The sequence below is a fragment of the Psychrobacillus sp. FJAT-21963 genome (assembly GCF_001420585.1).
Lineage (GTDB): Bacteria > Bacillota > Bacilli > Bacillales_A > Planococcaceae > Psychrobacillus.
Genome location: NZ_LJIY01000002.1, coordinates 224,021 through 281,691 on the forward strand (window position 1 = coordinate 224,021; position 57,671 = coordinate 281,691).

General features: G+C 35.2%; 61 protein-coding genes and 1 riboswitch. Of the genes, 55 read left to right on the top strand and 6 right to left on the bottom strand.

The window, feature by feature from the left end; genetic code table 11:
- The first annotated feature begins 94 nt into the window (after nt 1-94).
- The 10 genes from AN959_RS06945 to AN959_RS06990 all read left to right on the top strand — a co-directional run bounded on the left by AN959_RS06945 (nt 95) and on the right by AN959_RS06990 (nt 9,237).
- Nucleotides 95-535 carry a Fur family transcriptional regulator gene (locus tag AN959_RS06945; protein WP_053589843.1) on the top strand — a complete coding sequence of 147 codons (441 nt, stop codon included), beginning with the start codon at nt 95-97 and terminating at the stop codon, nt 533-535.
- A 72-nt stretch (nt 536-607) separates the two neighbouring features.
- Nucleotides 608-1,510 carry a site-specific tyrosine recombinase XerD gene (xerD, locus tag AN959_RS06950; protein WP_053589842.1) on the top strand — a complete coding sequence of 301 codons (903 nt, stop codon included), beginning with the start codon at nt 608-610 and terminating at the stop codon, nt 1,508-1,510.
- Between the two features lie 80 nt (nt 1,511-1,590).
- Nucleotides 1,591-2,769 (top strand): phosphopentomutase, encoded by a 1,179-nt coding sequence (gene deoB / locus AN959_RS06955; protein WP_053589841.1) that lies wholly within the window; start codon nt 1,591-1,593, stop codon nt 2,767-2,769.
- Between the two features lie 16 nt (nt 2,770-2,785).
- The gene (locus AN959_RS06960) at nt 2,786-4,090 is read left to right on the top strand and encodes a pyrimidine-nucleoside phosphorylase (RefSeq protein ID WP_056829421.1); all 1,305 of its coding nucleotides are present in this window, start codon (nt 2,786-2,788) and stop codon (nt 4,088-4,090) included.
- 209 nt (nt 4,091-4,299) lie between these two features.
- Nucleotides 4,300-4,656, top strand: a complete 357-nt coding sequence (locus tag AN959_RS06965) for an anti-sigma factor antagonist (RefSeq protein ID WP_053589839.1) — start codon at nt 4,300-4,302, stop codon at nt 4,654-4,656.
- The gene (spoIIAB, locus tag AN959_RS06970) at nt 4,646-5,092 is read left to right on the top strand and encodes an anti-sigma F factor (protein ID WP_053589838.1); all 447 of its coding nucleotides are present in this window, start codon (nt 4,646-4,648) and stop codon (nt 5,090-5,092) included. The genes AN959_RS06965 and spoIIAB overlap by 11 nt, the downstream gene beginning before the upstream one ends.
- On the top strand, nt 5,092-5,880 hold the full coding sequence (locus AN959_RS06975; RefSeq protein ID WP_053589837.1) for a SigF/SigG family RNA polymerase sporulation sigma factor: 789 nt from the start codon (nt 5,092-5,094) through the stop codon (nt 5,878-5,880). Before spoIIAB ends, AN959_RS06975 begins: the two co-directional genes overlap by 1 nt.
- A 26-nt stretch (nt 5,881-5,906) precedes the next feature.
- Entirely contained in the window at nt 5,907-7,325 is a 1,419-nt protein-coding gene (locus AN959_RS06980; RefSeq protein WP_053589836.1) for a spore germination protein, read from the top strand.
- 69 nt (nt 7,326-7,394) lie between these two features.
- Nucleotides 7,395-8,711: a diaminopimelate decarboxylase gene (gene lysA, locus AN959_RS06985; protein ID WP_056829423.1), complete on the top strand. Its 1,317-nt coding sequence runs from the start codon at nt 7,395-7,397 to the stop codon at nt 8,709-8,711.
- A gap of 166 nt (nt 8,712-8,877) precedes the next feature.
- Nucleotides 8,878-9,237, top strand: coding sequence for a GNAT family N-acetyltransferase (locus AN959_RS06990; RefSeq protein ID WP_056829424.1), 360 nt, complete (start codon nt 8,878-8,880; stop codon nt 9,235-9,237).
- A gap of 48 nt (nt 9,238-9,285) precedes the next feature.
- Here AN959_RS06990 and AN959_RS06995 read toward each other — a convergent pair whose 3' ends face one another.
- Complete coding sequence (locus AN959_RS06995; protein ID WP_053589833.1) at nt 9,286-9,792, bottom strand: DUF309 domain-containing protein; 507 nt, start codon at nt 9,790-9,792, stop codon at nt 9,286-9,288.
- A gap of 54 nt (nt 9,793-9,846) precedes the next feature.
- On the opposite strand from AN959_RS06995, the gene AN959_RS07000 reads away from it, so the two are divergent.
- The 12 genes from AN959_RS07000 (at nt 9,847) to AN959_RS07055 (ending at nt 22,087) form a co-directional block, all read left to right on the top strand.
- On the top strand, nt 9,847-10,626 hold the full coding sequence (locus AN959_RS07000; RefSeq protein WP_053589832.1) for a segregation/condensation protein A: 780 nt from the start codon (nt 9,847-9,849) through the stop codon (nt 10,624-10,626).
- Nucleotides 10,619-11,191 (top strand): SMC-Scp complex subunit ScpB, encoded by a 573-nt coding sequence (gene scpB / locus AN959_RS07005; RefSeq protein WP_082460909.1) that lies wholly within the window; start codon nt 10,619-10,621, stop codon nt 11,189-11,191. The genes AN959_RS07000 and scpB overlap by 8 nt, the downstream gene beginning before the upstream one ends.
- 47 nt (nt 11,192-11,238) lie before the next feature.
- Nucleotides 11,239-12,195, top strand: coding sequence for a D-alanyl-D-alanine carboxypeptidase family protein (locus AN959_RS07010; RefSeq protein WP_056829428.1), 957 nt, complete (start codon nt 11,239-11,241; stop codon nt 12,193-12,195).
- A gap of 107 nt (nt 12,196-12,302) precedes the next feature.
- Nucleotides 12,303-13,037 carry a pseudouridine synthase gene (locus AN959_RS07015; protein WP_053589829.1) on the top strand — a complete coding sequence of 245 codons (735 nt, stop codon included), beginning with the start codon at nt 12,303-12,305 and terminating at the stop codon, nt 13,035-13,037.
- A 99-nt stretch (nt 13,038-13,136) separates the two neighbouring features.
- Nucleotides 13,137-13,673, top strand: coding sequence for a thiol-disulfide oxidoreductase ResA (gene resA, locus AN959_RS07020; protein WP_156316776.1), 537 nt, complete (start codon nt 13,137-13,139; stop codon nt 13,671-13,673).
- Nucleotides 13,674-13,687: 14 nt separating this feature from the next.
- On the top strand, nt 13,688-15,337 hold the full coding sequence (locus AN959_RS07025; RefSeq protein WP_053589828.1) for a cytochrome c biogenesis protein ResB: 1,650 nt from the start codon (nt 13,688-13,690) through the stop codon (nt 15,335-15,337).
- A 4-nt stretch (nt 15,338-15,341) separates the two neighbouring features.
- Nucleotides 15,342-16,532, top strand: a complete 1,191-nt coding sequence (gene ccsB, locus AN959_RS07030; RefSeq protein WP_056829430.1) for a c-type cytochrome biogenesis protein CcsB — start codon at nt 15,342-15,344, stop codon at nt 16,530-16,532.
- Nucleotides 16,533-16,727: 195 nt separating this feature from the next.
- Entirely contained in the window at nt 16,728-17,444 is a 717-nt protein-coding gene (locus AN959_RS07035; RefSeq protein WP_056829431.1) for a response regulator transcription factor, read from the top strand.
- Nucleotides 17,437-19,212 (top strand): ATP-binding protein, encoded by a 1,776-nt coding sequence (locus AN959_RS07040; RefSeq protein WP_053589825.1) that lies wholly within the window; start codon nt 17,437-17,439, stop codon nt 19,210-19,212. Before AN959_RS07035 ends, AN959_RS07040 begins: the two co-directional genes overlap by 8 nt.
- A 47-nt stretch (nt 19,213-19,259) precedes the next feature.
- Nucleotides 19,260-19,796, top strand: coding sequence for an RNA polymerase sigma factor SigX (sigX, locus tag AN959_RS07045; protein WP_053589824.1), 537 nt, complete (start codon nt 19,260-19,262; stop codon nt 19,794-19,796).
- Nucleotides 19,789-21,054: a hypothetical protein gene (locus tag AN959_RS07050; RefSeq protein ID WP_056829433.1), complete on the top strand. Its 1,266-nt coding sequence runs from the start codon at nt 19,789-19,791 to the stop codon at nt 21,052-21,054. The genes sigX and AN959_RS07050 overlap by 8 nt, the downstream gene beginning before the upstream one ends.
- A 147-nt stretch (nt 21,055-21,201) precedes the next feature.
- Nucleotides 21,202-21,336, top strand: a riboswitch (FMN riboswitch).
- Between the two features lie 157 nt (nt 21,337-21,493).
- Complete coding sequence (locus tag AN959_RS07055; protein ID WP_056829435.1) at nt 21,494-22,087, top strand: ECF transporter S component; 594 nt, start codon at nt 21,494-21,496, stop codon at nt 22,085-22,087.
- A 1,024-nt stretch (nt 22,088-23,111) separates the two neighbouring features.
- On the opposite strand, the gene AN959_RS07065 is transcribed toward AN959_RS07055, so the two are convergent.
- Nucleotides 23,112-23,360 carry a ferredoxin gene (locus AN959_RS07065; protein WP_053589821.1) on the bottom strand — a complete coding sequence of 83 codons (249 nt, stop codon included), beginning with the start codon at nt 23,358-23,360 and terminating at the stop codon, nt 23,112-23,114.
- Nucleotides 23,361-23,472: 112 nt separating this feature from the next.
- On the opposite strand from AN959_RS07065, the gene AN959_RS07070 reads away from it, so the two are divergent.
- The 6 genes from AN959_RS07070 to AN959_RS07095 all read left to right on the top strand — a co-directional run bounded on the left by AN959_RS07070 (nt 23,473) and on the right by AN959_RS07095 (nt 29,168).
- Nucleotides 23,473-24,507 carry a helix-turn-helix domain-containing protein gene (locus AN959_RS07070; protein ID WP_056829439.1) on the top strand — a complete coding sequence of 345 codons (1,035 nt, stop codon included), beginning with the start codon at nt 23,473-23,475 and terminating at the stop codon, nt 24,505-24,507.
- Nucleotides 24,500-25,915 carry an ATP-dependent DNA helicase RecQ gene (locus tag AN959_RS07075; protein ID WP_056829441.1) on the top strand — a complete coding sequence of 472 codons (1,416 nt, stop codon included), beginning with the start codon at nt 24,500-24,502 and terminating at the stop codon, nt 25,913-25,915. Before AN959_RS07070 ends, AN959_RS07075 begins: the two co-directional genes overlap by 8 nt.
- A 79-nt stretch (nt 25,916-25,994) precedes the next feature.
- On the top strand, nt 25,995-26,603 hold the full coding sequence (locus AN959_RS07080) for a LysM peptidoglycan-binding domain-containing protein (RefSeq protein WP_056829443.1): 609 nt from the start codon (nt 25,995-25,997) through the stop codon (nt 26,601-26,603).
- A 78-nt stretch (nt 26,604-26,681) separates the two neighbouring features.
- Nucleotides 26,682-27,311, top strand: coding sequence for an HPP family protein (locus AN959_RS07085; RefSeq protein ID WP_056829444.1), 630 nt, complete (start codon nt 26,682-26,684; stop codon nt 27,309-27,311).
- A 79-nt stretch (nt 27,312-27,390) separates the two neighbouring features.
- Complete coding sequence (locus AN959_RS07090; protein ID WP_056829446.1) at nt 27,391-28,176, top strand: metallophosphoesterase; 786 nt, start codon at nt 27,391-27,393, stop codon at nt 28,174-28,176.
- A 17-nt stretch (nt 28,177-28,193) separates the two neighbouring features.
- Nucleotides 28,194-29,168, top strand: coding sequence for a YpdA family putative bacillithiol disulfide reductase (locus AN959_RS07095; protein ID WP_056829448.1), 975 nt, complete (start codon nt 28,194-28,196; stop codon nt 29,166-29,168).
- Between the two features lie 880 nt (nt 29,169-30,048).
- Here AN959_RS07095 and AN959_RS07105 read toward each other — a convergent pair.
- Nucleotides 30,049-31,020: an asparaginase gene (locus tag AN959_RS07105; RefSeq protein WP_056829452.1), complete on the bottom strand. Its 972-nt coding sequence runs from the start codon at nt 31,018-31,020 to the stop codon at nt 30,049-30,051.
- 78 nt (nt 31,021-31,098) lie between these two features.
- Between AN959_RS07105 and prsW the strand changes: the two genes are divergently transcribed.
- From prsW to rpsA, 7 genes are all read left to right on the top strand, one after another.
- Entirely contained in the window at nt 31,099-31,800 is a 702-nt protein-coding gene (gene prsW / locus AN959_RS07110; RefSeq protein WP_056829453.1) for a glutamic-type intramembrane protease PrsW, read from the top strand.
- 84 nt (nt 31,801-31,884) lie between these two features.
- Nucleotides 31,885-32,649, top strand: coding sequence for a spore cortex-lytic enzyme (gene sleB / locus AN959_RS07115; RefSeq protein WP_056830283.1), 765 nt, complete (start codon nt 31,885-31,887; stop codon nt 32,647-32,649).
- A gap of 9 nt (nt 32,650-32,658) precedes the next feature.
- Nucleotides 32,659-33,939 carry a PepSY1/2 domain-containing protein gene (locus AN959_RS07120; protein WP_056829454.1) on the top strand — a complete coding sequence of 427 codons (1,281 nt, stop codon included), beginning with the start codon at nt 32,659-32,661 and terminating at the stop codon, nt 33,937-33,939.
- Nucleotides 33,940-34,013: 74 nt separating this feature from the next.
- Entirely contained in the window at nt 34,014-34,661 is a 648-nt protein-coding gene (locus tag AN959_RS07125; RefSeq protein ID WP_056829455.1) for a flagellar brake protein, read from the top strand.
- 79 nt (nt 34,662-34,740) lie between these two features.
- Complete coding sequence (gene cmk, locus AN959_RS07130; protein ID WP_053589810.1) at nt 34,741-35,415, top strand: (d)CMP kinase; 675 nt, start codon at nt 34,741-34,743, stop codon at nt 35,413-35,415.
- Between the two features lies 1 nt (nt 35,416).
- Complete coding sequence (locus tag AN959_RS07135) at nt 35,417-36,007, top strand: 1-acyl-sn-glycerol-3-phosphate acyltransferase (RefSeq protein ID WP_056829457.1); 591 nt, start codon at nt 35,417-35,419, stop codon at nt 36,005-36,007.
- A 96-nt stretch (nt 36,008-36,103) separates the two neighbouring features.
- Nucleotides 36,104-37,252, top strand: a complete 1,149-nt coding sequence (gene rpsA, locus AN959_RS07140; RefSeq protein ID WP_056829459.1) for a 30S ribosomal protein S1 — start codon at nt 36,104-36,106, stop codon at nt 37,250-37,252.
- A 346-nt stretch (nt 37,253-37,598) separates the two neighbouring features.
- Here the strand turns inward: rpsA and AN959_RS07145 are convergent, their stop codons facing one another.
- Nucleotides 37,599-37,778 carry a hypothetical protein gene (locus AN959_RS07145; protein ID WP_056829461.1) on the bottom strand — a complete coding sequence of 60 codons (180 nt, stop codon included), beginning with the start codon at nt 37,776-37,778 and terminating at the stop codon, nt 37,599-37,601.
- Nucleotides 37,779-38,743: 965 nt separating this feature from the next.
- Here AN959_RS07145 and AN959_RS07150 point away from each other — a divergent pair.
- A complete protein-coding gene (locus tag AN959_RS07150) occupies nt 38,744-38,929 on the top strand; it encodes a hypothetical protein (protein ID WP_056829463.1) in 186 nt (61 codons plus the stop codon).
- Between the two features lie 208 nt (nt 38,930-39,137).
- Here the strand turns inward: AN959_RS07150 and AN959_RS07155 are convergent, their stop codons facing one another.
- Together AN959_RS07155 and AN959_RS20985 are read right to left on the bottom strand one after the other, a co-directional pair.
- A complete protein-coding gene (locus tag AN959_RS07155; protein ID WP_056829465.1) occupies nt 39,138-39,506 on the bottom strand; it encodes a hypothetical protein in 369 nt (122 codons plus the stop codon).
- A gap of 42 nt (nt 39,507-39,548) precedes the next feature.
- Nucleotides 39,549-39,707 carry a hypothetical protein gene (locus AN959_RS20985; RefSeq protein WP_156350743.1) on the bottom strand — a complete coding sequence of 53 codons (159 nt, stop codon included), beginning with the start codon at nt 39,705-39,707 and terminating at the stop codon, nt 39,549-39,551.
- 477 nt (nt 39,708-40,184) lie between these two features.
- Between AN959_RS20985 and der the strand changes: the two genes are divergently transcribed.
- The 19 genes from der (at nt 40,185) to aroA (ending at nt 57,216) form a co-directional block, all read left to right on the top strand.
- Nucleotides 40,185-41,495, top strand: coding sequence for a ribosome biogenesis GTPase Der (gene der, locus AN959_RS07160; protein WP_056829467.1), 1,311 nt, complete (start codon nt 40,185-40,187; stop codon nt 41,493-41,495).
- 28 nt (nt 41,496-41,523) lie between these two features.
- On the top strand, nt 41,524-42,543 hold the full coding sequence (locus AN959_RS07165) for an NAD(P)H-dependent glycerol-3-phosphate dehydrogenase (RefSeq protein WP_056829469.1): 1,020 nt from the start codon (nt 41,524-41,526) through the stop codon (nt 42,541-42,543).
- An 80-nt stretch (nt 42,544-42,623) separates the two neighbouring features.
- Nucleotides 42,624-42,830, top strand: coding sequence for a DUF2768 domain-containing protein (locus AN959_RS07170; protein ID WP_231687546.1), 207 nt, complete (start codon nt 42,624-42,626; stop codon nt 42,828-42,830).
- A 13-nt stretch (nt 42,831-42,843) separates the two neighbouring features.
- Complete coding sequence (locus AN959_RS07175) at nt 42,844-43,554, top strand: hypothetical protein (protein WP_056829472.1); 711 nt, start codon at nt 42,844-42,846, stop codon at nt 43,552-43,554.
- Between the two features lie 78 nt (nt 43,555-43,632).
- Entirely contained in the window at nt 43,633-45,111 is a 1,479-nt protein-coding gene (spoIVA, locus tag AN959_RS07180; protein WP_053589800.1) for a stage IV sporulation protein A, read from the top strand.
- 172 nt (nt 45,112-45,283) lie between these two features.
- Nucleotides 45,284-45,556, top strand: coding sequence for an HU family DNA-binding protein (locus AN959_RS07185; protein ID WP_053589799.1), 273 nt, complete (start codon nt 45,284-45,286; stop codon nt 45,554-45,556).
- 196 nt (nt 45,557-45,752) lie between these two features.
- Entirely contained in the window at nt 45,753-46,322 is a 570-nt protein-coding gene (gene folE, locus AN959_RS07190) for a GTP cyclohydrolase I FolE (protein ID WP_053589798.1), read from the top strand.
- Between the two features lie 67 nt (nt 46,323-46,389).
- A complete protein-coding gene (mtrB, locus tag AN959_RS07195; RefSeq protein ID WP_053589797.1) occupies nt 46,390-46,614 on the top strand; it encodes a trp RNA-binding attenuation protein MtrB in 225 nt (74 codons plus the stop codon).
- A gap of 45 nt (nt 46,615-46,659) precedes the next feature.
- A complete protein-coding gene (locus tag AN959_RS07200; protein ID WP_056829474.1) occupies nt 46,660-47,421 on the top strand; it encodes a heptaprenyl diphosphate synthase component 1 in 762 nt (253 codons plus the stop codon).
- 3 nt (nt 47,422-47,424) lie between these two features.
- A complete protein-coding gene (locus tag AN959_RS07205; RefSeq protein ID WP_056829476.1) occupies nt 47,425-48,129 on the top strand; it encodes a demethylmenaquinone methyltransferase in 705 nt (234 codons plus the stop codon).
- A 20-nt stretch (nt 48,130-48,149) separates the two neighbouring features.
- Nucleotides 48,150-49,124, top strand: coding sequence for a heptaprenyl diphosphate synthase component II (hepT, locus tag AN959_RS07210; RefSeq protein WP_082355211.1), 975 nt, complete (start codon nt 48,150-48,152; stop codon nt 49,122-49,124).
- A gap of 164 nt (nt 49,125-49,288) precedes the next feature.
- Nucleotides 49,289-49,735, top strand: a complete 447-nt coding sequence (gene ndk / locus AN959_RS07215) for a nucleoside-diphosphate kinase (RefSeq protein ID WP_053589794.1) — start codon at nt 49,289-49,291, stop codon at nt 49,733-49,735.
- A gap of 434 nt (nt 49,736-50,169) precedes the next feature.
- The gene (locus AN959_RS07220; protein WP_053589793.1) at nt 50,170-50,940 is read left to right on the top strand and encodes a protein-glutamate O-methyltransferase CheR; all 771 of its coding nucleotides are present in this window, start codon (nt 50,170-50,172) and stop codon (nt 50,938-50,940) included.
- Nucleotides 50,941-51,056: 116 nt separating this feature from the next.
- The gene (aroC, locus tag AN959_RS07225; RefSeq protein ID WP_056829478.1) at nt 51,057-52,238 is read left to right on the top strand and encodes a chorismate synthase; all 1,182 of its coding nucleotides are present in this window, start codon (nt 51,057-51,059) and stop codon (nt 52,236-52,238) included.
- Nucleotides 52,239-52,241: 3 nt separating this feature from the next.
- Nucleotides 52,242-53,330: a 3-dehydroquinate synthase gene (gene aroB / locus AN959_RS07230; protein WP_056829479.1), complete on the top strand. Its 1,089-nt coding sequence runs from the start codon at nt 52,242-52,244 to the stop codon at nt 53,328-53,330.
- Nucleotides 53,331-53,693 (top strand): chorismate mutase, encoded by a 363-nt coding sequence (aroH, locus tag AN959_RS07235; protein WP_053589790.1) that lies wholly within the window; start codon nt 53,331-53,333, stop codon nt 53,691-53,693.
- A gap of 23 nt (nt 53,694-53,716) precedes the next feature.
- Nucleotides 53,717-54,814 (top strand): histidinol-phosphate transaminase, encoded by a 1,098-nt coding sequence (hisC, locus tag AN959_RS07240; protein WP_056829482.1) that lies wholly within the window; start codon nt 53,717-53,719, stop codon nt 54,812-54,814.
- On the top strand, nt 54,814-55,914 hold the full coding sequence (locus AN959_RS07245; RefSeq protein WP_056829484.1) for a prephenate dehydrogenase: 1,101 nt from the start codon (nt 54,814-54,816) through the stop codon (nt 55,912-55,914). Before hisC ends, AN959_RS07245 begins: the two co-directional genes overlap by 1 nt.
- 9 nt (nt 55,915-55,923) lie before the next feature.
- A complete protein-coding gene (gene aroA, locus AN959_RS07250) occupies nt 55,924-57,216 on the top strand; it encodes a 3-phosphoshikimate 1-carboxyvinyltransferase (protein WP_371256510.1) in 1,293 nt (430 codons plus the stop codon).
- The last annotated feature ends 455 nt before the right edge of the window (nt 57,217-57,671 follow it).

The following is a 57,671-nucleotide window of genomic DNA, read 5'->3' on the forward strand; positions in this document are numbered from 1 at the left end:
ATAATTAGTTTTTATTAATAATTATTATCGTGTGAATCTCTTGTCATTAGAATTCACTATTTGGTATAATGTAAGAAGTTTAAGGAGGCGTCATATGGAAAGCCGTATTGATCGTATAAAAAAACAATTATCTGGTGCGAGCTATAAACTGACGCCACAGCGCGAAGCGACAGTCCGAGTATTGCTTGAAAATGAAGAAGATCATTTAAGTGCTGAGGATGTATTTTTACTAGTTAGAGAGAAATCTCCTGACATAGGGCTTGCTACAGTTTATCGTACATTAGAATTATTAAATGAATTGAATGTTGTCGATAAGATTCAATTTGGAGATGGCGTATCGCGTTATGATTTAAGACAAGAGGGAGCCGCTCATTTTCACCACCATCTTGTTTGTATTGAATGTGGAGCAGTAGATGAAATTCAAGAAGATTTATTAGAAGACGTGGAAGCGATCGTTGAAAAAAAATGGAATTTCATAATTAAGGACCATCGATTAACTTTTCACGGAATATGCCACCGTTGCCAAGATAAATAGATTTAAAGGAAGTATTTATCAACAATCTGAGGATAGCAAATTGCTATCCTTTTTTTTATAAGGAGGTAAACAATGAAAAAAGGAATGCTTCAATTAGAAGATTATTTGCATTTTTTACGGATTGAACGTCAATTGGCAGATAACACACTAATATCCTATAAAAAAGATTTAATGGATTATATAAATCATATTTTTAACGAACAAAAATTACATAGTTTAGATGAAGTAGAGCGCCAGAATATTCTTATTCACTTACGAAAGTTAAAGTCAGAAGGGAAAAGTCCAAGATCTATTGCTAGACATATTTCTTCGATTCGTTCGTTTCATCAATTTTTGTTGAGAGATAAAGTGACAAACCAGGATCCCACCATCCATTTGGAAATTCCACAGATGGATCAAAAATTACCAAATTTCCTTTCCGTAGAAGAATTAAACAATTTATTAAGTAGTATCGACGTTTCAAAGCCTCAAGGTAAACGAGATTTAGCAATGTTTGAATTAATGTATGCAAGTGGTATGCGTATTAGTGAGTGTCTAAATTTGAATTTGGAAGACTTACATTTAACTATGGGATTTGTTCGTTGCTTCGGAAAAGGTGGGAAAGAGCGTATTATACCATTAGGTGGAGCAGCTATAAAAGCGTGCCAAAATTATATTGAAGAGGCACGTCCAAAATTATTAAAAGCTACTGAGAAGACGGATGCCATATTTATTAATCAAAGAGGAAAAAGATTAACTAGACAAGGGATATGGAAGTTGTTAAAAATGCATGCTATGAATGCAGGAATAACAAAAGAAATCACTCCACACGTACTTCGACACACTTTTGCTACTCATTTGATTGAAAATGGAGCCGATTTACGAGCGGTTCAAGAGATGCTTGGTCATGCAGATATTTCAACGACACAAATATATACACATGTAAGTAAAACTCGTTTAAAAGAAGTTTATAGACAATTTCATCCAAGAGCATAACTTTAAAATTTGTCAGAGGTCTGACCTGTACTTTATTAAAAATTTTGGTAAACTAGAAGTAAATAATGGGAGGGAAAAAGATGAGTAAATTTAAACGTATCCATGTCATCGTCATGGACTCAGTTGGAATAGGTGAGGCACCAGATGCGGAAGCATTTGGGGATGCAGGATCACATACCTTAGGACATATAGCTGAAAAAATGAACGGCTTGAATATGCCAGAGATGCAAAAATTAGGGTTAGGAAATATAGAAACGATAAAAGGTATTTCACCTGTCCAACATCCTTCAGCGTATTATGGAAAAATGCAAGAAGCTTCTGTAGGAAAGGATACTATGACGGGTCATTGGGAAATCATGGGTTTAAACATCGATAAACCTTTCAAAGTATATCCTAATGGATTTACAGAAGAATTAATCTCAGCTTTAGAAGAAAAAACTGGACGTAAGGTAATTGGTAATAAACCTGCTAGTGGTACTGCAATACTAGACGAACTTGGTGAAGAACATATGAAAACTGGAGCAATTATTGTGTATACTTCAGCTGATCCAGTACTCCAAATAGCTGCACATGAAGAAATAGTTCCACTTGAAGAACTATATCGGATTTGTGAAATTGCAAGAGAACTAACTCTCTCACCTGAATATTTAGTTGGAAGAATTATTGCACGTCCATTTATCGGAGAACCTGGAAACTTCATACGAACATCCAATAGACATGATTATGCTTTAAAGCCCTTTGGAAGAACAGTTATGAATGAATTACAAGATGCTGGTTTAGATGTGATAGCTTTAGGCAAAATAAACGACATATTTAATGGGGAAGGAATAACTTCTACCGAACGCACGAAAGATAATATGGATGGAATGGATAAGTTCATCACAACATTAGACAAAGACTTTACTGGCATAAGCTTTTTAAATTTAGTAGATTTTGATGCATCATTTGGGCATCGCCGTGATCCACTTGGATATGGGAAAGCTTTAGAAGAGTTTGACGCACGCTTAACAGAAGTCTTACCAAAGTTAACAGAAGAAGATTTATTGATTATTACTGCAGATCATGGGAATGATCCTACAATGCCAGGAACGGACCATACACGTGAATTTGTTCCTTTGACAGTATATTCTCCACTGTTAAAAGAGATGAAAGAACTTCCTTTACGTAACACATTTGCTGATATCGGGGCAACTATTGCCGAAAACTTTGGAGTATCAAAAACGAAATTTGGAGAAAGCTTTTTATCCTTACTAAAATAAAGGGCGGGTCAAAACAATGAGAATGATTGATATTATTGAAAAGAAAAGAGACGGAAATTCTTTAACGAAAGCTGAAATAGACTTCTTTATACAAGGATATACGAATAATACCATTCCAGACTATCAAGTCAGTGCGTTCCTAATGGCTATTTTCTTTCAAGATATGAATGATGAAGAGAGAGCGAATCTAACGCTTGCAATGGTAAACTCAGGGGAGCAGATAGATTTGTCTGCTATTGCAGGGATAAAAGTAGATAAACACTCAACCGGGGGAGTTGGCGATACAACTACACTTGTACTAGGTCCGTTAGTTGCTGCGTGTGGCGTTCCTGTTGCTAAAATGAGTGGACGAGGTCTAGGTCATACTGGCGGTACTATCGATAAACTAGAAGCAATTGAAGGGTTTCATGTTGAGCTTTCTCCACAACAGTTTGAGAAACAAGTCAACGAACTTAAACTCGCTGTTATTGGTCAAAGTGGTAATTTAACTCCTGCGGATAAGAAGTTATATGCACTTCGTGATGTAACTGGGACCGTAAATAGTATACCGCTTATCGCAAGTTCCATTATGAGCAAAAAGATTGCAGCTGGAGCAGGAGCAATCGTTTTAGACGTAAAAACTGGCGAGGGAGCATTCATGAAAACGACAGAAGATGCAAGAGAGCTTGCAAAAGCAATGGTGCGCATCGGTAATAATGTCGGAAGAAAGACAATGGCTATCATTTCAGACATGAGTCAGCCTTTGGGGTATGCGATTGGAAATGCACTAGAGGTCATTGAAGCGATTGAAACGCTTAAAGGAAAAGGACCAAAAGATTTAACGGAACTTTGCTTGACTTTAGGAAGCCAAATGGTTGTGGTAGGAGAAAAAGCCGATTCGTTAGAGGAAGCAAGAGAGATGCTCCTAAAAGTTATAGAAGACGGTACTGCTTTAGATATTTTTAAAAGGTTTATTAAGAGTCAAGGTGGGAACGATGCGATTATTGATGATATTTCATTGTTACCTCAAGCAAAATATACCATTAATGTTCCAGCTAAACAGGATGGTTTTATTACGTTCATGGAAGCAGATGAAATTGGTACTGCAGCAATGCTATTAGGAGCAGGGCGAGCTACGAAAGAGTCAGAGATCGACCTTGCAGTAGGTATTGTATTACAGAAAAAAGTTGGTGATTACGTTAAGAAGGGCGAATCACTTGCAACCCTATATGCTAATACAGAAAATGTACAAGAAGTATTAGACAAATTAACTGCTAACATTGAAATTGAAGATACACAAAAAGAAGCCCCACCACTTATTTATGAAATTATAACAGCTTAAATTTATTACAAGTAGGCATCTTGCGAAAGTTTAAAAAAACTTTTGCGAGATGCCTATTTTTTGTTTAGAAATAGAATAATATTCCTATACTATGAATGAATAATTCTTTGTCGAAAATGAACTAAAAAACAATGATTTTTTCTACTTTTGTCAAGCGCAAGGATTTTCATTTGTGAATGTTGAATAGCGCTATCAGAGGAGGCGATTTTATGTATCACGAAGTAGAAAAAGTCGGAGACGAAATAATTATTATTCGATTAAAAGGTGAATTAGATCATCATGGTACTCATGATATACGCAATGAGATAGTACCGATGATCAAAAATGGTTCTATTAAAGTAATAGTTTGGAATTTAAAAGATTTACATTTTATGGACAGCTCTGGAATCGGTCTAATTCTTGGTAGAATGCGCGAACTTGCACCAGTAGATGGACAAACAATTATTGTAAATCCATCCCCTACGATGAAGAAAATTTTCGAGTTTGCAGGTTTAAGCCCATATATTTATAACGAATCAGAAATTGAAATTATGTCAAATTTAGGGGGAATCGTTTATGGACAATGAGATCACATTATCTTTTATTGCCAAAAGTGAGAATGAAGCGTTAGCTAGAATGGTAATGTCTAGCTTTATTGCTGAAATTGATCCAACCATTGAGGAATTATCGGAATTTAAAACAGTTATTTCAGAAGCAGTAACAAATGCAATTGTTCATGGATACGACGAAGATGGTGTTGGGAAAATAGAAATTCATGCGCAAAGAATAGGTAGAGAAATAGTTGTTTCTATTGTTGACTCTGGCAGAGGAATTCGAGATATCAATCAAGCACGTGAGCCTCTTTTTACAACGAAACCGGAGGAAGAACGTTCTGGAATGGGGTTTACCATTATGGAAAGCTTTAGTGATGACGTGGACATTTACTCTATTCCTGATAGGGGGACAACGGTAACCATTACGAAGAAATTTGTACCAATTCAAGAGTCATGTAGGATTGTCTAATGATGATGAATAATAAGCCGACTACTTTACTTACACAAGAAAAAATGAGGGAGTTAATTGCTTTATCGCAATCGGGTGATAAATTAGCGAGACAGCAGATGATTGAGGGTAATACGAGGCTTGTTTGGTCTATTGTGCAACGGTTTGCATCAAGAGGGGCCGACTTAGAAGATTTGTTTCAAATTGGTTGTATTGGTTTAATGAAGTCCGTCGATAAGTTTGACCTTAGTTATGAAGTTAAGTTTTCCACGTATGCAGTTCCGATGATTATTGGAGAAATTCAAAGATTCTTAAGAGATGATGGGATGGTTAAAATTAGTCGTTCCATTCGAGAGCTGAATTTTAAAATCCGTCACGCAACAGATGACTTCATGAAAAAGCATGAACGACAACCGACTATACTTGAACTAGCAAGTATTTTAGAAGTTTCAAGAGAAGAAATAGTCATGGCAACAGATGCATTAAGAGATCCAGCTTCGTTACAAGAACAACTATATGAAAATGAAAGTGGAGATGCTTTGACTTTGATGGATCAAATGAAAGATGAGCGCTCTGAAAAGTCATTTGATCATATACCGCTTAGAGAACTAGTAGAAAAGTTAGAAAAAAGAGAACAGATGATTATTTATTTGCGATATTACCTAGACTGTACTCAAAGCGATATTGCAGAACGATTAGGTATATCTCAAGTACAAGTCTCAAGATTAGAGAAGAAAATCTTAACTCAGCTTAAAACTTGGTTGGTACCTGCTGGTTTTGCGCATAATCCAAAAGCAAAAGATGGGTGATTAAAACGAAACCGCTATTTTCTAATATGTCAGAAGCAGAAGAGTACTTAAAAGAAAAGTTTGGCGTCAATGAATCGTATGATGTAGGAATATTGCATACCCATTTATACGAATTTCCAGTACTGCTTGTCTATATAAATGGTCTAGTAGATGGGCTAGTGCTTACTGAATTGTTAACAAATGTCCAAGATAATAATTGGCATACAGATTTAGATGAGAATAGAGTAATGGAGCATTACTTTCCTTATCACGCCATTACAGAATATGATTCGAAGGAAAAATGGCTTGCAGCACTTCTTAGTGGACAAGTTACATTTATATTAAAAAATGGCTCTGTATATACGATAGATGTAAGATCATATCCAGGTAGACAGCCAGAAGAGCCAGATAATGAAAAAGTAGTAAGGGGTTCTCGTGATGGCTTTACAGAGAATATCGTACAAAATACGGCATTAATCAGAAGAAGAATCCGTGATACCGATTTGCGGTTTGAATTACATCAAGTATCAAATTTAGGTCAAACAGACATAGCAATTACTTTTATTAAGGGCATAGCCAATGAAGATAATTTGGGTCAGATTCGTGATAGGCTAAAACAAATTAATCATGACGGGTTCACGATGACGGATAAAGCCTTGGAGGAATGGTTATTTAAACAAGGCTTTCATCCATTGCCTTTTGTAAGATTCACCGAAAGACCTGACATTGCAGCAGCTCATTTACTTGAAGGACATATTGTGATCGTTGTCGATACTTCACCGTCTGTCATTATTGTTCCGACAACACTTTTTCACCATCTTCAGCATGCCGAAGAATATAGGCAGGCTCCTATAATTGGTACAGTTGCACGACAGTTGCGATACTTAGGAGTGCTACTAAGTTTATTTCTTTTACCTTTGTGGTATTTATTTGCGAAGCATCCAGAATTTCTACCTAAAGCATTAGAGTTCTTAGGGCCGAAGAAGCTAAGTGAAATACCACTTTTATTACAAATTCTATTTGCAGATGTTGGTATAGAATTTCTGCGATTGGCAGCTATTCATACACCTACCCCATTGTCTACAGCGATGGGAATTATTGCAGCATTGGTAATCGGGCAAATGGCTGTTGATGTAGGTTTGTTTATTCCAGAAGTAATTTTGTATACAGCTATCACTGCAATTTTTACATTTGCTATTCCATCTTATGAGTTAAGTATAACGACAAAAATTTTCAGATTGTTTATTTTGTTGAGTACTGCAATATTTGGCGTAAACGGGTTTTTCATCGCTCTTGTAATTTTGTTTTGGTATGTGTGCTCGGTGAAACCATTGAATGTTCCCTATTTATGGCCAGTTGTTCCTTTCTTTCCTAAGGCTTTTTTACGTATTTTTATAAGATTTCCTATGCCTGCAGATGCAAAAAGACCTTTTATTACACGAGCGCCTGTTCGCAAAAGGTCATGAATAACATTGCATTTGCCTCATTTTCTGTGGTAAAGTTCATATAGAAATAGAGGAAAAGAGGCGGGAGACATGGTGATGGTATCAAAGCATGCTGTAAATGAAAAAGGACACTTATTAATTGGTGGAATCGACAGTACAGAATTAGCTAAAACTTATGGGACACCACTATTTGTATATGACTTGTCGCTAATTAGAGAGCGTGCACGTGGATTTAATAACACGTTTAAAGAACAAAATATACAAGCCCAAGTTGCCTATGCAAGTAAAGCATTTTCAAGTGTCGCAATGTATCAAGTAATGAAGCAAGAAAATTTATCTCTTGATGTCGTTTCGGCAGGAGAGTTATTCACCGCTATAAAAGCTGGGTTTCCTGTTGAACGTATACACTTTCATGGGAACAATAAAAGCAAAGAAGAATTATTGTTGGCGCTTGAGCATAAAATAGGTTGTATCGTGGTAGATAATTTCTATGAATTAGAATTATTGGATACGTTAACTAAAGAACACAATCAAAAAGTAAATATTCTATTGCGTGTTACTCCTGGCGTAGAAGCACATACACATGACTATATTACAACAGGGCAACAAGATTCCAAGTTCGGATTCGATTTGTTAAATGGACAAGCTGACAAAGCGTTCCAAGAAGTTTATCAACATGATTATATTCAATTACTTGGATTGCATTGCCATATTGGATCTCAAATTTTCGAAACAATCGGATTTAAAGTTGCAGCCGAAAAACTAATCAAAAAAATGATTGAATGGTATAATAATTATGGATTCCTGTGTACTGTATTAAACTTAGGTGGGGGCTTCGGTATTAAATATACGGAAGAAGACTCTCCTCTTGAGCCGTCTGTTTATGTGAGAGAAATGATAAAGGTTGTTAAAGATTTAGTGGAAGAAGTTAACTTAGCAATGCCAGAAATTTGGATTGAACCAGGCAGATCACTAGTTGGAGATGCAGGTAGTTCTCTGTATACAATAGGTTCTGAAAAAGAAGTACCAGATGTACGGAAGTATTTAGCAGTTGATGGTGGTATGTCCGATAATATTCGACCAGCATTGTATGGAGCACTTTATGATGCAGTTATTGCAAATAAAATGGGTGAAAAAAATGTTGAAAACTATACAATCGCTGGTAAATGTTGTGAATCAGGTGATAAATTAATTGAACAAATTTCATTACCTAAAGCGGAGCCAGGGGATATTTTAGCAATGTTTTGCACAGGAGCATATGGCTATTCGATGGCTAGCAATTACAATCGTTTAGTAAGACCTGCAGTCGTTTTTGTGGAAAATGGCAAACATCAATTAGCGGTAAGAAGAGAAACGCTGGAAGATATTGTCCATCTTGACCTTCCTTTATCATTAGAAAAGGAGTGAAACAAGATGAAAAAACAAAACATTATTCTGTTTCTTATTTTACTTTTAGCTGGAATTATTTGGGGTTTAATATACTGGTTCTTTATAGCTCCTAATAGTAATTTGTAATTGAAAAAATTGTCACGTAAAAATATTCTTTTAAAGAAATTAAAAGAGGGTCTTAACTATGTTGCTACGTTATAAAAAAACATTTGAAAAAATATCAATGGGACTACTTTCCTTTATGCCTCACGAGAAAGACGTGAAAAAACTATTGGAAACAATTCATCTATATGAAACCGATCCCGATTGGCATTTGTTTCTTTGGAAAAAAGATGAAGATCTAGTAGGGCTAATTGGTGTTAGAATGAATGGTACAGATGGAATCATTCAACATATTTCAGTCAATCCTTCTCATCGAGGAGAAGGTATAGGAAAAGATATGATACAGAATTTGCCATCTATTTTACATACAACATCTATTCAACCATCAGAGGATATTAAAGCTTTCTACGAAAAATGTAAGACAGAAGATGAAGAAGTTTAGATTCTTAATGTATTCCGATTAAAGTTCTGTTAAGAAAGAAGAATGACATTATAAAATGTCATTTCTTCTTTTTTTGCTTTTTTCTCTCTCTGCAAGTATTTCTGAACGATCTCTTAGCATATGCTTATGAATAAGAAAATTTTTATCATAACTAGTTTCGATATTGTAATTTTCTACTAATGAGTTTAAATGCGGATCTTTAATAGAAACAAGAAAAGGCTGAAATGGTTCGTTTTCTTGCATATGTATTAATGAACTTGCAGTGTCCTGTATTAGATTACTATAATCAATGGTTTCATAAAAAGGTGAGCCACTAGTTTCTATTAACCGTTTTATACTCGTTTGCATGGTTTTTAGAGCTCCTGGATTATTTCCCCTACGCCAATGATACATACTTGTAGACATTAATATTAACGCGGTTAAAGGATGACTTTTTTGTTTTGGGGCAACCTCTTTCCAATAATCTTCTAATACCTCGTGACATTCAAAATAATCGTGTGTCACATTAAATTCTTTTATAAATTGTACGAAATTAGGATGGAATGTAGGATGCAATAGTATCACCTTTCCTCTATAATGATGTTAAAAACCGATAATAGGTGGAGTTTTATGTCTTATGAAGTTAAAACGGAGGCGTTTGAAGGGCCTCTGGATTTATTATTACATTTAATAAATCGTTTGGAAATAGATATATATGATATTAAAATGGCGGAGATCACATCACAATATATGGAGCATATACATGCTATGCGGGTGCTCGAGTTAAATGAAGCTAGCGAGTATTTAGTGATGGCAGCTACTTTATTATCCATTAAAAGTAAAATGTTACTCCCTATACATCAAGATGACGAAATGGATGATGATTTTGATCTTTCGTTAGATGACCCAAGGGATGAATTAGTTTTAAAGTTAATAGAATATAAGAAATACAAAGAAGCGGCAAGTAATCTACAAGAGATGGAGGAATCTTCTAGTCTCTTTTATACAAGACCTCCTGCTGATTTAAGTGGTTTTCAGGATAGTAAGCAGTTAGCATTATTTGAACTTGATGTAAATGTGTATGATATGTTGGGTGCCTTCCAAAAAATGCTTAGAAGGAAACAATTGAATGCTCCACTTCATACTCGAATAAGCAAACAAGAAATTTCGATAAAAGATCAGATGAAAAATGTTATATCCACTTTAAAGAAAAGTGGGGGAAAAATATCATTTTATAATCTTTTTCCTACTAGGGATAAAACAACAATTGTAACAACTTTTTTATCCTTACTAGAGTTAATGAAGCGGCAGATTGTTCAAGTAGAACAAAAAAGCAATTTTGAGGAATTATTTGTTCTATTGCGAAAGGAAGATTTTGAAAGTGAATTCGACGATGAAATTGATGAGTAAAATTGAAAGCTTGTTGTTTGTAAGTGGAGATGATGGTTTAACAATAAAACAACTAGCATTTTTAACTGAAACGACAGAACAACAGATTACAGAAACTATAGAAAAAATGATAGTAGATTACGAGAGTAAGGAAGAAAGAGGTATCATCATTAAACAGTTAGCAGGTACATATCAATTAGTAACTAAGCTTGAAAATGTACAAAGCATACAAAAATTGGTTGAGAATCCCACTACTCAGTCTCTTTCTCAAGCATCCTTAGAAGTACTAGCTATTATTGCGTATAAGCAACCAATCACGAGGGTTGAGATAGAGGACATCCGTGGAGTGAAATCAGAACGACCAATTTATACTTTATCTGCTAAAGGTCTTATTCAAGAAGTTGGTCGAGCAGAAGGCACTGGTAGAGCCATTTTATATGGTACTACAAACGAATTCCTTCAATATTTTGGATTAAAGAATATTTCAGCACTTCCACCACTTCCGGATGAAATTGCAGTGGATGATATGGAAGACACTGACTTGTTTATGACGAAGTTCCAGGAAGCATTTGTAAATCAGGAATAAATTAAAGAGGAGTAAATAATATTTTCAAAAAAACACTGCTTATCTTGATGTTCTTGCTATTTTGGCAAACAACTGGTGTAGAGGCTTCTTCCTCTTACGTAGCCATTGATGTTAACTCTGGTAGATTACTAGAGGGAAGCAATGCTCATGCAGAGCTACCGATTGCTAGTCTAACAAAAGTTTGGACAGCTTTAACAGTTCTTGATGCTTCTGATTTAGATGAAGAAATTACGATTTCAACACAAGCAGCCTCTCAAGAAGGATCTTCTTTATATTTACAAGCTGGTGAAGTATGGACTGTAGAATCTCTTCTTTATGGTCTACTTTTACAATCGGGTAACGATGCTGCCTATGCACTTGCTGAACATGCAGGGGGGTCGGTTGAAGGATTTGTCAAAATGATGAATGAGAAAATGCAACTTGCAGGACTAGAAAATTCACATTTTACTAATCCGTCAGGACTTCATCATGATGATCATTATTCTTCTGCAATAGATATGGCTAATATGCTTCGACTTGCCCTTAAAGATGAAGATTTTGAGAAAATAGCTTCCGCCAAAACGTTTCGACCAAAAGAGAGAAATGTGATTTGGAAAAACAAACATAAACTTCTCCATTATTCAGATCAAGCTATTGCTGGTAAAACTGGTTTTACAAAAAGAGCAGGCAGAACGCTTGTTACTTATTTTAAAGATGGTTCGAAAGAAATAATCGTTGTGACATTGAATAACTCAAATGATTGGAAGACACATACTGCATTAGCTGATAATATTTTCGCAAATTATGAAAACGTTAAAGTAGTGGAAAAAGGTAAATATAAAATTTTTAATAAAGAAGTAATCAAGGTTAAAAAAGACTATATATTACTATTAAACAAAGATGAAAAAGAGCAACTCCAAAATGTTTTACATATACCAAGGAAAAAAGATTCCAATCCATATATGTGGAATGTCTACATTAATAATGAACTTGCTTTACGATTTAAAGTAGATAAAATAAAATAAACAATCGGAGGAGACAGTTTTTCTAAAAAGACTGTCTTCTTTTAATTTGGCTGAAAGTATGACATAATTCACTCATGTTAGTGGAAAGAATGGACGAGGTGAATTAATTGGAAAGATTACAAAAAGTACTTGCTCATGCAGGGGTAGCATCAAGAAGAAAATCAGAAGAACTGATCCTACAAGGAAAAGTTAAAGTAAACGGTAAAGTAGTCACGGAACTCGGAATAAAAGTATCGGATTCGGATACAGTGGAAGTAGAAGGAGTTAAATTAGAAAAAGAGCAAAAAGTTTACTATTTACTCTATAAGCCTAGAGGGGTTATATCAGCTGTATCGGATGATAAGGGTAGAAAAACTGTGACCGATCTTTTACCTCATGTTACGGAGCGTCTATATCCTGTAGGAAGATTAGACTACGAAACTTCAGGTTTATTATTACTTACAAATGACGGAGACTTTTCTTATGCTTTAACGCATCCTAAATTCAAAGTAGATAAAACGTATGTAGCGCGGGTAAAAGGTATTCCATTAAAAGAACAATTACGTCCCCTAGAACGTGGAATTGTTTTAGAGGATGGAAAAACTGCTCCTGCTCGGGTAAAACTATTGTCTTCTGAAAGAAAGACAAATAAAGCTATTGTAGAAATTACAATTCATGAAGGTAAGAATAGACAAGTTCGTCGTATGTTTGATGCAATCGGTTTCCCTGTGCAAAAATTAAAGCGTGAGCAGTTTGGTTTTTTAACACTGCATGGTTTAAATGCGGGAGAATGGAGAGAGCTTACTACTCATGAGGTCAAACAATTAAGAGTTCTAGCTGAAACAGGTAAGGTAGGGAAATAAAGGTTTTTTTGTTCACAAAGCAGTCATAAGTCTTAATTTTTGTATGTATTTATTTTGGTATAATAGTGTCGGTTATGTTTGGAAATGGAGGAAAATGAAATGGCTCAAACTAAAAAACAGCGTTTTTATATAAGAACTGTTATTTTGGTAGTGCTTACATTTGCAATTGTGTTTACTGTTTACTCCAACTTAAACAAAGAAAAAAACGCCGTCCTTCAAGTAGGTGATAAAGCACCAGATTTTATGTTAGTAGATATGAATGGTAACGAGCATAAACTTTCTGATTATCAAGGTGAAGGTATTTTCTTAAATTTTTGGGGTACGTGGTGTAAACCTTGCGCAACAGAGATGCCAGCAATGGACAACCAGTACAATGAGTATAAGGATCAGGGTGTTCAAACACTGGCAATTAATATTGGGGAATCTGATTTAAAAGTAAATAGCTTTGTTAATCGATATGGTTTAACTTTTCCTATTGCAATTGATCGGAATAAAAGTGTAATGGAACTATATAATATCGATCCACTGCCAACTACTTTTTTAATTAATCCAGAAGGTCGTATTGAGAAAATTATAAAAGGTGAAATGACAGAGCAAGACATTGCTAATTTTATGGAACAGGTTAAACCTTCCTAAAGGAGTTCGTATAAATGGACAAAATAGTTTGTACATGCGGTAACGTAAACCCAGCTGGTACAGAGTTATGTGAAAGCTGTGGTCGTCCTTTATCACAAGAAATAAAAGAAAAAAAACTAGTAGACATGCGTTATGAAGGTTCTGCTAGAAGGTCTCAAACATATAACAAAACAATAATTGATAAGATTTGGAATTTCTTTTCTAGTGTGAAAGTCGGTATGTGGATAATTGTTGCTATTTTAGTGGCGGCTGCGATAGGGACAATATTACCACAAGTGTTCTATGTACCTGCGGTATCGGAAGCAGATATTGCCGCGTATTATGAGAGAGTGTATGGTACTTTCGGGAAAGTTTATTACGAATTGGGATTATCAGACTTATATAGCTCATGGTGGTTCCAAACATTAGTTGGTATGTTAGGGATTTCATTAGTTATTGCAAGTTTAGACCGTGTAATTCCACTTTATAAATCTCTTAAGAAACAAAAAACGAAAAGACATATCAGTTTTTTGAGTCGTCAGCGTATTTATGGAATTGGCAATGTGGAAGAGCCATTAGATTCTTTAAATAAAGCAGAAGAAAAACTGAATACAATGCGCTATAAAGTAAAACGAGAAGGAAATGCAATCTTAGCAGAAAAAGGTCGTTTTTCTCGTTGGGGCCCATATGTGAATCATCTTGGTCTAATTATCTTCTTATTTGGAGTTATGTTGAGAGCTATACCGGGATTTTATGTGGATGAAACAATGTGGCTAAGAGAAGGAGAAACACTTTACATACCAAAGACAAATGGATACTTCTTGGAAAGCAAAGATTTTATTTATGAAACGTATTCAAAGGAAGAGTCGGAAGAAGTGTTTGGTGAAGCAATTGACCGAGTTGGAACAATTGCTAAAAATTATCAATCAGATGTTGTGTTATATAAAGGTGCAGATGATGCAATTGCAGGAAAACCTGATGATTTAAAACCTATTAAAGAAGAATCAATTCAAGTGAATCAACCGCTTAAATTTGATAACTTCTCTGTCTTCCAAATGGATTTCCGTTTAGATGAATTAAAATCTATGACATTCCAATTACAAGACAAAGCTTCTAAGGAGTCTTTCGGGGAATTTACAATTGATTTGGCTAATCCCCAAGCAGAATATCAGTTAAAAGATGGCTACAAAGTGGAAATTATGGATTATTACGCGGATTTCACTGGTTTTGAAGATGGAGTTCCACAATCACAATCGCCGCTTCCTAATAATCCTGCATTTTTGGTGAAAATGTATAGTCCGGAATTTCCAAAAGGAGAAACAAGCTTTGTAATGATCAAAGAAACATTAGAGCCACTTGGCGAAAATCAGCATAAGATTGCATTCCAAAGTGTTGAGACAAGAGATGTTTCTGGTTTAACTATTCGCAAAGATTTAACGCTTCCTTTACTCGGACTTGGCGGACTGATCTTCATGATTGGGGTAGCCCAAGGTTCATACTGGAATCATCGTCGTATATGGTTGCAGCAATTAGAAGATGGGCAAGTTGTAATTGCAGCACATACAAACAAAAACTGGTTAAGTATTCAAAAAGACTTAGATGCAGTTTCAAAAGTTGCGATTCTTCCACCTTATGAAGACCAACAAGATTTAGACGCTAAAGCGGAAAAAGAGAAAGGAGTCTAGTTTTATGGATTTGGTATCACTTAGTAGTACCTTATTATTAATAGCATTTATTGCTTATTTAGTTGCAACTTTTTTATTCGGGGGAGCAGTAAAAGGTTCTAGCTCGGAGAATACTACTTCAAAATCATTTGATCGCTGGGGAAAATTAGCGATTACAGTTACTATTATTGGTTTTATATCCAATCTTGGTTACTTTTTTACAAGATGGATTGCAGCTGGACATGCTCCAGTTAGTAATTTATTTGAGTTTACAACTGCGTTTGGGATGATGGTTGTAGGGGCATTTATTTTAATTTACTTTATTTATAGAGTACCTTCTCTTGGGCTTTTTGCATTACCAATTGCCGTATTAATCATTGCATATGCAAGTATGTTCCCAAGAGATATTACCCCGTTAATCCCGGCTCTTAAAAGTTACTGGTTGACTGTCCATGTTATTACTGCGGCACTTGGTGAATCCATTTTAGCCATTAGTGCCGTTGCAGGATTAATTTGGCTTCTAAAAAATATTGATCTGACAAAAAAATCAAAACAGAGCTTTTGGATAGAGGCAGTTATGTATTTGGTTGTTTTAGTTCTTGGTTTTGTCATTTCTACGACTGCATTTACAATTGCAGACTATAAGGCTGAATATAGTTATGTAAATAAAGAAGGTAATGCAGCTGAAATGGAATATAACATGCCAGCTATTTTTGGAATGAATAAATCAGAAGCCATCACAGAAAATGCAATGGAACCACTGGTGGAAATGCCGCCATTAGTAAATGCTAAAAAACTTACGATTGTTACATGGTCTGTTATTTTTGGAACAATATTATATGTAATACTGCGTTTAATTTTACGCAAACCTATAGCAGCTGTGCTGCAACCATTTGCTAAAAAAGCTAACTCTCAATATATGGATGAAATTGGGTATCGTTCAGTTCTTATTGGTTTCCCTGTGTTCACTTTAGGAGCACTAATTTTTGCAATGATTTGGGCACATGAGGCATGGTCTAGATTCTGGGGCTGGGATCCAAAAGAGGTTTGGGCGCTTATTACTTGGTTGTTCTACGCAGTGTTCCTTCACTTACGTCTAACTAAAGGTTGGCATGGTGAAAAATCTGCTTGGCTAGCTTTAATTGGTTTTATAATTATTATGTTCAATTTAATAGCAGTAAACTTAATTATTGCTGGCTTACACTCTTACGCTTAATAGAATTGCTTATGTGCTTATATAACTCTCGGGGAATAGTGTATGAAGTCTGTACAAGTAGCGATAGAGTTTAATATTCTATTCTATAAATAAACGAAAAAGCTCTTGTCTCTTAAAGAGATAGGAGCTTTTCTTTCAATTTAGTACGACTAATTGTACAATATATATTAGAAGTTGATAGAAGGGTATGATATTATGTCTGAAATGATTAAGCTTTTAGTAGTAGACGATGAGGAACGTATCCGTCGATTGTTAAAAATGTATTTAGAACGTGAAGGTTACGAAGTTGAAGAAGCAGAAAATGGAGAAATTGCATTACAACTTGCCTTAGAGAATGATTATAATTGTATATTATTAGATATTATGATGCCTGAGAAAGACGGTATTGAAGTAATTACTGAATTAAGAGGACATAAGGAAACACCGGTCATATTGTTAACTGCTAAAGGCGAAGAAGCAAACAGAGTCGAGGGATTTGAACTTGGTGCTGATGACTACATAGTAAAACCATTTAGTCCAAGGGAAGTAGTCTTGCGCATTAAAGCTATTTTAAAACGCTCTGCTGTATTGTCACCTATTCAAGGAGCTTCTACTTCAAAAGATATTGTAGTATTTCCTCATTTAACTATTGATCATGATGCGCATCGTGTTACTGCAGATGGTGTTGAAGTAAGCTTAACTCCAAAGGAATATGAGTTACTTTACTTTTTAGCAAAAGCACCAGACAAAGTGTTTGATCGAGAACAGTTGTTAAAAGAAGTCTGGCATTATGATTTCTTTGGAGATTTGAGAACAGTCGATACCCATGTAAAACGGTTACGTGAGAAGTTAAATAGAGTATCTGAAAAGGCAGCTAAAATGATCGTAACTGTTTGGGGTGTAGGTTACAAATTTGAGGTTGTCAATGAATAGAATTTGGAATAGTGTTGTCGGGAAGCTATGGGGAACCATATTGCTTCTCGTCTTATTTGTGTTGTTTATTGTAACCGTTTTAATGCTAGAATTCTTAACAGATTTCCATACAGAGCAAGCGGAAGAATCTTTAAGACAAGAGGCAGCTACTATAGGGAAAATAGTGGAAGAGTACAACCAGGTGGAAGATTCCTTTCAAATTATTGAAGATATACTTGGTACAGAAACAAGTGCCTTAATTGTTAGAGATTCAAATTCCGTGTCTTTGTCTGTTCACGATGGTTTAAAGAAAGATGTTATTAGAGATAAAATACTTAAAGATAAAGAACTTACAAAAGTTTATACATCTAACGATACAATTATTAAAAAAATGTTAATGCCGTCCATGACAGAAGAGAATAAGATGGAATCATATATTATATTAGCATCTCCTTTGGAGTCAAATAATGAAATACATGGCGGTGTATTTATATATCAAAGTTTAGACGTGGTAAACAAAACGTCCAACCAGACAACGAACATTGTCTTTTTATCAGGATTTATTGCGTTATTGTTAACTACCATGTTTTCGTTTTTCTTAACTTCTAGAATCACATCTCCTCTCCGCTCTATGCGAGAAGCAGCTTCAGAACTAGCAAAAGGGAATTTTGAAGCAAAAGTTTCCTATCATCAAAAGGATGAAATAGGAGGACTGGCAACCGCATTCAATCGAATGGGAAGTCAATTAAAGCATCATGTGGAAGTAATTAATCAAGAAAAAGAACAGCTATCAAACATATTAACTTCCATGACAGATGCAGTGATTACCTTTAATAAAGATTTCAACGTGCAAGTAAGTAATCCACAAGCGGAGCTTTTAATGCAAAAATGGCATATGAATAATGAAGTAGCTGATAATTCTCATTTGCCTGCAGAACTATACCATTTATTGGATCACGTTTTCCATAATGAAGAGGAGATAGATGAAGAATTAGAAATTAAAGGTTCCTATTTCTCCGTTTCTATAAGTCTTCTTTACAGTAAAGAGATGGTTAGGGGAGCAGTTGTAGTACTGAGAGATATGACAGAACAACACCAGTTGGATAAAATGCGTTCTGACTTTATTGCCAATGTCTCACACGAACTTAGAACCCCAATTTCGATGCTACAAGGATATAGTGAAGCGATTATTGATGATGTTGTGACGACGGAGGAAGACCGTAAAGAGATGATTCGAATCATTTATGATGAATCTAAACGAATGGGAAGACTTGTAACAGAATTATTAGATTTAGCACGTTTAGAATCAGGCTACTTAAGTATTTTTAAAGAGGAAGTATTGGTAATACCTACAATTGAACGAATTACTCAAAAGTTTGATCAAATAGCGAAAGAAAAAAATCTTCGTTTAAATTTTGAACAAAACTTACTTGAGCCTATGACGCTAGAAATCGATGAAGATCGTATGGAACAAGTGCTGACAAATTTAATTGACAATGCTCTGCGTCATACGGAAAAAGGATCTGTCACAGTTAGAATTTCGAAAATCGACCATCAATTTGTGATGGAAGTGGAAGACACAGGTTATGGCATACCGAGTGAAGACCTTCCTTATGTTTTCGAACGTTTTTATAAAGGGGATAAAGCAAGAACTAGAGGAAAGAGTGGAACAGGTCTTGGTTTAGCAATTGCTAAAAATATAATAGAACGTCATGATGGTAATTTATCTGTGGAAAGTGAACTAGGTGTTGGTACTAAATTCATTATCCGATTACCTCTAACTAATTGAAACAAAAACAGTTCATGAACGACTAATTGTAAGAACGGGGGGAGCTTATGAATGACTCCGTTTTCCATCGCTTGTATGATAATTATCATCAAGACGTTTTTCAGTTTCTGATCTATTTGGTTAAAAATAGACAGACTGCGGAAGACTTGGTCCAAGAAGTGTATGTTCGCGTTTTAAGGGCTTATAGCCGATTCGAGGGGAAAAGTTCTGAGAAGACATGGCTATTTTCTATTGCTAAAAATGTAGCAATCGACCATTTTAGAAAGCAATCAGTGAGAAAAAAAAGGTTGTTCGAATCCTTTAATTGGGAAACGATGCAGCTTGCATCGTCTGATATGCTTCCAGAAGATTTAGTTCAATTGAATGACGAAATGAAATCTCTATTAACTGCTCTAGATGATTGCACTGGCGATCAAAAAATGGTTATCATAATGCGTTATTTTCAGCAGCTATCTATTGCTGAAACAGCACAAATACTTAACTGGTCAGAAGGAAAAGTGAAAACAACACAACACCGAGCTATAAAGTCATTGCGTGAACGATTATCTGTAACAAAGAAGGAGGGTAAGGTTCATCATGAGTGATTGGAAAAAAGATGATGAGACACTAGATGAATTACTGAACCAAATGCCCAAGTTTACAGATCATCGTTCCAAAGAAGATGTGTATAATCGGGTAAAACAAGAGGTATTAGGTCACGAAAAAGAATCAACTAAATATTCTTCACGTAGGATTCAATCCAAATGGTTACCTTTAGCTATTTCTATTGCTTCAGTATTTCTTCTCACTTTTTTAGTTTCTTCCTATCTGAATAATAATAATTCAATGAAGCAGTACAGCACTAGCGAAAAAATGGAACAGGAGAGCAGTGAAGAAGAAAGTACGCAGTCCATGGATGTTACAGAGAATGCTGCTATAACAAGTGAAGAAAGTAAAACTGAATCATCGGACGATATGTCAAAAATGACAAGTATAATGGAATCAAATATAGTATTAAAACCAATAGATAAAAGATATGCTGTCTATGAAGGTGATTTAAATGGAGGTACTGTGTTTCATTTTTCATTCAATGAAAATGCATTAACTGTACCTGTCACAATTATTATTCCAAAAGAGCAAGTGGAAGCCGATTTTCCAGATATGAAACCAAATAGTTTACAGTTGTATGAACGTTATGCAAGTTTGATTAATGAAGAGTCGCTCGGATTTACAGAGTATCATCCTTATAAAGGGTATTTTGTTGCGGATAATCAATTACTAAAGCATTATCTCCCTAATGAACATGGTTATGACACAGCGTCTGGAACATCGGTACCGTATTGGAGCTCTCTAAATGAAATTTTTACGGATTTTGATTCAATCGCTCTTTTAAATGAGGACGGCTCTCCACTTGAATGGGATCAAGTAGGCATATTAGCTGAGCCGAGTAAATTAGAAGGGTCGAAAGGTCAACATAATTACTACAATTACCGTGCCCAAAATGGAAATATATATTTAACTCCTAACTTTTCTGCTTCTTATGAAACGATTGCTGAAGCATTTAGCGAAATGAAAAACGTAGATAACGACATATACACTTCTGTAATCCCATCGAATATTACTTACTCATATGAAGATCGAGAAGGAATAGCTGTTATCAAATTTAACGAACCATTGGATTTAGAATCGATGGAGCCAAATGAGGCTACAAGATTAATTGAAGCATTCGCATTGACCGCAGCAAGCTTTGGAACTGAAGTGAAATTAGAAAATGTAGTACAGGAGCAGTGGGAAATATTTAATTTCGAAAATACCCTTCCTACTCCACTTGGACCAAATGGTTTTATAATGAGCGTCCAATAAGAATTTGGAATGCCAAGCTTTGATTTATTCAAAGCCTGGCATTTTTTATATCATAAAATTTTGAAGCAATTATATTGCATAAAGGTTGTGTTTTTGTTAATATATTATTAATTCAAGATATTATTCTTGAAGAATAATAAAATATTGATTCATCTTCGGGGCAGGGTGAAATTCCCGATCGGCGGTATTAGAAGATTTATTTCTTGAGCCCGCGAGCCGTAATTGGCAGGATTTGGTTAGATTCCAAAGCCGACAGTATAGTCTGGATGGGAGAAGGTGAAGGTACAGTCGTTTTTCGTATACTCTAATACGGATACGCTTTTTTTAAGTGTGCCTTGTTTCTCCCTTGAGCTCTTTAATAGCTTAAGGGATTTTTGAGTTACAATTTCGTACTGAACCTTTCTTCTTGTGGAGTGAATCGCAAAAGGAGAGAGGAATAATGACAAAAAGTAAGACGCGAAAGCTTATTGCTATCGCAATGTTGAGTAGTATTTCCTTTGTATTGATGCTACTTGCATTTCCGTTACCGGTACTACCAGCTTATTTAAAAGTGGATTTTAGTGATATTCCAGCACTAATTGCGGCTATTACGATGGGGCCAATTGCAGGTATTGTCGTAGCGTTTTTGAAAAACGTATTAGATTGGTTGTTTGCTGGAAGTCCAACTGGTGTACCAGTAGGACATATGGCGAATTTTGTAACTAGTATTCTATTTATAGCACCTGTTTATTTAATTTATCGCAAAGCATCATCATCTAAAGGGATCATGTACGGTTTAGCTTCTGGAACGATTTCCATGGCAATAGGTATGAGTGTTTTAAATTACTTTGTATTTTTACCAATGTATACGTACTTCTTAAACTTCCCTATGGAGACTGGTACAGCTTTGTTCAATTCTATTATTTTCGGTATCCTACCGTTCAATTTGATAAAAGGACTATTAGTTACAATCGTTATGATTGTTTTATTTAAGCGAATGAAACCAATGCTCGACCGAGTAACAAATTCGTTTCGAGTTCCGGATACAAATTAATTAAAGGACGTTTCTCTATCTTAGAGAAACGTCCTTTCTGGTTTTAGACAAAAGGAAGTTTGCTAATTGGTCTCGTTCATTATTTTGATTTTTTGTCCTGCTTTTCTATTAACTCAGGATTATTCTTCCTGAGTATATAAAAAATAATAAGGTATTTTTTTGTAGGTTTGGGAAGCGTCCGCTCGAATCCTTCGGGAAAGCGAGAAAGGCGACACTACAGGAGTCGAGCAAGGGCACTGAGAAAGTCCTCACTGATCTATGTGAACGACAAGTTGTTCACATACTCGATTTTTATGTTGGCCACATTAATTTCCGTTCCAGGCGGACGCGTTCCACCGGCATGGCTTCAGCTGCTTCCCTCGCTCCGCTCAGTCCAGGGTCTTCACCTCATGCTTTTCCGGCTAGAGTCGCCGCCTTTCACTTCAATCAACTATTATCCGCGTTCCAATTAGAAATCCATCATGCCATTAATAGAGCAAGTATTAATCACTTAAATTTTTTCAATCAGTATATAAAGAAAATCGTTGAAAAAGGCGACACTCCTGCGGGAAAAGCGTTAGCCGAAGACCCCGCAGTTGAGGGGAAGGCAATCTAAGTTCGCCGCATCCTGCTCCTGCGCAAAGCTCGTCGCAAAAGAACTTTTGCGGCAACGATTGCATGACCAACATCGTGTTGGCCTAGGAGGCTAAGGCAACGCCCGCGGAAAGGGAGCCGTTTCAACGATTTTTTTTATTTATCGGACGACATTATTTAGTAAAGTCAAATTCTATAGACTTTTTCAGTGCCCTCTGCGTAAGGAAGGCTAAGTGCGCCTCGTCAAATGTAAGGCAATCTAAGTTCTCTACATTTTGTGGAAAACTTTGGGTAAATTGTATATTCTATGTAAAAATAAATTCGAGTTTGTCTACCAGTCTGAAAGGACATTCCTCTATTATTTAGAAAATGCTTCTTTTAGATAAGCCTTTTAAAATGTTTTTCTTATAAAAAAACTGCCTGAAAAATCTAGGCAGTTTGTATTATTCATCTATTCAAATTTCAAAGCATCGCCTTCAAATGACTCATCTGCCACTTTAATTGAATCTGTAGGGCATCCTTCAAAAGCATCTTCCATATCTTCTAGTAGTTCGTCTGGAACTTCTACTGTCCCCATGTTATCATCTAGAATAACGTATGCAATGCCTTCATCATCGTAATCGTATATATCAGGTGCTGCTGCGCCACATGCGCCACAAGCGATACATGTATCTTTATCTACAATTGTATATTTAGCCATAAATATATTCTCTCCTTTATATCTGCTTACACGGAATAGCTATCCTATTCATTCTAAAGCTGTTTACGTGACATTTCAACAAAAATACATTAAAAAACGTGAGGTATTTACAGTGTACTTTCATCAATTATTATTATTAATCATACATAAGTTTCACGGAGAACGGTCTTCTACAGCTCCATTTTACTTATTAAAAGGTAAAAAATCTGGCCAGACGATACAGGATGTTACTTATTTTAAACTTCATCCTTTTTTTTCACTTTATCCTAAATTATCACTAGATGAATATAATGGCGAAATTTTGACACTTTTAAAAGAGGGGTATATTGAAGAAGACGAGTCAATTATTAATCTTACAGAAAAAGGCACAATGCACATGAATTCAATGAGAGATCCTCAATTTAATGGATGGTTATATAGAGGAAATGAGCAGATGTTTTGGAGCAGAATTGCTTTGGTTATTCAAACGTTATCTCATTTTGAAGCCAATGTGCACCGTTATGTTCCAAATCAAAAGAATCCAGATATACATCATTTTGTTAAAGGATATCTATTTAGCAGGGATTATAAAAGTGCAGAATTTTATACAAACTTTAGGAAACAATTTCTGCAGCTACTTGAGAACACAAAATTTGAGAATATTCATAGAGAAATATTTGTCTATCGTCTAAGTGGTTATGGAAGGAGTGGGTTGACATGGGAGCAATTAGCTCGGTATTACAATCAACCACTTTTGGATATAAAACTGTTATTCATTGAGAGTTTACATATTGCACTATCGATTATCCATAATGAAAAGTTTCCAGACTTATTACCTCTCACAAAAAATGTAGAGGTTCAAACTCCTTTGACTGAATCTGCAATGAAGACGTATCAATTAATTCAAAAAGGCCATACCCTGGAGGATATAGCGGCAATACGCTTTTTAAAATTTAATACGATTGAAGATCATATTATTGAAATCGTATCAGCTATACAATACTTTCCTATTTACTCTTATATATCCAATGAACAAGTTGATAAAGTATTAAAGATTTCTAATAGATTACAAACAAAAAAGTTAAAAGCTATTCGAGAGCATGTTCCTCATTTAAGCTATTTTCAAATTAGAATTGCACTTGCAAAAGGAGAAGGGGCTAATGGATAAGCTGACAGAAATTCTTCATCAGAAATTTGGATATAGTTCTTTTCGAGAAGGACAAAAAGAAATAATTGAACAGGTCATAGAAGGAAAAGATGTAGTCGCAATACTGCCAACTGGTATGGGAAAATCATTATTATATCAATTGCCCGCTTATTTTATAAAGGGTACTGTTGTAATTGTTTCTCCATTAGTATCGTTAATGCAAGATCAAGTAGAACAATTAAAGATAATCGGTGAAAAAAGAGTAGTTGCAATAAACTCTTTTCTAACTTACGAACAAAAAGAAATGGTTATGAGAAATTTAGCTTCCTATAAGTTTATCTTTACTTCACCAGAAATGCTTCAAAATAAACGTTTTAATAATGCCTTATCCGCTATTTCCATAGCATATATAGTAGCAGATGAAGCACATTGTATTTCACAGTGGGGGTATGATTTTCGTCCTGATTATCTGAGAATCTCGAAATGGTTAGATGCATTTCCAAAAGCGAATGTACTTGCTTTAACAGCAACTGCCACCAAAAAAGTAGTTAAAGATATAAAAGGGACCTTACATATGAAAGCTCCATTTGAGTATATTCATTCATTAGATCGACCTACAATTGCTTATGAAGTACAAAAAGTAGACGATCAAAAGGAAAAAGAAGCTTGGATTGTAGGTCGTATAACCGCTACTAATGGTCCAGGAATTTTATATACTCAATCTCGTAAAAAAGCAGAATTTTATGCTAGTGAATTAGAGGAAAGAGGAGTAAAAGTTGCATTTTATCATGCTAAAATGGAACAAGATGATCGTGTATTAGTCCAACAACAATTTCAGCATGGAGATTTAGATTGGATTTGTGCAACAAATGCATTTGGTATGGGTATTCATAAAAACAATATTCGACAAATTATACATGACCATATCCCAACTTCTATTGCTAGTTATATGCAAGAAGTGGGAAGAGCAGCAAGAGATGGAAATCAGTCGATTGCTTCACTTATTTACACTAATTCGGATGTAGAACAGTCTTTTTATGTTGCAATGAAGGATTTTCCGGATGAAACGGATATTCATGCTGCTTTTCAATCAGAAGATAATCAGATTATTCTTTCGGAGACTATGTTACGTATATTGAATTATTGGAAGGAAATCTTATCTGAACAAGAGACTATTGCTTTATTTCATGACATAAAACAGAGAAAATGGCTAGAAATTCAAAAGTTATTTAATTTATTCCAAAGTGAACGGTGTATAAGGGAACAGATTTTATATTCTTTTGATGAACAACTGATCACTAGGCCAATGAATTGTTGTTCAAATTGTTCACTTGATCTCCAGCTATTACTTACAAAACGTGAAAAGCAAAATGGAGAAGAAATAGAACTAAACTGGTTCAATAGAATTAATGAGTTGCTCCGTCCTTAAAACATTGTGAAGTTTACTTTTTCAACAAAATTCGTCATAATAGAGTTAGTAAAGAAGGAATGAATGGAGTTTGAACAATATGAATCAAGACGATTATCAAAAAAAGATTGATGAGCATAGACAATCTATTGGCCTAGAAGATAATATAACGGAATCAAGAAGAACGAGAAGATCTAGCTATACTAAAAAGCCTAAAAAAAAATCTAAAAACCTTCTGTTACCTTCTTTGTTTTTTATCTTTATCTTAATACCTGTGTGCATTTTCCTATATGTACATTTTTTCTACACTCCAGATAAAGTGGAAGAGGCTTCTAGTCAAGGTGTCATTCAAGTGGAAACAAAACCAATATCAAATGGCACGGAGCAGGAAGAGAAAGAAGAAAGTATGGAAGAAAATTCGCAAGAAGCAGAAGATGAGAATGAACCTTCAAGCCCAAAAGAGGAGACAACTGAACAAGCGACTCCTGAAGTGAAACCAGAAGTAAAACCAGAAGTGAAAACAGAACCAAAAGAAGAAGAACAAAAAGTCGAAACCGAACAAAGAACGCATATTGTAAAAGCAGATGAAACACTGTATCGAATAGCAGTAAACTATTATAAGGATCCAAATGCAGTTGAAAAAATAAAAGCTGCAAATGGATTAACATCGAATAGTATTTCAGCTGGACAGAAACTGATATTGCCTTAGAATAACTTGTAAAGAAGGATATTTTGTACTTTTGAAGAATATATAAAGAATATCCCGTTTGGAAGAGGTGTACTTTAAATGTTTGTAAAAAGTGTGATGATCCCTAAAGAAAAATGTTTGACTGTTCAACCAAATACGTCACTGCTAGAAGCTTTGCAGCAGCTTGATGAAAAAGAAATTGATGCACTTCCTATACTCGAAAATGGTATATATAGAGGTATGTTTAATAAATATCTTTTATATAAGGCCTTTTACTATAGTGACTTGGATCGAGAAACATTTTTAAAGAAGACGACTGTTATGGACGTTGTTACAAGAGAAGATACATTCGTAGAATTAGAAGATGTATTTGAAAGTACTTTTGTAAAACTGTACGACTTTCCAATTATCGCGGTATTAGATGAAGGAAAGTTTCTAGGAATTGTGACACGATATGATACAATTAACCAGTTCCAAAGCGCATTTGGTATGAATAGAAAAGGCACTAGAATTACTTTTGCCTCAGTTGAATCCGAAGGTCGGATACTTAAGGTTTCGGATATTCTACACAAATATCATACACCTGTAATTTCATTAGTTACTTTTGATGAAACGGATAAACTAGCCCGTAGAATCGTACTTAAAATTGATAACGATCAAAAAGTAGATCGAATTATTGCAGACCTTGAAAAGTCAGGATTTCGAGTATTACACATCGATAAAGATTGATAATAATCTCTACAATATTTGTACGGCGCTGGACAGGGGAATTCCCTGTCCTTTTCTATGTTTAGATAGGGGGATATAATTGACTTATATCATTATACTTTTCATCATTTTTAGTGCAACGTTGATGTTTTATATGAGATTTTTGGCGTTTCAGACAAATGTTATAAAACATTCATTACAAATCGAGGAAATGAAAGATGGGGAGCAATTTAATATATTTTTCATCTCCGATATTCATCGTAGACAAATACCCGAAAAACTGATTCATTCTCTAGTAGGTGAGGTAGATATAGTAGTGATTGGGGGGGATTTAACTGAAAAAGGTGTACCCCTGGAGAGAACTGAAAATAATATAGTTGATTTAAGTAAACTTGGACCTGTTTATTACGTTTATGGAAACAACGATCGTGAAATAGGTGAGGAGCATCTGAACTCTATATTAGAAAAAAATGATGTAATGATTTTAAATAATACATCTCTGGCAATACATAATAACCATTCTGTCATTCGTTTAGTTGGAATAAATGATGGTTTTAGTGGAAGGGTTAGAATATATGATGCTTTTCAAGAAGTATCAGAAAATGAAGTAGTTGTATTTGTATGCCATGCACCAGCATTTTTCAACAATGCCAAAAAAGTGGCTAAACCACATTTGTTAATGGCCGGACATCTTCATGGCGGGCAAATTCGTTTGGGCCCTATTGGAATTTATGAAAAAGGAACGTTTCGGGTGAAAGAGAAAAGCGCGGAACTTGTAAGTAATGGCTTTGGTACTACAGGGATTCATCTAAGGTTAGGGGCTAAATCAGAGTGCCATCTCATCACATTATTTGGAAAACAAAAAGGAAATAACTTGAAGAATTAAGGAAGGAAGTTATAAGTGTGGATCAAAACATAGACGTACTCATTGTTGGTGGAGGACCATGCGGACTTGCAGCAGCAATCGCTGCTCAGGAAATTGGTTTAAATTGCGTAGTTATAGAAAAAGGAAATATCGTGGAAGCAATATATAATTATCCTACTCACCAAACTTTTTTTAGTACAAGTGAGAAACTATCGATAGGCGATATACCTTTCATTGTCGAAGAAAGAAAGCCAAAGAGAAATCAAGCGTTAGTCTATTATAGAGAAGTAGTTAAGTTAAAAAACATACAAGTTAAAAAGTACGAGTTTGTACAAAGTGTAGAAAAAAAAGATAAACATTTTCTAGTGACAACTTCAAAAGCAATTTATCATGCTTCGAATGTAATCATTGCAACAGGTTATTACGACCAACCTAACTATATGGGGATACCTGGAGAAGAATTACCCAAGGTTCTACATTATTTTAAAGAAGGTCATCCTTATTTTGCCCAAAATGTTTTAGTAATAGGAGGCAAAAACTCCGCAATTGATGCTGCTTTAGTGTTAAATAAAGCAGGTGCAAATGTAACTGTTGTGTATCGCGGTAGTAATTATTCTCCAAGCATTAAACCTTGGATTTTACCTGAATTTGAGGGACTTGTCCGCAATAAAGAAATAATTATGCATTTTGATACCTCAGTGTTAGAAGTGGACGAACAGTTTGTGTATTTAAATGGACCAGATGGTGATTTCAAAGTTGAGAACGACTTTGTATTTGCGATGACAGGTTATCATCCAGATCATAATTTTTTAACTAAAATGGGAGTTATTATTGATCAGGAGTCGGGTAGACCTACATTTAATGTGGATACAATGGAAACGAATATTGAAGGCATTTTTATTGCAGGGGTGATTGCTGCAGGAAATAATGCAAATGAAATATTTATTGAAAACGGGCGTTTTCATGGTAATCTGATTGCAAAGGAAATAGAACGAAAAAGAATAGGTAATTAATGGATACTTCCTTCTTCATTGAATTGATCTTTCGTCATCGGACTATTAGTTAGAACAAGTAAGTGTAGAATATATTGTTCATTATAGAATTCGGTTGATTGAAACGAATGGCGCGACTCTAGCGGGAACAGCGTGTCCAGATAAGACCCCGCAGGAGACTCGATTTTTATTTTGGACCCATTAATTTCCGTTCCAGGCGGACGCGTTCCGCCGGCATGGCTTCAGCCGCTTCCCTTGCTCCTGCGCAAAGCTCGTCGCAAAAAACAATGCTCCTGCGCAAGCTCGTCGCAAAAATTAATTTCACNAATTTCACTACGCTCAGTCCAGGGTCTTCACCTCATGCACCTGCCGCTTCGCTTTCGGTGCAGAAAACATTTGCTATTCCGGCTGGAGTAGCCGCCTTCACTACAATTAACTATTATCCGCTTTTCAATTAGGAAATCATCATGCCATTAATAGTTTTTATCACTTACATTTTTTCAACTAGTCTTTATAGAAAATCGTTGAAAAAGGCGACACTCCTGCGGGAATAGCGTTAGCCGAAGACCCCGTAGTTGAGGGGAAGGCAATCTAAGTTCGCCGCATCCTGCTCCTGCGCAAAGCTCGTCGCAAAAGAACTTTTGCGGCAACGATTGCATGACCAACATCATGTTGGCCTAGGAGGCTAAGGCAACGCCCGCGGAAAGGGAGCCGTTTCTACGATTTTCTTATTTATCGGACTACATTATTAATAAAATTAAATTCTATGGACTTTTTCAGTGCCCTCCAGTTAGGTAGAAATAAACAATTTAATTTATTCGCATTTATTGTTAAAGTAAAAGACCGTAGGCAAACTCTTTGCGTTTGCCTACAGTCTAACACTGTTCGATTTATTCTTAATTTATATAGAGAAAATATTTTCCATAGCTTTTGTTTTATTTGGATGGTTTAGTGCTATTAGAAGTGCTAGCCTTGCTTTTTGCCCATTTAATCCTGGAGCAAATATAACACCAGCATTTTTTAAGCTTTTTCCTCCACCATCATATCCGTACACATCTTGCGCAATACCATTAAAACATCTAGAAACGAGTACAATCTGAATATCCTTTTTAATACTTTCCTCGATAATTGGTAGAAGACTTGGGGGTACATTTCCCTGACCTAATCCTTCTAATACAATTCCGTCATACCCTAATTCAACACATGAAGCTAACAGATCTGGTTCCATTCCCGCATACACTTTGAAGAGAGCGACTCTTTTCGCGATACTTTGAATAGGAAACACTGCTCGATGATTTGGTGAGTGGTGAAAATGTACTATAGACTTAGATATAAAACCTATCGGTCCATACTGAGGACTTTGAAAAGTACTTACATTACTGGCATGAGTTTTTGTAACATTTTCGGCTGTGTGTATTTCATCATTTAATACAACTAACACCCCTTTGCCTTTTGCATCATCAGAACTTGCAACTTTTACAGCAGATAATAGATTATATAATCCATCTGATCCTACTTCATTAGAAGAACGCATCGCACCAGTTAGTACAATTGGAATAGTAGTATCCACGGTTAAGTCTAAAAAATAAGCTGTTTCCTCTAAAGTGTCCGTTCCGTGAGTTATGACTACTCCTTCTATATGGTCCTTTTGAATAGACTCGTCTATTATTTGTTTTAACAAAAGCATTTCTTTTGGAGTAATATGTGGAGATGGCAAATTAAAAGCTTCAATTTCTTTAATATTTGCATATTCTTTTAATTTTTCTCCTTCCATCGAAATAGGATTATTTTCTATAGGGATGACAGCTCCTGTTTCTGCCTGAATTTGCATAGAAATAGTACCGCCTGTGTGGATTAATAATATATTTTTCATAGAAACACCTCCGTTATTTTTACAAATTAGCAAAATTATAATGTATAATAGATATAGTTATATGGAAGGAGTAAGGATATGTTTATACTGCTTTCCGTTGCAATAGCTCCGGCTCTTGCACTTTTAAGTTATTTTTACCTACGTAAGGAAATTGCAAAAGAACCTTCTAGGTTATTGTTACATACATTTATTTACGGTGCTATATTAACTTTTCCTATTTTATTCATACAACATGTAATTCAACAAGAAGATGTGTTTTCATCTATATTTATCCACCAAGTATTAGTAACAAGTGCACTAGAAGAATTTTTTAAATGGTTGATTCTTATAATTGCTATTTATAAACATGTTGAGTTTGATGATCCTTATGACGGTATTTTGTATGGGGCAAGTGTTTCTCTTGGATTCGCTACAGTTGAAAACATACTGTTTTTATTGAATTTTGGGATGAATCAAGCATTTTTACGTGCCTTACTACCGGTTTCAAGTCATGCATTATTTGGCGTAGTGATGGGATATTACATAGGAAGAGCGAAATTCACAGTGACGAAAAAAGTGAAATATGAAATTGCTTATGCTCTTTTAGCAACCTTCTTTTTACATGCTACTTATAATAGTATTTTAATCATCAAGGATGTAAATTTGCTATTAATGGTTCCATTTATGTTGTTTTTATGGGTATTCGGTTTATCCAAAGTAAAAAAAGCACATATACTTTCACGTCATAAAAGGTTTGAACATCATGAATATTTTTTGAAAGAAGAATCTAGCCGTAGCTAGATTTTTTTTTGTATATTTATCGATTTCTTACCCAAGCTAGTTATAAAGGAGAGATGTCATTTGAAACAGATAAAATACATCCTAATTAGCTTGGTCTTTATTTCTGGAAGCTATGCATTTATAGAACAGGAACAATCAACTCAGGCATTTTCCACCCAGGTGTTAGAACGGGGTGCTTTTGGTGACGATGTAATTGAATTACAAGCAAGACTTCAATACATTGGATTTTATACAAGTCAAATAGACGGTAAATTTGGCTATAGCACGTATTGGGCATTAAGAAATTTTCAAGAGAAATATGGACTTCCTATTGATGGGATTCTAGGGGAAGGCACTAAAAAGAAACTAGTAAATGCATCTAAGTACGATAAACAATATGTGCATGGTCAACTTAATAAAGGCAACAGTTTTACTTATTATGGTGGAACGGATCTAGATAAGCAGGTCAAAAACAAAAAAGCAGAAAGCACGAATATGCAGCTTCCCCCAAAATACTCTGAAAAAGAGTTAAAGTTGATTGCGAATGCCGTTTATGGAGAAGCAAGAGGAGAGCCATACGAAGGGCAAGTTGCGGTTGCAGCAGTTATATTAAACCGAGTGGAGCATCCAGATTTTCCAAATACAGTATCAGAAGTAATTTTTCAGCCACTAGCCTTTACTGCAGTTGCTGATGGTCAAATTTGGCTAGAGCCAAACGAACGAGCAAAAGAAGCAGTTTTAGACGCATTAAATGGTTGGGATCCTACTGAAAATGCTATTTATTACTTTAACCCTGATACAGCTACAAGTGAGTGGATTTGGTCAAGACCTCAAATTAAAAAAATCGGACAGCATATTTTTTGTTCATAAGGAGATAAAATGAAAAAGTATATATGGATAATTGCATCTGTCGCTGTCATATTCCTTGTCTATCATTTTTCAGTTCAAGCAAAGAATAACCGGTTAGAAAATGCGCTGGCTATTCAGTATTCCAATCAATTAACATCTGCTTCAGAAAAATTAGTAAAACTAAGTGACTCAATTGATCAAACTCTACTATTTCAAGACAAAGAAGCACTAGAACAACCATTGGACGATGTATGGAGGCTATCTTCAGATGTTCGTGCATCAATTTCAGCATTACCAATCGATAGTGAGACTTCTACTGCATGGATGAATTATTTAAATCGTATCGGAAATGGTGCTTCACTCGTAAAAGAGGGAAAAGTACCAATTGAAGATTGGCAAAAAAATATGTCAAATGCACGTGATAATTTACGTTCCCTTTCTGAACAATGGGCTTTTACAAACAGAGAGGACGGATCGAAAGATTATATAGTCAATTCGTTTGTGAATAATAAAGTAAATAAAAGTAGTGAAAAGAATTGGAAGTCACTTGGGAATTCAGTGAAAACCTACACGGAAAGTGATTTTCCAATGACGGCTAGTGAGACGGATCAACAGAAAAAGAAGGATCTTAAACATATAGAGGATTCAGAAGTTACTGCTGAACAAATGAAACAAAAATTTATTAAGTTATTCCCAGAATTTAAAGATGCTACAATTCATATTACGGAGAGTTCCAAAGATGCACCATATCCTTTTTACCATATTCAGTTCCATAAGGGAATTCGTATTGGATATGCTGACTTCACTAAAAAGGGTGGTCATTTATTATCTTACTTAATGGAGAGACCCTTTGATCAAACAGCAATATCCGTTGAACAATTAAAAGAAAAAGCTTCAACCTATATGAAAGCTTTTGACTATGCGGATACCGAAATGGTGGAGTACCGTGAGAACAATATAGCTTGGCATTTATCATTTGCTAGAAAGGATTCGGAGAATGACGCATTAATTTATGCAGATGGAATTCAACTAAAGGTTGCAAAAGATAATGGCGAATTACTTGGGTTAAACGCAATGGAATATATTCAAAAAGAAAAAATTGCTCCTCAAGAAGTGAAGCCGCTGAACTATAAAGAGATGTTCTCAAGTGATTTTTCAGTGGAAGAGGAACGTTTAGCTTATGTTGAAAATAAAGAATTACAACAAAGACTAGCTTTTGAAGTTTTAACAAAAAATGATTCTATTGGCACATATAGAATTTATATCGATACAGAAAATCATGAGATATTGCACGCAGAAAAACTCCCTTAAACATTTTTTTATAGAAAAATGTACTTTTAAGTGTCATAATAGAACTATTATGACACTTAAAGAGGGATAAAAGTATGAAAATTAAACTTGGGACTAATTTAATACTAGAGCCTACGTTTACAGAAAAAGCAGAGAAATATCGATGTAAAGTGGTTGACTTAGATGAACAATTTATTTATGTTGACTATCCAATAGATACAAATACGAATAGAACCGCTTTTTTCATTGATGGTGCTCAACTTCGTGCTTCTTATGTAGAGGAATCTAAATCCGCGTTTGCTTTTCAAACAGAAGTATTGGGTAAGAGAAATGGGCAAATACCGATGATAAAGCTTCTTTATCCAGGTGACTCGGAAATAATAAAAATTCAAAGAAGAGATTTTGTTCGAGTTACTACTGCTTTAGATATCTCCATACAATTTGAAGATGAAAAATACCAATTTGTTACGGATGATCTTAGTGCAGGAGGAACAGCTGTTATACTCAATCGGGAAGTTAGGTTTAAAGAAGGGGACGAAATTTCTTTACTTATTCCTCTTGCTTTTAATAATGGTGACATTAAATATGTTACTACAACTGCAGCAGTTGTTCGAATATGGGAAAGAGGGCAGCAACATATAGCCTCTCTTCAATTTACTGATACAGATGACTTAGATAAACAGCAAATAGTTCGCTTTTGTTTTGAGCGCCAATTATCATTAAGAAAAAGAGAAATGAGCTGAAAAAAGTCTGTTTATACAGGCTTTTTTTTTACGTACGAATTTATGCTAAAATATACTTGAATAGAGTGGAGGCTACAATATGACAAAACAAATACAAATAGCAATAGATGGTCCTGCAGCGGCAGGGAAAAGTACTATTGCTAAAAAGACTGCAGAATTACTTGGATATACATATGTAGATACAGGAGCAATGTATCGTGCAATAACGTATAAAGCCATTCAATCAAACATAGATTTGCAAGATGAAGATAAATTAACTAGCTTACTTAAACAAACATCGATTGAGTTAAAGCCTTCTCCTAAAGGACAGCAAGTATTTCTAGATAATCAAGAGGTAACAGAGGAGATTCGCTCAAAAGAAGTTACAGCATCCGTTTCTGTAGTTGCAGCACATGCCGAATTACGTAAAGAAATGGTGCGTAGACAGGTAGAGATGGGGAAAAACGGAAGTGTGGTAATGGATGGTAGAGATATTGGTACATCCGTATTAACTGATGCTGAGTTAAAAATTTTCATGTCTGCAAGTGTAGAAGAACGTGCAAAAAGAAGGTTTAGTGAGAATAATAAAAGAGGTATTGAGTCCAGTCTAGAAGAACTTATGAATGATATAGAACTTCGAGACAAGCTGGATAGTGAGCGAGAAGCTTCACCTTTAGTACAAGCAGAGGATGCAATTTTTATAGACACTACCTCACTTACAATTGAAGAAGTATCTGAGAAAATTATGAAACTTGCAAAAGAAAGGATGGCATAATATGAATCTATATTCCTTTGCGAAGACAGTTGTTTATGCTGCTTTAAAACCTATATACCGTTTTGAAGTAATCGGAATAGAAAAGTTCCCAAAAGAGGGAGGAATTCTATTATGTGCAAATCATATTGATGCTTTAGATCCACCAGTAGTGGGTATTAATGCACCAAGACCAGTAAACTTTATGGCGAAGGAAGAATTATTTAATATTCCAATCTTGAAAAATATTCTTCCTGGAGTAAATGCTTTTCCAGTAAAAAGAGGGATGAGTGATAGAGATGCCTTGCGTATGGCTATTAAACTCTTAAAGAATGGAGAAGTAGTAGGTCTGTTTCCAGAAGGGACAAGAAGTAAAGATGGAAAGCTAGGAAAAGGTTTTAGTGGGGCAGGTTTTTTTGCGCTTAGAGGAGATGCAAATGTAGTTCCTTGTGCGATTATCGGTCCCTATAAACCATTTAGAAAGTTAAAAATTGTATTTGGAGATATGATAGATATTCAACCTTATAGAGAGCGGAAAGCTTCTGCTGATGAAGTGACTGAAGTTATAATGGAGAGTATTGGGGTACTACTAGATCAACATAAAAAAACGAAATAAATCAAATCTTTTTTCAATTTGAGAAGGGCTTCCTTTTGTATTTCTGTGCTTGTTCGCATAAAATAGAGAAGAGACGTTGTGAAGGAGGATAATCATATGTCAGAAGAAATGAACTTAGTTGACTCACATGAGTTTAAAGAGGGAGATCTAGTAAAAGCGACGATTGCGCAAGTAGACGAGAAGTCAGCAATCGTAACAATCGAAGGTGCACCTTTTGATGGAATAGTTCCAATCAGTGAACTATCGAGCTTGCATATTGAAAAAGCATCCGACGCCGTTTCCATCGGTGAAGAATTAGAGTTAATGATTACAAAAGTAGAAGAAGCAAATTTTGTCCTTTCCAAGCGCAAAGTAGATGCAGAAAAAGCTTGGGATCAGCTTGAAAAACAATTTCAATCAGGTGAAGTGATTGAAACAGAAGTAAAAGAAGTAGTAAAAGGCGGTTTAGTCGTTGATTTAGGTGTGAGAGGGTTTATCCCGGCATCTTTAATCGAGGATCATTTCGTAGAGTCGTTTGAGGATTATAAAGGTAAAGTGTTAACCTTTAAAATTGTGGAATTAGAGAAGGAAAAAAATAGGCTTATTCTTTCTCATAAAGCAGTTGTTGAAGATGAAAAAGCTGTAAGTAAACAGAAAACGCTTGAAAATATTCATAGCGGAGATATAATTTCGGGCACTGTTCAGCGAATTGCATCTTTCGGTGCTTTTGTTGATATTGGCGGTGTGGATGGTCTTGTTCATATCTCTCAAATATCTCATGATCATTTAGATAATGTTGCGGATGTATTAAAAGAAGGACAAGAAGTAAAAGTAAAAGTATTATCAGTAGATCGAGATTCAGAAAGAATTTCTTTATCTATCAAAGATACTTTACCAGGACCTTGGACAGAAATTGAAGATAAAGCATCTAAAGGTTCTGTATTAACGGGTACGGTGAGACGCATCGTTTCATATGGTGCGTTTGTAGAAGTATTCCCTGGTGTCGAGGGTCTAGTTCATATTTCTCAAATTGCGCATAAGCATGTTACTTCTCCACATGAAGTGCTAAAAGAGGGCGAAGAAGTGGAAGTGAAAGTACTTGATGTTAATAGTAAGGACAAACGTCTATCTTTAAGCATTAAGGATCTTATTGAAAATGAGAACGACTACAACTTAGACGACTATCAATTACCAGAAGAGTCAAAAGGATTTTCTATAAGTGATGTATTAGGCGATAAACTAAAGGATTTTACGAATAAAAACTAGATAAGACTGTTCCCAAAAGTTTTTAGGGAGTCGAAGGTATTATTCATAATATGATTTAATTGAGCAGGCGATTTTATAAAATCGCCTGCTTTTGTGTGTCCTAATCCCATGCAAATTTACTAAAGGGAGTCCCGTTTCAACAGAAGACCAAATGCTTCGCCTCTGCTTCTCACATTGAAGGTGGGAAGTTTCAATAGTGAAAAATCAATAAACGAAAAATGTATCCTAAAACAAAAAAGACCTTTTGCATGAAGGTCTTTAAAAACTGGATATTAAACTGGGAGTTAGGAAGGAAAGTGACGCGTTATTAGTGTTGATGTGACCTAGATCTTTTTCTATTCCTTTTTTAATCTTTTCGACTATTACCATTCTGTGTACTTTCAGCAATTGTGGAAGTAGCTTGCTTATAATCATTATTTATAGTAGGTGAAGAGGCTTTTACAGGATCTCCATACGCTGTATCAGTAGTTTGAACTTTCTTTTTCTTACTAGTACTTGCATTCGTATTCACGTTTTTATTTGTCATTTGTGTAGAACCTCCTAAATAAATTTCTAAATATCCTAAATATCCTAAGAAAGGAGAGTTGATTACATACTAATAAAATGTGATCCCACATAGGTCATCCCTCTTCCTTTATAATCCCTAATAACGCGCTTATTATTCATCTCAAATGCGATTTTTATACACAGACCAGTAAGGCAAGCGACTTTGTAAATAGAATATTTTGAGCATAAAGAAAAGGAGGACTGAAGAGTGACTTTATAAGTGGTGCAGATAATAATTGTGAAGGTCGCTTTTTTGTTCGTTCACATTATCGTAAAAATTGAATATTCAAAAAGGATAGACAAAATTATTTTTTTAGTATAATATTTCTTGTAGGGTAGGTAATATGAATTACTGAAATACCGGATATTTTAAAATAATCTTAGCAAGAATATTATTACTAGGAAAGAAGATGCGAACGGTTATGAAGAGGTATTATGTTTTGAGACAAAGAGATGATTTTTTTTGGATTATTTTCACAATTAATAGATGATTCGAAGTGTATAATAATTCCAAAAAAAATGATAGATGTTTTTTTGAATGTGGGTGATCTAGTTGAAATTAACAAAATGGATAGAGGATATGAAATAAAAGTAATAAAAGAAACGAAAATATATAGGTGACATGGTTTGAACTATTTCAAAAAAAATTTAAAAGTTTCTAAGGAAAAAGGAGAAATATATGAAAAGAGTAGTAGCAGATAATTCTGGGNTAAGAAATAGAATTATAGTAATGATTGTAATGATTATGGTTATAATTTTAATAAGTATAGAATACAATATTTCTCGTTTAATAGAAGAATAACCAAGAATTTGAGTTATATTGACTGACAAAAATAATCCATTCCTCCTCACTTAATTGTGGGTGGGGCTTTTTTTATTTGCCTAATCAGGAATCATGATTGATGAATACATTGATTATAGTTGAAAAGAAAAAGGAGAGAATAAATGGATCCTCGTTTAGCAGAGCTTCTTCAGAAGACAAGTTTATACGGTACTTTAGCGAAATACTATGAACATATAGATCCAAAATGGCATATGTATTTTTACGAATTGCACTTTAAGTTTGAGAATCAGCTTGTTCAATATTACTGGATTCTTCGTCAACAAAATCCAAATATGGATAACGAATGATCTACACTATTTTTAATTTAGTTAACCGCCAAGTTAGAAGCGGCAGACGTTACGTTGAAAGTGTAGTTCAGGAAAACAATAGTATAAGAATAATTGAATCCAACGAGTGATTTATGATTTATTCAACTAACAGGTGCTTTAGTTGATGAAGGCACTGCAGTTATAAATAAAAGCCCAACCACAAAAAAAGTGGAAGGGCTTTTGTTATTTAATCCATTTCAAAAGGGTATCTTGCTATTTCACTTTCATTGAATTTATCATTAAAAGTGATTTCGTAAACTCCTCTTTCTCGCATGTCTTCAATCATTAAATCTTCATTAATATCTATACCTAACCGTTTTTCTAATTCTTCATCTGATAATGTAGTATCTAATTGAATATTTACTAATTCATCTTCAAAAAACATAGCACTTACATAATCAATTCCATCTGTTCCTAAATAAGAAATATAATCAACTTGTACAATTTCACCTTGTTTAAATTCCAGTTGACCATTTTCATATTGCGTTTCGACTGGATCTACTGAAAATAATGCATCTATGTTTTCACGTGTTAATGTATTATCTATTTCTACCAAAGGTGCTGTAATATCTTCAGTTCCCTCTGTTGTTGTTGTTTCTTATTCATTAGTTGTTTCATTTTCGGTATGTTTTTCATGAGTAACAACTTCAAGTGTTCCTTCAACTTTATTATCATCAACACTAGAAGTTTCTTGTTGTTTATCTGAACAACCGATAAGTAAAAGTGTAGTGGTTAAAAGCAAAGCAAAAACTTTCAATGATTCTCTCCATCCCATTTTGGTATTTATTATAACTTACTTGTAAATGGAAACGGAGTAAACATATTATATCTAATTGGTGAAAACAATTATTTTTTTACACAGATTAAACACTGGGTATCTAAAAGACCTTGAATCACTAGTATTGAGTGCTCAAATCGATTCCCACCGAGGGTGTAGCTGAATAGTTATACAAATAAAGATAAAGATAACAATAATTTGTTGTCTGTTTATTAGTAATGCTTGTAATATCCGTTAGTTAGCTTTCTTAACTTATACATAATGCCGCCTATAACTTTTATGTTCTAGCCCCAAGACAATGCATGGTATGCAATTAATTTGCTTTGTGTAAGTTTATTTAACAATTTCTAAACATTTGATACGTCTAGGATTTCGTTTAATATATAGGGAATGTGCATTTGTGTGTCACTATGTTGTATAATACAGAATAGATGAAGTTGGAAGGATGAATTAGCAATGACAAAACCAGTAGTAGCAATCGTTGGTAGGCCAAATGTCGGCAAATCAACCATATTTAATCGAATTGTAGGAGAGCGTGTATCTATTGTGGAAGATATTCCAGGTGTTACACGTGATCGTATATATAGCTCGGCAGATTGGTTAACACATGAGTTTAACATTATTGACACAGGTGGTATTGAGCTTAGTGATGAACCATTCTTAGAGCAGATTAAACAACAAGCAGAAATTGCAATGGACGAAGCTGACGTAATTGTTTTCTTAACAAATGGGCGAGAAGGTGTAACTTCAGCTGACGAATATGTTGCAAAAATTTTATACAAAACGAAAAAGCCTGTAGTTTTAGCGGTGAATAAAATCGACAATCCTGATATGCGTGAAATGATCTATGACTTTTATGCATTAGGTATGGGCGAACCATATCCAATTTCTGGATCACATGGACTCGGACTTGGGGATTTATTAGATGAAGTTGCGAAAAATTTCCCTGATTTGGAGGACCAAGAGTACGGTGAGGATGTTATTAAATTCTCATTAATCGGAAGACCTAATGTAGGGAAGTCATCATTAATCAATGCATTTTTAGGACATGAACGTGTAATCGTAAGTGATATAGCTGGTACTACGAGAGATGCTATAGACACTGAGTACTCCTTTGATGGACAAGATTATGTCATGATCGATACAGCAGGAATGCGAAAAAAAGGTAAAGTTTACGAAACAACGGAGAAATACAGTGTGTTGCGTGCTCTAAAAGCGATAGAACGCTCAGATGTTGTTTTAGTTGTTATAAATGCAGAAGAAGGTATTCAGGAGCAGGATAAAAAAATTGCTGGATATGCACATGAGGGCGGAAAAGCGGTTATTATCGTAGTCAATAAATGGGATGCAATTGAGAAAAATGATAAAACGATGAATGAAATGACAAAATCTATTCGTGAACATTTTCAATTCTTAGACTATGCACCAATAGTATTTGTATCAGCAAAAACAAAACAACGTGTGCATGCAATTTTACCTATTATTAATAAAGTAAGTGAAAATCATTCACTTCGTGTACAATCTTCTATATTGAATGAAGTGATTGAGGATTCTGTAGCTCGTAATCCGGCCCCTACTGATAAAGGCAAAAGATTGCGTATTTACTATGCAACGCAAGTGGCTATTAAGCCACCAACATTTGTTGTGTTTGTAAATGAACCTGAGTTAATGCACTTCTCATACGAACGATTTTTAGAAAATCGTATTAGAGAATCATTTGATTTTGAGGGAACTCCTATCCGAATCATTACTCGTGCAAGAACTTGATTAAATTGTTTTAAAGGGGCGTATAGTAATGGAGAAGATAACTGTATTAGGAGCTGGTAGCTGGGGTACAGCTCTAGCAATGGTTCTAGCTAATAACAATCATGATTGTCTCCTTTGGTCACATAGAGAAAACCAAGCAGCTGAAATAAATACTGATCATACAAATAAAAAGTATCTACCAGAAACCGTTTTACCGAGGAACCTAAAAGCAACTAGTAACTTTGAAACAGCTATCAAACATGCAAATACCATTGTAATTGCGGTTCCTACGAAGGCGATTCGAGATGTTTGTCGGGATATGAAAGAGCATTTAAATGGGAAAAAACTGTTTGTACATGTATCGAAGGGTATAGAACCTGATTCATTCAAACGTATTTCTGAAATGATTGTAGATGAAATACCTACTAATAATGTGGAAGCAATTGTTGTATTATCTGGTCCTAGCCATGCAGAAGAGGTTGTCTTAAACCATCCTACTACTATTACTGCTGCGAGTGTGAATATGGAAGCTGCTAAACAGGTTCAAGACTTATTTATGAACAATTCTTTTCGAGTATATACGAATGATGACGTGATTGGTGTAGAAATAGGGGCTGCCCTTAAAAATGTAATTGCTTTAGCTGCAGGTATTGTTGATGGATTAGGCTATGGTGATAATGCAAAGGCTGCGCTTATAACAAGAGGCCTAGCAGAAATTACAAGGTTAGGTATTAGTTTAGGCGCACAACCTTATACATTTTCAGGTTTAACTGGGATGGGAGACTTGATTGCCACGTGTACAAGCGTCCATTCTAGAAACTGGAGAGCTGGAAATATGCTTGGCAAGGGTGCATCGCTTGAAAAAGTACTAAATGAGATAGGTATGGTAGTAGAGGGCGTTCGAACTACGAAAGCTGCTTATCAACTAGCTCAAAAACAACAGGTAGATATGCCTATTACTGAAGCGCTTTATTCTGTTTTATTTGAAAATATAAGTCCTAAAGAGGCAGTAGATATACTAATGCATAGAACGAAGAAACATGAGTTAGAGGATTATAAAACTTTCTAATTTATACAAAAAGAGTTGTACAAATTACAACTCTTTTTTGATGTGATATACTTTTTAGTTGTAGAAAGGTGGGTAAGCACATGTTATTGATATCATCTATGGATAAGATGTGGATTTCATTTGGTTCAATGGGTAGTATGTTTTTAGCTATGTTGTTTATGTTCTTTGTTAAGACGAAACTACAAAACAAATTTCTAAAAGCTATATTTGGTTTGATTGCATACATATTATTATTTATTGGATTTATCACAATGGTATATATTATCTTTAATCCAACAAAAGCTTAGTAAGGAGATTAGGATGAGAAATATTAAACTACTTGGTATGCTCATGATAGCTATTCTTGTATTGGCTGGATGTGGCTTTAAAAACGGACAAGAAGCTGAAAATCTATTACCGTATGAAGATCAGTTAGAAGCTGTCCAAAAAGCCGTTGATAGCTTTAAAGAAGATTCGGCTGGATTATTACCGATTAAAACCCGTGATATGGAAACAGACTTGTATATTAAGTATCCGATTGACTTTAAAAAAATTGTACCTTCATACTTAGGGAAGGCGCCAGCCAATTCTTATGAAGTTGGTGGTATTTATCAATACGTATTAATGGATGTAGAAGATAATCCGACTGTAAAATTAGTAGATTTACGAATTGCAGATACTATACGAGATATAAACTATCGAAAAGGTATTAATGGATACGGACCCGTTGCTGAAATCATTACGGAAGGTGTCTACAAATTAGATTACAAGAAGATGGGATATAAAAGTGAATTATCCGTACAGAGCCCTTATTCAGACACTCAATTACCTTTAGTGGCAACTGGCGATGGCAAAGTATACGTGGATTACTCAATTGAATTGAATCGTTTACTTCAAGAGAATGAAACTAAAATTCAACCAGGCGAGGACATTCGTCATCTATTAACAGATAATTTTGCAATTGTTCCTGCCTACTCTTTACCGTATACCGTAAATGAGAATAATGAACCAGTTTTTATGTTATCAAAATAAGCTCTTCAACGTTTCGTGCATTATGCATGAAACGTTTTTTTTGTGCATATATTAAACTGCGAAGAAAGGAGAATATCCATGACAAATAAACTTTATGAACAAATAGCAGAGCGTACTAATGGAGATGTGTATATTGGTGTTGTAGGACCAGTTCGTGTTGGAAAATCTACATTTGTAAAGCGTGTAATGGAGCTTGTAGTTATTCCAAATATAAAAGAGGAATCGGAAAGAATACGTGCACAGGATGAACTTCCACAAAGTTCTCCAGGTAATGTAATTATGACAGCAGAGCCCAAATTTGTTCCTGCACATGGAACGAATATCTATCTGGGCGAAGAGCAGTTACGCTTACAAATTAGATTAGTAGATTGTGTAGGTTATATGATTGATGGAATAAAAACGCATTCAGGCGAAGATGGTCAAAAATTAGTGCATACACCTTGGCATAGTGAAGCCATCCCATTTGAAGAGGCTGCAAGAATTGGAACAGATAAAGTAATTCGAGATCATTCAACAATCGGTATAGTAGTAACAACAGATGGCTCGGTTAATAATATTCCAAGAAAAGCTGCTGAAAGTGCGGAAAGAGAAATCATTGCTCAACTGAAAGAAATAGGTAAACCTTTTGTTATTGTATTAAATAGTAAATTGCCTGGTCATGTTGATACTATTCAATTATGTGAAGACTTACAGAAAGAGCATGAAGTGCCGGTTATTGCGGTTGCTGTCGATCGAATGACTGCGGAGGAAATTCAATACATACTCCAACAAGCACTTTATGAATTTCCGATTACGGATATTGAACTAGTTAAACCTGATTGGACTGATGTATTAGAACCAGATCATTTCGTGAATAATGCAATTACATCCTCCTTGCAGGAATGGCTTCAAATTGTATCTAAAATGAGAGATGTGAAAGAGCTGGCTTCACGATTTAAACAAGTTCCTTTCATTCAATCTGCAGATGTTGTGGAAGCTAATCCTGGGCGTGGATCAGCATGTATCCAAATTGGCTTAAAACCTGAGGTATTTCAAGAAGTGTGTGACGAATGGTTAGAAGAACCTATTCAAACTAAAAAAGACTGGCTCCTGTTTGTGAAAGAAGCTTCAACAGCTAGAAAGGCATATAACAAATTTTCAGAGGCTTTAGAGGCTGCAAAAACACATGGTTACGGTGTTTCACTACCAACTATCCAAGACTTCCAACCGTCTGCACCTGAAATTATAAAGCAAAATAATTTCTACGGTGTTAGCTTAAAGGCTAAGGCAGCTTCGCTTCATATAATCCGTGTTGACATGGAGGCTGAATTTGCGCCGCTGATAGGATCAGAATTCCATAGCCAACAACTGTTAAAAGATTTAAAGCATGGCTATTTACATGATCGAGATGCATTATGGCAAACACAAGTCTTTGGTACTTCACTTGTAGAAGTTATGAAAGAAAGTTTGCGATATAAAACAGAGAATGTTTCGGAAATTGCAAAGAAGAGAATGCGTGAAACAATTGAAAGAATGGTAAATGAAGGAGATAGAGGTTTAGTAACATTTATTTTATAAAATTTATAACGGGGCTTTTCGCGACTATGCGAAAAGTCCCGTTATTTCATTAAATTCCATTATTTTTGCTTAAAGTTCCCAAAAGAGGTGCAAATAGTGTTGCTAAGCCTTTTTGGTTGTGATACTCTTTTTACAGGTTGAAGCTATCTTCCTTTGAGAGGAGGTGAATGGTATGAATAAAACAGAATTAGTGAACTCTGTTGCTGAAGCTGCGGATCTTTCTAAAAAAGACGCATCTAAAGCAGTTGAAGCTGTATTTGAATCAATTCAAACTGCACTTGCAAGTGGTGAAAAAGTTCAATTAATCGGTTTTGGTAACTTTGAAGTTCGTGAACGTGCTGCACGTAAAGGACGTAACCCACAAACAGGTAAAGAAATCGACATCGCAGCAAGCAAGGTGCCTGCTTTTAAACCAGGTAAAGCGCTTAAAGACGCAGTAAAATAATCGATGTTGTAGTACATAGAACGGTTGCCTTGAAGCTAGCTTCTGGGTAGCCGTTCTTTTCTTTAAATAAACATATCTTGAAGAAAACATAATTATCCATTGGGAAAGTTATTTATTATATTCGATTCGTATGCTAAGATGCTAATGGTATATATCAATGCGTTTTTTAGATGAATTGTATCTAGGGGGTTAACAGATGACAAATGTCGATCTGAAAAAAATAGAAAAAGCAGTTACAATGATTTTAGAAGCTGTTGGCGAGGATCCTTCTAGGGAAGGGTTACTAGACACACCAAAAAGAGTTTCAAAAATGTACGCTGAAATGTTCGAAGGATTACATCAAGATCCAAAAGAATATTTTAAAACTGTTTTTAACGAGGACCATGAAGAACTAGTATTAGTCAAAGACATACCGTTCTATTCAATGTGTGAACACCATTTAGTTCCTTTTTATGGGAAAGCACATGTTGCGTATATTCCTAGAGATGGAGTAGTAACAGGACTAAGTAAATTAGCTAGGGCAGTAGAAACTACTGCAAGACGCCCGCAGCTTCAAGAAAGGATTACATCCACTATAGCGGAAAGCATAATGGATATGCTAAATCCCCACGGTGTTTATGTTGTAATCGAAGCTGAACATATGTGTATGACAATGCGAGGTATAAAGAAACCTGGTGCTAAAACAATTACTGCAGTAGCAAAAGGTATCTTAGAAAAAGATGAAGTGAAAAGATCGGAAATATTGTCTTTTATACAGATGAAGTAACAGCTTTGGATGAATGGATAAGAATATGTTATGATGGAAAAAGACTGTGAACAAAGGAGACTTTAAAATGTCTAGTTCAGATTTTATTGTTATAAAAGCAGAAGAAGATGGCGTGCATGTTATTGGATTGACAAGAGGTACTGATACAAAATTCCACCATTCGGAGAAACTGGATGATGGGGAAGTAATGATTGCTCAATTTACTGAACACACATCTGCTATGAAAATCCGTGGTAAAGCATCTATTCACACTGCGAATGGTATTGTTCAAAGTGATACGAAAAAAATGTAAGAAACTTTAAAAGATCAATTGCGATTGAGAAATGGAGTAAAGTGTATGAACGAGGCATTGTTGACACAATATGTCGAAACTTATAAAAAGAATATTCTCATGCAAATTCAACAAAACACTTTGCAAAAATACACAGGTATACCTGATGTAGATGATAAACGTTTATTTTTTACACTTTTACCACTACTAAATGGAGAAAACTGGGATCAATCGGTTAAAATGTCTGCTATTTCTGTTTCTCTTATATTTGCTGCACTTGCTGCGCATGATTTAGTTAAAGAAGATAATGCTACCGCTAAGTCTCAACAATTGCAAGTGCTTGCCGGAGATTATTATAGTGGCCGCTATTATCAGTTATTAGCAAAAGAGAATCTGATTGTTTTAATTCAACAGCTATCTGATAGTGTTGCTAAAATAACAGAGCACAAAACTAGATTTTACGATTTAGAGGATTACTCATTTGAAGAATTAATTCAATCCATTCAACTAGTAGAAAGCAAACCAATTGAACAATTCTTTGAATATTACTCCTATCATGAATATGTGTTTATCATGAAAGAAGCTTTATTGCTAGCAACATTAAAAAAAGAGTTAGTTGCTTACGAAAAAAGTGAAAAAACTTTTTATATAAGTAAATCGAAATTATTTCAAAGAAATTTGGACGCACTACGTCGAGAGATAGATAAAATAGAACATGCACTAGTACTTGACGTCCGTTCCTCAGAATTATTAAACGAGTCCTTAAAACATGCCATTTTAGAGCGGGTTTGTGAGCATTCGCTTGAACAGCAGTTGAGAGAAGGTTAAAGAATGGGTAAATCAAAAGAACAATATGTACATGAAGTTTTTGAAAAGATATCAGATAATTATGATTCTATGAATTCAGTAATTAGTTTTAAGCAACATATAAAATGGCGTACGGATACGATGAAAGAAATGCAAGTTAAAAAAGGAAGTAAAGCTCTAGACGTTTGCTGTGGTACAGCAGATTGGACTATTGCATTAGCCGATGCAATAGGTCCTACTGGAGAAGTGATTGGGTTAGACTTTAGTCAAAACATGCTGAATGTTGGGAAAGAGAAAGTGAAAGATATTTCTCAAATACAGTTAGTTCAAGGTAATGCAATGGAATTACCGTTTGAAGATAATTCTTTTGATTATGTAACGATAGGTTTTGGATTAAGAAATGTTCCTGACTATGAGCAAGTATTAAAAGAAATGAAACGTGTTGCAAAGCCTGGTGGAATGATTGTTTGTTTAGAGACTTCACAACCAGATTCTAAGTTATTTAACACTGGTTTTAGATTTTATTTCCGATATATCATGCCACTGTTTGGTAAACTATTTGCAAAAAGTTACAAAGAATATTCTTGGCTCCAGGAATCTGCAAAAGACTTTCCAAATCGAGCAGCTTTAACAAAACTATTTGAAGAAGTTGGTATGAAGAATGTTACGAGTAAGCCATATAGTGGTGGTGCTGCAGCAAGACATATTGGTTTCAAAAAAGATATTTAAGTGGGAGAAGGTTTTTATTTGTGGATAAGATGAAGTTGAAATTACTTTATTCCGATTTAAAATCGGATTTAGATGTCATCGAAAAAGAACTAGCAACAGCGGTGAATTCTTCATCTCACTTATTGAATGAAGCTTCTCTTCATTTACTACTTGCTGGAGGTAAAAGAATACGACCAGTTTTTGCCTTACTGTCAGCTAAGTTTGGCAATTATTCAATTGACACTATAAAAAACGTAGCAGTTTCGATTGAGTTAATCCATATGGCTTCACTTGTTCATGATGACGTAATAGACGATGCTGAAACACGTAGAGGAAGAGAAACGGTAAAGGCTCAGTGGAATAACAGAGTTGCCATGTATACAGGTGATTTTCTCTTTGCAAGGGCAATTGAATACATAACAGTACTAGAAAATACATATGCACATGAAGTGTTATCTCATACAATGGTAGAACTTTGTATTGGGGAGATTATTCAAATAGAGGATAAACATTTTTTAGATCAAACAGTTCGAGATTATCTAAGAAGAATAAAGCGGAAAACGGCAATCTTAATCTCTGCGAGTTGTGAATTAGGGGCAATTGCTTCTGGTGCAGATAGTAAGACGACAAGAAATCTTAAACAATTTGGTTATTATGTCGGAATGTCGTTTCAGATTATAGATGATATTTTAGACATTACCTCAACAGATGAACAACTCGGAAAACCAGCTGGAAGTGATCTGTTGCAGGGGAATATTACTTTGCCTATACTTTATGCTAAAAATGATCCTGTAATCGCTCCATTATTAAAAGAATTATTAGATGGAAATATTTCAGAAGAAAATAAACAAAGACTATTAACTGAAGTAAGAAACTCAGATGCTATTAATAAAGCGAAGCAAATAAGTAATATGTACTTGCAAAAAGCTTTGAACGAAGTAAAACAGTTACCTCCCATCCAGGCAAAAAAATCCTTACAAAACATTGCATTGTTTATGAGTAAACGAAAGTTTTGATTGGTATAATACATAGATTTGATTAAGGATACCTATTAAGATTTATTGATAACGCTAACTAAAATGCATCTTGAACGAAATTAATTTGAAAATAATACATCATAATGATATTATTTGTAACGGTGGAGATAATATCCCATTTCATATTTGAAGGAGTGTTAAACATGGAAAAAACATTTTTAATGGTAAAACCTGATGGCGTACAACGTAACTTAATCGGTGAAATCGTAAGTCGTTTTGAGAAAAAAGGATACCAATTAGTTGGAGCAAAATTAATGCAGATTCCTACTGAGTTAGCAGAACAACACTATGGCGAACATAAAGAACGCCCATTCTTTGGTGAGTTAGTAGATTTCATCACTTCTGGACCAGTTTTTGCAATGGTTTGGGAAGGTGAAAACGTTATTTCAACAGCTCGTCTTATGATGGGTGCAACTAATCCAAAAGAATCAGCTCCAGGAACAATCCGTGGTGACTTCGCAGTAACTGTTGGAAAAAATATTATTCATGGTTCTGACTCACCTGAAAGCGCTGAGCGTGAAATTGGTTTATTCTTCAAACAAGAAGAATTAGTTGCTTACTCAAAAGACGCTAACAACTGGATTAACTAATACGAAATGCGAAATCGCCTATTTCTGCCCCGACAAGCAAATGAGAAATTACGAGGAGGCAGTTTTTCAGCCACCGCAGTAATTACTCATTTGACCTCGAGTGGCAAGGCGAAGTAGCTGGACACGAAATGCGAAATCGCCTGTTTCTGCCCCGACAAGCAAAAGAGAAATTATGAGGAGGCAGTTTTTCAGCCACCGCAGTAATTACTCATTTGACCTCGAGGGGCAAGGCGAAGTAGCTGGACAATGAAATGCGGAATCTCGTAAGTTAACTTGTGGAACGAAGAAGTTCCACATTAAACTCCGATAAGTAATCTTATAAAATAACATGAAAGACAGTCAAATTAAACTTAAATTGACTGTCTTTTTATTATGTCCATAATCTTTAGAATACGATATACTAGATATAGGCCTTTTGAAAGGAACGATGTACTTTGTCAGACTACGTTAAATTTGTGGATTCTATCAAACGAAAAACAGGAATCGATCTTGCAGCCTATAAAGAAGCGCAGATGAAACGACGACTTACTTCGTTATATGAAAAAAAAGGATATAAAAATTTTGTCGATTTTTTTAATGCTCTAGATAAAGACAGGGATTTAATGAATGAGTTTTTAGATAGAATGACAATTAATGTATCCGAGTTTTACCGTAATGGGAAGCGTTGGGAAGTTTTGCAAAATAAAATATTTCCAAAATTATTAGCAGTTAATAAGCGTTTGAAGGTTTGGAGTGCTGCATGCTCTACCGGAGAAGAACCTTATACAACTGCAATGGTGCTATCAAATTATCTACCTTTATCACAGATTTCAATTCAGGCGACTGATTTAGATGAAAATGCAATACAACGTGCAAAAGTCGGTATCTATCCTGAACGATCACTTGCAGAAGTTCCAAGCGATATGATAATGAAATATTTTGAAAAGCAAGGGCAGTTTTATAAAGTTGAAGATGCGATAAAAAGAACAGTTACCTTTAAAAAACATAATTTATTAAAAGATACATACGAAAAAAATTATGACTTAATTATTTGCCGAAATGTCATGATTTATTTTACGGAAGAAGCAAAAGATCAAATCTATCAAAACTTTAGTAATTCTCTTCGATCAGGGGGGATACTCTTTGTTGGTAGTACAGAACAAATTTTCAATCCAGGTAAATACGGGTTTGAAACAGAAGACACATTTTTTTATCGGAAAAAATAAATAGTAAACTGTCCGAAGAAAAATACCAAATCGGGCAGTTTTCTTCTATACTTTGAAACTAAAATTATGATATAGTTGAAAACAAATACTTTAGCGAGTTGAAGGGGGAAAGTGTTGTGCGTTATTTAACAGCAGGTGAGTCACATGGACCACAACTAACAGCAATCATTGAAGGGTTACCAGCCCAATTAGAAATTACGAGTGAACATATTAATAAGGAACTCAAGCGACGTCAAGGTGGTCATGGTCGTGGAAGAAGAATGCAAATTGAAAAAGATACAGTAGCTATTACTTCTGGTGTACGCCATGGAAAGTCATTAGGTTCTCCAGTTTGTCTAGTTGTAAATAATGATGACTGGAAGCATTGGACGAATATAATGGGAATTGAACCACTTGGTGAAGAAATTGATCCAGAGGATATTAAAAGACAAATTACTAGACCACGTCCTGGGCACGCAGATTTAGTTGGTGGCATGAAATATGGTCACCGAGATTTACGTAATGTTTTAGAAAGATCTTCTGCAAGAGAAACTACAGTTCGAGTTGCAGTAGGGGCTGTTGCGAAGCAATTGCTAAAACAATTAGGGATTTCAATAGTTGCTCATGTTACAAAGATTGGTGGTATTGAAGCAGACCTAACTTTAGCTACTGGAAAAACGATTGAGGAAATTCGTGAAGTTGTTGAATCTGACCCTGTTTACTGTCTGGATCCGATAGCCTCAGCAAAAATGGTAGAGGCAATTGATCAAGCCAAAAAAGCCGGTGATACCATTGGTGGTGTAGTAGAAGTGATTGTGGATGGTATGCCAGCTGGGGTTGGCAGTTATGTGCACTATGATCGAAAACTAGATGGCAAACTTGCAATGGCTATGATGAGTATTAATGCTTTTAAAGGGGTAGAGGTTGGTCTCGGATTTGAAATGGCAAATTTATTTGGAAGCCAAGTCCATGATCAAATATCTTGGAGTGAAGAAGTTGGTTATACTCGTGATACAAATCGTTTAGGTGGTTTAGAAGGTGGAATGTCTACTGGAATGCCAATCGTTGTAAGAGGTGTTATGAAACCTATTCCTACTTTATACAAACCGCTTCAAAGTGTAGATATTGATACGAAAGAACCGTTTAAAGCAAGTATCGAACGATCTGATAGTTGTGCTGTCCCTGCAGCATCTGTAGTAGCAGAGGCAGTAATTGCATGGGAAATAGCAACTGCTGTTCTAGATACTTTTAATAGTGATCAAATAGACATTTTAAAGGCCGATATTGAAAGACACCGTGCATACACAAAGGGGTTTTAATGAATGATTATCCCGGTAAGAACGAAAGATTCCACCTATGAAGTTCATTTAGGCGAAAATATATTAAAAGCGTTCTGTGATAGAAATACAGAGGGTTTTGAAAAAGCAGATAAAATAGTTGTGATTACCGATGAAAATGTTTGGGGATTACATCGAGATTACTTTGACGATAACTTCTCCTTTAACTATCAGGTACATCTTGTACCAAACGGAGAAGCTTGTAAAACATTTGACTCTTATTTCAATGTACAAACATTCCTACTACAAGAAAATTGTTCAAGAAATAGTATTTTGTTAGCCCTTGGGGGAGGGGCTGTAGGAGATTTAACTGGATTTGTAGCATCAACTTTTATGCGTGGAATTCCTTTTATTCAAATCCCAACAACGATACTTGCCCATGATAGTGCAGTTGGAGGAAAAACTGCTATTAACCATCCCAATGGAAAGAATATGATTGGTGCTTTTTATCAACCAAAAGAAGTTTTATATGATTTTCATTTTTTAAATACTCTCCCAAAATCAGAAGTTCGTTCAGGGTTAGCAGAAGTGATTAAACATGCACTAATTAGTGATATAACATGGTCCAATGACTTTTTGAAATTAGAAAGCATCGATGTAATTCAAAAAGAAGAGCTTCTCGTTTGGTTGGAAAAAGGAATACGCGTAAAAGCACGTATAGTGGAGCTAGATGAAAAAGAGAAATCATATCGAAAATATTTAAACTTTGGTCATACATATGGACATGCAATTGAAGCTACAGTTGGTTATGGAAAGATAACCCATGGCGAAGCAGTTATGATTGGTATGATTCCTGCACTTATGTTAAGTGAAATATACGGGGAAGTTAAAGCGGGTTATGCTCGTGATGTATATAAACTAGCTAAAAAGCTTGAATATAATTTTCAACATGTATTAAACAGTCCCTTTGATCAGTTGGCTACATTTATGTTGAAAGATAAAAAAACGACAAATGGTGAACTACATTTTGCTTTACTTAACCATATTGGGGATCCTTTTATCCAAATTGTTACTATGGATGAAGTGAAAAAATGTGATGATCTATTACGAAAATGGATAAAGGAGGAGATTTAATTGATAAGAGGAGTTAGAGGTGCAATCACAGTAACAGAAGACTCTAATGAAGAAGTACTTCAGGAAACAGCTCGTCTTGCGACAGAAATGGCAAGAGCTAATAATATTGACCCTGAAACAATTGCATCTGTAATCATCTCTACTACTACGGACATCTCCTCTGCTTTTCCTGCAAGAGCTGTGAGAAGTATTGAAGGATGGACATATGTACCAGTAATGTGCACTCATGAGATGAATGTTCCAGGTGCATTAGAGAAATGTATTCGTTTATTGATGCATATTAATACTGACAAAACTCAAAAAGAAATCCAACATATTTATTTAAATGAAGCAGTCCGATTAAGACCAGACTTAGTCAAGTAAATAAAAGAATCGAGGAGCTTTAAATGAAATTTAAAAAACAAATTAAAGGATTACAAGCATACCAACCTGGAAAGACAACAGATGAAGTAAAAAGAATATATAATTTAGATAAAGTTGTAAAACTTGCGTCGAATGAAAATCCATACGGAGCATCTCCTAGAGTGAAAGCTTTTTTGGATAACGCAAAAGTAAATTTTGCAATTTATCCCGATGGATATGCAACAAAACTTCGATCTGCAGTATCTAAACATTTAAATGTCTCAGAAAACCAATTATTATTTGGTAATGGTTCAGATGAAAATATTTTAATAGTTTCGAGAGCAATTTTGAGACCAGGGTTAAATACGGTTATGGCGAACATCACTTTCGGACAATACAAGCATAATGCAATTGTAGAAGGTGCTGAGGTAAGAGAAGTGCCTTTTAAAAATGGAGAACATGATTTAGACAAAATGTATGAAGCTATCGATGACAACACAGCAATCGTTTGGATTTGTAATCCCAATAATCCTACTGGAACATTAACACCAAGCCAAAAAATTAAAGAATTTGTTGAAAAAGTTCCAAGCGATGTATTAATAGTATTAGATGAAGCTTACACCGAATATATTACGGATGAAACGTATGTAGACTCTATTGGTCTTATAGACAAGCATCCAAATGTGCTAATTATGCGTACATTCTCGAAAGCATACGGTTTAGCAAGCTTCCGAGTTGGATATGCCATTGGTTCAGAGGAAGTTATTAGTCAACTAGAACCAACTCGCGAGCCATTTAACAATACCGTTTTAAGCCAAGAGGTAGCAATAATCGGACTAGAAGATCAGTCATTTATTCAAGAATGCAAAATGAAAAATAATGCTGGGAAAAAGCAATTTGAAGAATATTGTAAAGTTCATAATTTAGATTTTTATCCATCTCATACAAACTTTATCTTAATGGAAGTAAAAGCGGATAGTGATTTAGTGTTCCAAGGACTAATGCAACGAGGATTTATCGTCCGAAGTGGGAATGCTTTAGGAGTGCCTGGATATCTAAGAATAACGATAGGTACAGAGGAAGAAAATACAGAGCTCCTACAAAAACTTGATGAGGTATTACGTGAGGAAGGCGTTATTTAATGAAACAAACTGTTTTCATCATAGGACTAGGACTAATTGGAGGTTCTCTAGCACTTGGTTTAAAGAGAAATCCTGAAACTTTTATCATCGGTTATGATGCGGATAGTCACACGCTTCGCACGGCAAAGAGAATCGGTATTATCGATGAAATGGCAGTTCATATGAAAGATGCATCAGAGCTAGCGGATGTTATTATTTTTGCAACTCCTGTCAATGAAACTATTCGCTTGATCCAAGAGATGCATAACTGGCAATTAAAAAAGAATGTGATTGTTTCAGACACTGGAAGTACTAAAAAAGTAATTATGAAAGCTGCTTTAGAATTAAAAGAAGCAGGTATTACGTTTATTGGTGGCCATCCAATGGCTGGCTCTCATAAAAGTGGTGTAGAAGCCGCTAGAGCGCATCTTTTTGAAAATGCCTATTATATGCTAACTCCATTTCAAGATACAAAAGAAGAACAAATACAAACACTTTTGAATCTCTTGCAAGTGACGAAAGCAAAAATTGTACAAGTGGATGCAGAAGAGCATGATCATATGACTGCGGTTGTAAGTCACTTTCCTCACTTAGTAGCAGCATCGCTTGTACATCAGCTAGCAGGTGAAAACGAAGCCTTTCCTTTTACAAAACAACTAGCTGCTGGTGGATTTCGTGATTTGACAAGAATCGCTTCTTCGAATCCTATTATGTGGAGAGATATTACTGTCCAAAATCGTCAAGAACTATGCAACCAACTACAAAGCTGGACGGAAGAAATGATTAGACTACAAAATTTATTATTGCATGCAGAACCCGATGAAATAGAAGCTTATTTCTCCAGAGCTAAAGAAGTCCGCGACAATTTACCTATTACTACACAAGGTGCCATGTTTACTGTATTTGATTTATATGTGGATGTTCCAGATTATCCAGGGGTGATCTCAGAAATCACTGGCTATCTAGCTAAAGACAGTATTAGTATTACTAACTTACGTATTGTTGAGACTAGAGAAGATATTTTTGGAATACTTGTTATTAGTTTTCAAACAATGGAAGACCGTGCCAAAGCAGTAGAATGTATTGCAAAAAATACAACATTTGAGACATATATTGCGTAAGGGAGGAAAATGATTTTGAGTAGAATTTTAAATTATGGACAGCCTTCCTTGAAAGGCACTCTACGAATACCCGGTGACAAATCTGTTTCCCATCGTTCTATTATGTTTGGAGCAATAGCGAAAGGAACAACAACTGTTGAAGGTTTCTTACAAAGTGATGATTGTTTAGCAACAATCGATTGTTTTTCTAAACTAGGCGTAGATATATCAATCGAAGGTGAAAACGTCAAGATATTAAGTGAAGGCATTAACGCTTGGAAAGAGCCAAAAGAAATTTTATATACAGGAAACTCTGGAACAACGACACGACTAATGCTAGGTATTTTAGCTGGTTCCAATGTCTCTTCTGTACTAATTGGTGATGATTCGATTCAAAAGCGCCCAATGAAGCGGGTAACAGAGCCTTTAAAACAAATGGGTGCTAAATTTATTGGACGAGAAAATGCTCAGTATACACCTATTGCCGTTGAAGGAACAAAACTTCACTCATTTCAATACAAAATGCCAGTAGCTAGCGCACAAGTAAAGTCTGCTATCTTATTGGCAGCACTTCAAGCAGAAGGAGAAACCGTAGTAACAGAAATAGAAACCTCACGCGATCATACAGAAAAAATGCTTCAGCATTTTGGCGCGGACATTACAGTAGAAGATAAAACAATTCGTCTAACTGGTGGACAGGATCTTACTGGCACACACGTTGTTGTGCCAGGGGACATCTCCTCTGCTGCATTTTTCTTAGTTGCTGGAGCGATTGTGCCAAATAGTGAGTTAACACTACTTAACGTTGGATTAAACCCTACTCGAATTGGGATTATTGAGGTACTTGAAAAAATGGGTGCTAATATTAAGACGGAAATGAACTTTTTTAAAAGTCATGAAGAGATGGGAACATTGGTAGTAGAGTCATCTGCTCTAAAAAGTACGGAAATTGGTGGAGATATTATTCCTAAACTAATTGATGAAATCCCAATTATTGCTCTTCTCGCAACCCAAGCACATGGAAAGACAATTATTAAGGATGCAGAAGAGTTAAAAGTGAAGGAAACGAATCGAATTGATGCTGTCGTAGATGAACTAAAAAAATTGGGCGCCAATATTTCTGCTACAGAGGATGGAATGATAATTGAAGGACCAACCCCTCTTCATGGGGCAAATTTAAGAACTTATGGAGATCATCGTATCGGAATGATGGCTGCAATTGCTTCTCTCATTACTTCTGGCCCAGTGACAATTGATAATGCTGAATGTATTTCTGTAAGCTATCCTAACTTTTTTGAGCAATTGAATAGTGTAATTAGATAAAGTATAGGCTTTGTTCTTTATTCCTATTTATTTTTTGCCAAGTTGGCTTAGTATTATATTTCGCTTTTTTAAAAAGCGCTCAAGCGTGGGCAATGAAAAAGTATATAGAATTCTACTTTACTAAATAATGTCGTCCGATAAATAAGAAAATCGTTGAAACGGCTCCCTTTCCGCGGGCGTTGCCTTAGCCTCCTAGGCCAACACGATGTTGGTCATGCAATCGTTGCCGCAAAAGTTCTTTTGCGACGAGCTTTGCGCAGGAGCAGGATGCGGCGAACTTAGATTGCCTTCCCCTCAACTGCGGGGTCTTCGGCTAACGCTATTCCCGCAGGAGTGTCGCCTTTTTCAACGATTTTCTATAAAAACTAAATGAAAAAAATAGCATGATGGTTTTCAAATTGAAAAGCGGATAATAGTTAATTGGAGTGGAAGGCGGCGACTCCAGCCGGAATAGC

What these genes read in the sequence shown, in the direction of transcription:
- xerD (WP_053589842.1), top strand. Translation starts at nt 608, where the DNA reads ATGAAAAAAGGAATGCTTCAATTAGAAGATTATTTGCATTTTTTACGG.
- AN959_RS07025 (WP_053589828.1), top strand. Translation starts at nt 13,688, where the DNA reads ATGGACAAAATAGTTTGTACATGCGGTAACGTAAACCCAGCTGGTACA.
- sigX (WP_053589824.1), top strand. Translation starts at nt 19,260, where the DNA reads ATGAATGACTCCGTTTTCCATCGCTTGTATGATAATTATCATCAAGAC.
- AN959_RS07185 (WP_053589799.1), top strand. Translation starts at nt 45,284, where the DNA reads ATGAATAAAACAGAATTAGTGAACTCTGTTGCTGAAGCTGCGGATCTT.
- scpB (WP_082460909.1), top strand. Translation starts at nt 10,619, where the DNA reads ATGAGTAAAATTGAAAGCTTGTTGTTTGTAAGTGGAGATGATGGTTTA.
- cmk (WP_053589810.1), top strand. Translation starts at nt 34,741, where the DNA reads ATGACAAAACAAATACAAATAGCAATAGATGGTCCTGCAGCGGCAGGG.
- AN959_RS07135 (WP_056829457.1), top strand. Translation starts at nt 35,417, where the DNA reads ATGAATCTATATTCCTTTGCGAAGACAGTTGTTTATGCTGCTTTAAAA.
- ndk (WP_053589794.1), top strand. Translation starts at nt 49,289, where the DNA reads ATGGAAAAAACATTTTTAATGGTAAAACCTGATGGCGTACAACGTAAC.
- AN959_RS07200 (WP_056829474.1), top strand. Translation starts at nt 46,660, where the DNA reads ATGAACGAGGCATTGTTGACACAATATGTCGAAACTTATAAAAAGAAT.
- AN959_RS07165 (WP_056829469.1), top strand. Translation starts at nt 41,524, where the DNA reads ATGGAGAAGATAACTGTATTAGGAGCTGGTAGCTGGGGTACAGCTCTA.
- AN959_RS06945 (WP_053589843.1), top strand. Translation starts at nt 95, where the DNA reads ATGGAAAGCCGTATTGATCGTATAAAAAAACAATTATCTGGTGCGAGC.
- AN959_RS07050 (WP_056829433.1), top strand. Translation starts at nt 19,789, where the DNA reads ATGAGTGATTGGAAAAAAGATGATGAGACACTAGATGAATTACTGAAC.
- ccsB (WP_056829430.1), top strand. Translation starts at nt 15,342, where the DNA reads ATGGATTTGGTATCACTTAGTAGTACCTTATTATTAATAGCATTTATT.
- AN959_RS07145 (WP_056829461.1), bottom strand. Translation starts at nt 37,778, where the DNA reads ATGACAAATAAAAACGTGAATACGAATGCAAGTACTAGTAAGAAAAAG.
- AN959_RS06975 (WP_053589837.1), top strand. Translation starts at nt 5,092, where the DNA reads ATGATGATGAATAATAAGCCGACTACTTTACTTACACAAGAAAAAATG.
- AN959_RS07245 (WP_056829484.1), top strand. Translation starts at nt 54,814, where the DNA reads ATGAAACAAACTGTTTTCATCATAGGACTAGGACTAATTGGAGGTTCT.
- AN959_RS07125 (WP_056829455.1), top strand. Translation starts at nt 34,014, where the DNA reads ATGAAAATTAAACTTGGGACTAATTTAATACTAGAGCCTACGTTTACA.
- rpsA (WP_056829459.1), top strand. Translation starts at nt 36,104, where the DNA reads ATGTCAGAAGAAATGAACTTAGTTGACTCACATGAGTTTAAAGAGGGA.
- AN959_RS06990 (WP_056829424.1), top strand. Translation starts at nt 8,878, where the DNA reads ATGTTGCTACGTTATAAAAAAACATTTGAAAAAATATCAATGGGACTA.
- AN959_RS06980 (WP_053589836.1), top strand. Translation starts at nt 5,907, where the DNA reads ATGTCAGAAGCAGAAGAGTACTTAAAAGAAAAGTTTGGCGTCAATGAA.
- der (WP_056829467.1), top strand. Translation starts at nt 40,185, where the DNA reads ATGACAAAACCAGTAGTAGCAATCGTTGGTAGGCCAAATGTCGGCAAA.
- AN959_RS07175 (WP_056829472.1), top strand. Translation starts at nt 42,844, where the DNA reads ATGAGAAATATTAAACTACTTGGTATGCTCATGATAGCTATTCTTGTA.
- aroA (WP_371256510.1), top strand. Translation starts at nt 55,924, where the DNA reads ATGATTTTGAGTAGAATTTTAAATTATGGACAGCCTTCCTTGAAAGGC.
- AN959_RS07055 (WP_056829435.1), top strand. Translation starts at nt 21,494, where the DNA reads ATGACAAAAAGTAAGACGCGAAAGCTTATTGCTATCGCAATGTTGAGT.
- AN959_RS07105 (WP_056829452.1), bottom strand. Translation starts at nt 31,020, where the DNA reads ATGAAAAATATATTATTAATCCACACAGGCGGTACTATTTCTATGCAA.
- AN959_RS07000 (WP_053589832.1), top strand. Translation starts at nt 9,847, where the DNA reads ATGTCTTATGAAGTTAAAACGGAGGCGTTTGAAGGGCCTCTGGATTTA.
- AN959_RS07150 (WP_056829463.1), top strand. Translation starts at nt 38,744, where the DNA reads ATGGATCCTCGTTTAGCAGAGCTTCTTCAGAAGACAAGTTTATACGGT.
- AN959_RS06965 (WP_053589839.1), top strand. Translation starts at nt 4,300, where the DNA reads ATGTATCACGAAGTAGAAAAAGTCGGAGACGAAATAATTATTATTCGA.
- AN959_RS07205 (WP_056829476.1), top strand. Translation starts at nt 47,425, where the DNA reads ATGGGTAAATCAAAAGAACAATATGTACATGAAGTTTTTGAAAAGATA.
- prsW (WP_056829453.1), top strand. Translation starts at nt 31,099, where the DNA reads ATGTTTATACTGCTTTCCGTTGCAATAGCTCCGGCTCTTGCACTTTTA.
- AN959_RS07080 (WP_056829443.1), top strand. Translation starts at nt 25,995, where the DNA reads ATGAATCAAGACGATTATCAAAAAAAGATTGATGAGCATAGACAATCT.
- hisC (WP_056829482.1), top strand. Translation starts at nt 53,717, where the DNA reads ATGAAATTTAAAAAACAAATTAAAGGATTACAAGCATACCAACCTGGA.
- lysA (WP_056829423.1), top strand. Translation starts at nt 7,395, where the DNA reads ATGGTGATGGTATCAAAGCATGCTGTAAATGAAAAAGGACACTTATTA.
- folE (WP_053589798.1), top strand. Translation starts at nt 45,753, where the DNA reads ATGACAAATGTCGATCTGAAAAAAATAGAAAAAGCAGTTACAATGATT.
- AN959_RS06960 (WP_056829421.1), top strand. Translation starts at nt 2,786, where the DNA reads ATGAGAATGATTGATATTATTGAAAAGAAAAGAGACGGAAATTCTTTA.
- AN959_RS07085 (WP_056829444.1), top strand. Translation starts at nt 26,682, where the DNA reads ATGTTTGTAAAAAGTGTGATGATCCCTAAAGAAAAATGTTTGACTGTT.
- AN959_RS07010 (WP_056829428.1), top strand. Translation starts at nt 11,239, where the DNA reads ATGTTCTTGCTATTTTGGCAAACAACTGGTGTAGAGGCTTCTTCCTCT.
- AN959_RS07040 (WP_053589825.1), top strand. Translation starts at nt 17,437, where the DNA reads ATGAATAGAATTTGGAATAGTGTTGTCGGGAAGCTATGGGGAACCATA.
- AN959_RS07035 (WP_056829431.1), top strand. Translation starts at nt 16,728, where the DNA reads ATGTCTGAAATGATTAAGCTTTTAGTAGTAGACGATGAGGAACGTATC.
- AN959_RS07075 (WP_056829441.1), top strand. Translation starts at nt 24,500, where the DNA reads ATGGATAAGCTGACAGAAATTCTTCATCAGAAATTTGGATATAGTTCT.
- AN959_RS07065 (WP_053589821.1), bottom strand. Translation starts at nt 23,360, where the DNA reads ATGGCTAAATATACAATTGTAGATAAAGATACATGTATCGCTTGTGGC.
- deoB (WP_053589841.1), top strand. Translation starts at nt 1,591, where the DNA reads ATGAGTAAATTTAAACGTATCCATGTCATCGTCATGGACTCAGTTGGA.
- AN959_RS07170 (WP_231687546.1), top strand. Translation starts at nt 42,624, where the DNA reads ATGTTATTGATATCATCTATGGATAAGATGTGGATTTCATTTGGTTCA.
- aroB (WP_056829479.1), top strand. Translation starts at nt 52,242, where the DNA reads ATGATTATCCCGGTAAGAACGAAAGATTCCACCTATGAAGTTCATTTA.
- spoIIAB (WP_053589838.1), top strand. Translation starts at nt 4,646, where the DNA reads ATGGACAATGAGATCACATTATCTTTTATTGCCAAAAGTGAGAATGAA.
- resA (WP_156316776.1), top strand. Translation starts at nt 13,137, where the DNA reads ATGGCTCAAACTAAAAAACAGCGTTTTTATATAAGAACTGTTATTTTG.
- spoIVA (WP_053589800.1), top strand. Translation starts at nt 43,633, where the DNA reads ATGACAAATAAACTTTATGAACAAATAGCAGAGCGTACTAATGGAGAT.
- AN959_RS07120 (WP_056829454.1), top strand. Translation starts at nt 32,659, where the DNA reads ATGAAAAAGTATATATGGATAATTGCATCTGTCGCTGTCATATTCCTT.
- mtrB (WP_053589797.1), top strand. Translation starts at nt 46,390, where the DNA reads ATGTCTAGTTCAGATTTTATTGTTATAAAAGCAGAAGAAGATGGCGTG.